Genomic DNA, 57,671 nt, shown 5'->3' on the forward strand with positions numbered 1-57,671 from the left:
AGCTCTTAGGTCTGATGTCGAAAATGCCTGCATGGTGTTGGAAAAATAGCATACCAGGAATATAAGACTGCCGTCTTTTGAAAGGACTGCTGTTCTCGGCGATTCGCCTGTGGGTGTTTGTGATGCAATTGTTCTGCTCTTGATATCTATCTTGACCAGTCTGGATTCGGAATTGAGTGTGACATAAAGATATTTCCCGTCGGTTATTACATGTCTGGGATTAATGCCGGCATTTATTTCACCTGTTTTCTTCATGCCTTCAATATCGACGATACTGATACCACTGCCGCCTGTGAGCGCAATGTAAAGCGTCTTCGAATCAGGGGAAACGGCAAGCCCCCTGGGAATGGTACCCGTATTTATATCTTTGACTTTTTCCCACTCACCGGGGATATCTGAAAATGTTTTTATAACGCTTACGTTATTCGAATGCCAGTTGGAAACGAAGACATATCTACCGTCAGGGCTTGGTGCAATAATTTTCGGAGTTTTGCCTGTCTTTATGAATAGAAGCCGGATTTCTTTTATGTGGGGAAGTTCCTCTTCCGCGGTAAAGTCATAGACGTTTGCTGTCCTGTAAGGTTTTTCAGGATAGTAAGTTTCACCTCCCGTAACATCCCATATGACAACACCACCCGCATTATGAAGTGACACCCAGAGATAACGTCCGTCATGTGTCATGGCTGCTTCAACAGGCTTCTCCTGGAAAGAATCGATAGTAACCTTTTTGTCGTAATCAAAGCCTTTTCCCCTTGTAGGTATGAAAGATAGTTTCCTCAGGAGTTTTCTGGTTTTACGGTCAAACTCGTACACGCTCATGCCTTCAAGGTTCATTGAATAAACCCTGGAGCCGTCCGGGCTTATGAGTATGGATTTAACGCCATAAGTTGCACTGATGTTATCAGCACCTTCAAGCTGTAGCAGCGGGGTATTATCTTCGGCTAGTGCAGGTAAGGCAATGATGCAGAAGAGAAGATTCAGAACAATTAATTGTAAATGATTTCTTTTTTTCATGCCCGCCTCGAAGAAAATATTGCGCTGAGCTGTGATACCAGCATGCCTGAAAGCATAAGGATGCAGCCGAGGATGTCTCTTGTGCCTAGATGTTCACCCAGAAGCATCCATCCGCCCAGGGCTGCAAAGAATGTTTCAAGGCTCATTATTATAGCTGCATGCGCAGGATTCGCCTTTTCCTGTACAATTACCTGAATAGTGAATGCCACTCCCGCAGACATGAAGCCGCCATAAAGGATGGGCCACATTGCTCCGTGAATGCCTGATATCGTTATATGCTCCAATGGCAGGGCAACCAGAAGGCTCAGAATGGATGCGACTGCAAACTGCAGGAAAGCGAGCATTATTGGGCCGACCCGCGATGAAAATATTCCTATAACCGTGATATGTATTGCCCAGAAAAAGGCGCTTACAAGCACCAGCATATCGCCGAGATTGATTGATAAGTCCTCTTTAATGCTCAGAAAATAAAGGCCGATAACGGCCATGAGTGCACCTGCCCAGGTTCCTTTGCCGATTTTACGGCCCCAGAAGTAATTTATAATAGGAACGAGCACTACATAAAGGCCTGTTATGAATCCAGCTTTGCCTGCCGTAGTATATACTACACCCCACTGCTGAAATCCGGATGCCACGAATAATGCTATCCCGCAGCAGATTCCGCCGAATAATATACCCTTAATCCCGACCCTTTCCCTGACGACTGGTGATAATGCGGACTGTTGATTTCTTTGTTTTTTATTTATGAGCAGCAGAGGAACGAGGCTGAGAGCGCCTAGAGCGAAACGGCAGGCGTTATAAAGCATGGGGCCTACATAATCCATCCCCTTTCTTTGCGCTACGAACGCAAATCCCCAGATTGCCGCAGCAACGAGCAGCATTAAATCGTTACGCACATTATGGCTTTCTTTATGTATCAAAATCAGCTCCTGAAGAATTCCTTAACAAGACGAGTAAATTCTGCATTATCATCCACCATGCAGACTTTCTGCCTGAAAGCTGCAGCACCATCCATGCCCTTAACATATTGTGATATAAACTTCCTCATGTAACGGGTGGCCTTCTTCTGCCCGAGATATGAACAAAGCATTTCAAGGTGCTCAATGATCACACTGCATTTTTCGTCCTGACCTGGAGGCAAGTTACCAGAAAGTTCGCTGAATATCCAGGGCCTGCCTATGGCTGCCCTTCCTATCATGAAGGCATCCGCCCCTATTGATTCAAGCCTCATGATGTCTTCGCCCAGCTTTATATCACCGCTTGCAATCACCGGCACATCGAGAACCGCCTTGAGCTTTTCAAGCATCTGCCAGGAAGGGGTGTTCCCGTACATGTCGGAGCGTGTCCTCGGATGAATTATAACAGCAGATGCGCCGGCATCAACAAGCTTTGGTGCAAGTTCATTTGCATTCAGAAAGTCGGAATCCCAGCCCGAACGCATCTTTACGCTGAGAGGAATTTTTACCGCTTTGCATATTTCACTGACAATCCTGACGGCAGTTTCAGGGGTTTTCATCAGTGCAGCTCCGGCACCTTTCAAAACGACCTTCCTGACAGGGCAGCCCATGTTTATATCGATGCCGTCAAAACCCCTGCTTTCAAGTATCCTTGAAGCTTGAGCCATCTCGTCAGGGTCGGCCCCAAAAATCTGCGCAATAAGCGGTCTGTCGGTTGCAGGTCGCTCAAGAAGAAGTCTGGTGTTTCGATCATTCCTTATAATACCGGTTGCGCTGAGCATTTCCGTATATGCAAGTTCGGCCCCGTATCTCCGGCATAACACCCGCATGGGATAATTCGTGTAGCCCGATAGAGGTGCAAGGAACAGCCTGTTCGTAAAATTAATATTGTAAATTTGCATTGCGGCAATATAACTTCACACCGCAAATACCGCAATCGCAATTGAGAACTCCTTGAATCATCTGTACAAAAACTTTTCTTAAGGCTACATATGGAAAAAATTCAAGGAGACAATATGGACCCGGATAAAATTATTGACGGATTATTTAAAGAGTTGGGATCTGCGCTGAAGGCATTATCAACCGCCAAGACAGTGGAAGACAAGGTTGCATGCAGCCTTGTTATCAAGAATCTGAGCGAGTCGCTGGGAATATTCCTGGATCTGGCAAACGGGATGATGGAATGCGAGTGTGAGGAATAGCTGAGAAATAATTCAGCTGTCAGTATTATGACTGTTAGGGGCGTCTGTTATTACGGACGCCCTTTGACTTATATTCACAGGCCTGTTTCAACTGCCGGAATAATTCTTGCCCTGATACACCCCCTGGCTGTTCATTCTCTTATGGATTTCATCAAGAACCTTTTTCTTATCAAGCGCCCATAAAGGGGCAACAAGCTCATCCGGGTGAGGGTCGCCTGTTATGCGCTGAATGATAATATCAGGAGGCAGGCATGCTAGGAATTCTGCAACACCTTCAGCATAATCCTCTAATGTCAAAGGTGTATAAATTCCTGCATCAAGCATTTTTTCAAGGGGTGTGTCTCTGATGACGTACATGAGATGGATCTTGATGTCTGTTACCGGCAGGTCCGCTACGAAACGGGCGGTTTCCAGCCAGTCGGCAATTCCTTCACCGGGCAGGCCTAAAATCACATGCGCACATACCCTGAGTCCATGTTCATGAGCCATGATCGATGCTTTTGAAAATGCCAGTGAATCATGCCCACGGTTTATAAGCCTGAGAGTTTTATCATTTGAAGACTGCAGGCCATATTCAACCCAGACCATCCTTGTATCCGAATATGAACCTATCAGGTCAAGGATTTCGCTGTCTATACAATCGGGCCTTGTTCCGATGGAGATGCCTTTAATATGGGGATAGGGCAGAACGCTGTCATAAATCCGTTTAAGCTCGTTAAGAGGCGCATAAGTGTTTGAGTATGACTGGAAATAGGCAATGAAAGATTTTGCATTGTAGCGCTTTGTCTGAAATGCCATTTGTGTTTCAATCTGTTCCCTGAGTCTGAGCCCTTTGGCAATGGCCCCTGTACCTGATCCGAGGGCGTTACAGTATATGCAGCCGCCTTTCTTGTCTGCATTCCTGTGGGGACAGGTTAACCCGGCATCCAGCGTTATTTTTTGTACGCGCTCTCCAAAGTGCTCACGAAGAAATGAGCTGAAAGTTTTATATGGTATATGAGTCATAGAAACATAATATTGAATCAGACGAATTTGAATCCTTTGATATCTCCAGCATCTATCCTCCTGAAGGAATTGCTGCATAATAGTAACGCCTTATTTGCAGGTCAACAGAATTAACATGAATTGACAGTATATGACCCTTTTTGCTACAGGAAGATAATGGATCAGAATTTAAGAAGAGAAAAAATTCTTGAGAGCGCCAAAGATGTTTTCATAAGGAACGGCATAAAATCTTCCACCATAGGTGAAATTGCAGCTGAGGCCGGAATCGGCAAGCCTATTCTTTACCAGTATTTTCCAGGAAAGAATGAGATACTTGAAGAGCTTATCAAGAAAGAGATCGAAAATCTGAAAAGCTCTCTGACAAAAGGAATCAACAGCGACGATAATCCCCTGATCAAAATGGCTCATATGTGGGACAACGCGCTGTCGTTTTATGAGAAAGACGATTTCCTGATGTACCTGCTCAGAGGAAATGAACTGGGTCTTCCTCCGTATATGTTTAATCAATATCTGCTTGAAATTGAAAGTTTTGTTGTTAATCTGATCGAAACCATTTTCAGAGAGGCAATAGAACATGACCTGTTTGTGAAAATCGACAGCCATGTTGCAGCGTATATATCCTATAAGATTTATCAGGCCTGTACCTACAGCAAAACAGATACGATAGGTAATATAACTACCAAACAGATCATGCAGAAGGTTCTTGAGATCATGGGTGCCGGTCTTCTCAATCAGAAGCTTGATATATCCCAGCTGCTTATCGAAAATAAGATCACTCAGAAATTATAATTGTAATCCGGCAACCCTTCTGCAGCAGAAGCATTGCCGGATTTGCATCATATTACCGCAAAGGGATAATAAGACTCATAGCTGGTGCGCTGATAAGATTTCATACTTTCAGAAGAACCTGCAACCGATTTGATACTGTTGATGCATTCCATTGTCGAGTCGTAGCCTGCCTTTCTGCACAGCTCCCACTTGCTGAACTCAAAGAACCTGTAATTTTTGATCGCCGGTGAGATGGTTATGTCTGCAAGGTTTTTCTCGATCAGATTAAGCCTGTGTCCCCGTATATCCGTTGCCGTGTTTATGGACTGGATGGAATTCTTGAGCTCGCTTCTTGTAACGACGGCTTCCGTATCTACAGCAATGATCTTTTTTGCGCCCAGCAGATGCGCAGCCATGACCGGGAGCACACTGATGATGCCGCCGTCCATCAGAACCCTGTTGCCATGAAGAACAGGCTTGCATATTCCAGGGAAGGCCGATGAAGCATAAAGGAATGTGGGCAATTCGCCCTTTGTCACAGCAACTGCTTCTGCCGAAGCATAATCGGTCGTCAGAGCCGCAAACGGGATTGCGGTATCTTCAAGAAGAAATTTATGTGAGTTTAAAATACCTTTGCCAAGAATATTTCTGAAGGCTTTCCTTACGAGTTCTTCAGAGAGGAAACCGTGTCTGCGGCATGCATGGAATACACTTGCCGCATAGGCTGTTTTCGATATCAGTTTTGAAAGAATGTTGCCGCCAGAGCCCATGAGCACGTTTTCGAGCTTTATAAGCGTCTCATTTTTTGAGAACTTGTCCGCAAAGATGTCCACATAATGCGGATCGCGGATATATGCATAAACTCCGCCCAGAACACTCCCTATTGAGCTTCCGACGATAAGGTCGGGCTCTATGCCATTTTCGTGAAGCGCCCTGAAGACGCCGAGATGGGCCATACATCTGACTCCGCCGCCTCCGAGTACCAGTGCAAGGTTGTATTCTTTCATCGGGAGATTCTCCTTCAACAGGCTGTTTGGCTTACAACGAAATTTTCCTGATCAATTTCCCTGGTTGAATCAATCTTTGTATGGATATCAGGGTTGCTGCCGTATTTTTCGTGTGCATCGCTTACCTCTTCGAGCACCCTCGCTGCATTTGTCTGGTCATGATTCGAAATTTCAATGATTCGTTCCATGTAGGAAATTCTGTCGAGTCTGTAGGAAATCCGGTCGAGACCTTCGGGGTATGAAACACAACGGTTAAGTATATCATTGATATTGCCCGAATACTTTTCATTCCAGACCTTGTCTACAACTGGTGCCACATTCTTGGCATATTCATTGATATGATTTATAACATGGGGATTTTCTAAAAGATCCCTTGCCCCTTCATCGGTAGGTTTTGCATTATGCTTCCTGCAAATGGTTCTGATGACCTCCGGGTTGTCAATTATCATACATGGTCTCAAAAGATTGTCCGTATGAGGCTGATGCTGTCTGATAGCCGTAAAAAAGGGCGATTTCAGCGCTTCGAGAAGCGTATGTTTATATATGTTATGAGTTGAAAAGTGAGCGAATATGCAGGGTTCCACATCACCCTTGTTATTGATATGAAGATAACGTCTGCCCCCTGCGGCGCACCCATGAACTGCGGGTGCATCGGCCCAGAAATCCATTATGAAAAGAGGATGCTGTTCCCTGTATTCTTTGATGAACTCTCCGTATGTTACGCGCTGTTCCGGCGTAGGCATAAGCGACAAGTCTGCATTTTTGGAAACCGGCATAAAAAGGAAATTCCAGGCAAACATGATACCGCGCTTTTCCCATTCGTTATAGAAATCTGTACTTGTCATAAGATCGTAATTGCGCGAGGTGAGAACCAGTGACATGCCCATGATGAGGTTGCGTTTGTGGAGCCTCTCGATCGATGTGATGACTTTCTCATAAACACCTTTGCCCCGCATGTAATCGATTTCTTCCTTATTTCCATTGACGCTGAAGACAACAATGATGTTCTTGAGTTCGGCAATCCTGTCGGCGGTTTCTTCCTTGATCAATGTTCCGTTTGTAAATACCTGGAATATGCAATCGCTATGCTTTTCAGCCATTTTCTCAATGATGTCGAAACGTACAAACGGCTCTCCGCCCAGTATTGTATAGAAATATGTTCCAAGTTCCTTGCCTTGTGTAATTATGCTGTCGACGGTTTCAACCGACATGTCTTCTTTCATCCCGTAACCGTTGGCGTAGCAGCCCTTGCATTTAAGATTGCAGGCCATGGTAGGGCTTATGAGGATACTGTAGGGGGAGGTGAATCCATGCTTTGTCTGCAGTTCCTTGCTCTTTTCAATCCATTTGAGGGAGCAATTGCCGAAGAGTATTTTTATAACATTTGATGCCTGGCCTTTATCCTTGAGCATTAGGTTGATGAACCATTGTCTGGTGCCGGGATTGTTTTTGAGCCAGTCCATGAAGCCGTTGAATGGTTTCGGATTTGAGAAGGACCTTGCAAGAATCGCTATGGATTTCATTACCCTGTCAAAATTCTTTTCAGGAGAAATCCTGACAAATGATGTGACGAATTTTGATGACAAATTGATTGCAGACTGCTGAATGAATTCCCTGGTTATTTTTTTAATATTCATAGTTCCTCCTCACAAAATTTGTATTACAAACAATATGCAATAAGTAAGCCTGATTTTGCGGCGTATTCAAAACAATTAAACATATTGAAATAATTAGTTAAAAAAGGCTTTGAGAAATATATTAAAAAGGAATAAAACAAACAGTGTGAAAATAATTTCTATGGAAATGGATAAAGATTTTCATCCGGAGTCTACAAACGGGAATGTTGATTTCAGTATAGCAGCTCAACGAGTTTGGCTGCATTCATAAGGGGACCGAACTTTTCTTCTTCTTCAGCAAAATCGTCAAAGCTTATTTCACGTGAGTTTGCCGCAAGCAACTGAATGAAATAGTCCTTTCTTGCTTCAGCAAAAGAGGCATCAGGTATATTGATCTGAATTTCACTTTCAATAAATGCGCTTCTGATTGAGAGATTGAATGACCCTATACTTGCCCATAAGCCGTCAATAACGAACATTTTTGCATGTAAATATGGTTTTTGTTTTGCATCTTTGGGGGACTGGTATTCATATATTCTGATGCCTGATGAAAGCAGATCCCTGTAATAATTAAGTGAAATATAATGACAGAGAGAGAACGCCACCTCCTGGCCGGTCTCATAGGAATTGGTAAGTATGCGCACGTCGATACCCCTAAGGGCTGCCTGTTTGAGTGCAATGGAAATCTTTTCCGGCAGGGCCATATATTGAGTGGTTATGAATATGCTTTCTTTTGCCATGCCGATTGCGCTGCACAGCATATCAACTGTGGTAAAGTTGCCTTTCCATGGTTTTGAATCGGCAATGCCTACAGGAAAACCATTTTCAATGACGGCCGGTATTGAAGATGGATATTCATTTAACATGCCGCCTCCGAACTCTTCCCAGTTCGACCTGAATTCTTCATCAATCGCACTGACGGCAGGTCCTTCAAGATAAAGGTCAATGTCTTTCCACCAGAAAAAATAGTTGTCGGAAATATTTCTTCCTCCGGTAATGGCCTTTTTTCCATCGACGACAATCATTTTTTCATGCAGGGCATATTCAATGACCATTTCTTTTGCAGTATCTTTCATGATTGATTTCATAAAGGGCATTTCTGCAGGCAGTTTTCTCAGCATCAAAAACTGATCCTGCATAAGCTTGTGCCATGGATTGAAATCTATGACTTTTTCCCGTGGAAGGCTTATATCACCGATCATTATGACATCAATTCCGTTCATTTTAAGATCGAGGTAGACGGCGGGTGATTTACCAAGCTGGGAATATCTTGTTAATAGGATCTTTACATCAACTCCGTTTCTGGCCTTATCCTTGAGAATATTGTAAAGCTCGGCACTTTTTCCTTTATTCTCAAGCAGGAATGTCTGCAGGTGAATAGAATGCTGTGCGGACTCAAGAACTTCCTTGAACTTCATAAAGGAATCGGGGCCGTCATAAAGGACTTCAACACGATTTCCTGATGTTACCGGCGAGGTATAATATTGTTCAAGAATTTTTCTGTTTTTGTCAGTCAGGATATTCGGGGATGTATCCTTTTTTTTTCCGATTATTCTTATGGTTGCTGCGTCATGTATTTTCCTCTGGTTTTCCAGAATTATTTCGAACGGAACGACGTAAACATTCGGGCTTATATTTGATGGTATTTCCATGCATGCACAGGCCCTTCTCAAGTTTGATGAGTCCTTATAAGAAAATGATTTGAAATTAAGGCTAAAGGGTGATCTTCCGGGTTTGACGGATACCGGGAAAGGTTTGTTTTTATCGGCATATGCATCAATACAGACTTTCTTATGAATGCCGGCATAAATTTTTTCAGGATATGTTTTTAGGGATATCATATTCTTGTTTTCAGCATTTACCGGAATGCAGACAAAAAAGATGCAGAAAAAGCAAATAATCGTCTGATAATATTTGAGTCCGGTAATATTCATTATCCTAAGGAATGTATATTATGCACAAACTCCATAAATTCCCGGTGTCTGCTGAGAGGTCTGAAATCCTTTCTGTAAATCATGAAAAAAGTGCGGACGATGTTCAGTCCTTTGATGGGAATGGCCTTGATTGCACCTGAAGCAATCTCTCTCTTTACTGCGTGAACAGATATTACAGCTGCTCCAAGGCCCGCCATGACCGCCTCCTTTACGGCTTCGGATGAACCCATTTCACAGATGACATTAAGTTTTATTCCAGTAGCGGCTGTATTTAAGACTTTCTCGATTATTGAGCGTGTGCCTGAGCCTTCCTCTCTTCCGATAAAAGAAATTTTATCAAGCTCGCTTGCCGATAATGAATCATATCCTGCGAAGGGATGATCTTTTCCTACCACAAGCATAAGCGAATCATTCCATACGGGTTCCGCCGATATCTTCCTGTCGTTTACGGGCTTGCCGATAAAGCCTATCTCAACACGCCCGTCATGTATCATTTCTATTACATCCCTGCTGTCGCCGGAATGTATATGTATTACGCATGCAGGATTGTTTTTCGTGTATTTGCCGATAAGGTTTGGAAGGATATAGGTTGCAGGGATGGAACTTGCCCCTATGAATATATGATTCTGGCCTTTATCGCTTGAACTTTCGATCTTGAATCTGGCCTCGTCCCTCAACTTCAGTATTTTTCTTGCATAGTCATAAAGGACCTTGCCTTCTGCTGTTAGAGTAATGCAGTTCTGTTTCCTGTCGATAATCGGCGCATCTATGAATACTTCCAGGTTCTTGATATGTTTGCTGATGGAGGGCTGGGTGAGGCCCATCCTTTCGCCTGCACGAGAAAAACTGTTTTCATCTATCAGATTTACAAGCACTTCTAGCTGCTGCATCGTAATGTGCTGAAATTGGCTGAAGTTCATGTTTCTGGGGTGTATCCCAATAATAATCCTTTTGCAAGGTTCAAGCTCAGAGAAGTCTTTACATTTGCAAATCTTCAGTTATCCTGTTTTGTGAGGAGGGTGATGATGCAGTCAGAAAAGATCAGACTGACGACAACTGTAAAAGGTGCGGGTTGAGCATGCAAGATAGGTCCGGAGGTTCTGGACCGCGTTGTTAAATCGTTGCCAGTCAGCATTGACGAAAACCTGATTATCGGCATGGACAGACCTGATGACGCTGGCGTTTATCGGGTGTCTGACAGCCTTGCCCTTATCCAGACGCTTGATTTTTTTACACCGGTTGTCGATGACCCTTATTCTTTCGGCCAGATTGCGGTTGCGAACTCTCTCTCGGATGTCTATGCGATGGGAGGCGAGCCGAAGCTGGCAATGAATATTATATGCTTCCCGGTTGGGACAATGGACGTCTCGGTGCTTGAAGAAGTCCTTAAAGGGGGTTCCGACAAGATGAGGGAAGCGGGGGTGCTTCTCGTCGGAGGCCACAGTGTTGAAGATGCCGAGATAAAATACGGCCTTTCCGTAACTGGTTTTGTCCATCCCGATAAGGTTTTAAGAAATGCCGGTGCAAGACCCGGCGATGCGCTTGTCCTTACCAAGCAGATAGGAACAGGGATAATTGCAACTGCAATAAAGGCTTCTGTTGCAGGTTCAGAAACAATAGACCGGGTAGTAAAACTGATGTCCGAGCTAAATAGAAAGCCTGCGGAGATAATGAAAAAGTATAATGTTCATGCATGTACTGACGTAACAGGATTCGGGCTTATCGGACATGCAGTTGAAATGATCGAGGGGGCGGGAACAGGAATAGTCTTTCACGCGGAAAAGATCCCCTTTATCTCGGAAGCTCTCGAGCTTGCATCAATGGGTTTTATACCTGCAGGCGCCTACCGGAATAGAGATTTCAGAATTGCAATAATCGAAAATCAGGGAATCGATGATGACAGGCTTATGTGCCTATTTGATCCTCAGACTTCCGGCGGATTGCTTATAGCATTGCCTTTTTCAGAAGCCGAGGCGCTTGTTATGGAATCAAAGGAGGCCGGAATTGACAGTGCAACGATAATCGGAGAGGTAATTGATTGTAAGACAAATAAAATAATTATCATGTAAGTAAGGGAAATGGAGGATTTATGTGCGATACATTCGGAATAAAAATGTCATGGTCAGGAACGGACGGAAGCATATTCGGAAAAAATTCAGACCGTGAACCGGACGAAACACAGTTGATAGTTTCATATCCCGCATGCATCGATAATTCTGACGAATACCTTGACTGTACATATATCAAGATTCCACAGGCAAAGAGAACCAATGCCGTGCTTTTGAGCAAGCCCTTCTGGATTTGGGGTGCCGAAATGGGAGTCAATGAAAAGGGAGTGGTTATCGGCAACGAAGCGCTGTTTACAAAGGTGAAACCTGAAAAAAAAGCAGGCCTTATCGGAATGGACCTGCTTAGGCTTGCACTTGAACGTGGAGAGACGGCAAAAGAGGCTGCGGATGTGATTGTTAAACTGCTAAGGGAATACGGTCAGTCGGGGCCTTGCGGGTACAGGGACAAAAGCTTTTCGTATATGAATTCATTTCTTTTAATGGACAGGGATGACCTTTTGGTTCTTGAAACAATTGGCAGAGATTATGCCCTTAAATCCCATAATGGTTTTGCAGCCATCTCCAATGCCATTACAATCGGGGATGATTGGGATGAGTCGTCCCTGGCGTCGGGAACGAATGTTATGTCCTATAGCGACAGCTTGTTCACATATTTTGCCGGAGGACTGAGCAGGAGAAAATGTAATCAGCAAAGTATAAAAACAGGAAGGGGGAGTATAACGGTTTCAAAGGCGTTTGATTTTCTGAGAGCCCACAATGAGGGTCTTGTTTTCAACTCGGATGTCTGCATGCACGCCAATGGCCCATTGATCAGACGATCTCATACTACAGGTTCAATGGTTGTAATGCTAGGCAGTAATGGAATGTTCAAGATTTTTGTAACAGCGGGTTCTTCTCCCTGCATCACTCCTTTCAAGCCTGTTCTCCCCGGACATCTTCCGGCTGATATAACAAAAGGGGGCGACGGATATGACGACTCTTCTTTCTGGTGGAGGCATGAGAGTTTTTATCTTAATGCTTTCTTTGCCGGCAGGAAATACCTGCCTCAGATAAAGAAAGATGTCAGGGAGATTGAAGCCCGATACGCTAACGTCCCGTTCTATACATGGGATACTGATGAACCTGAACTTATAAAATTATCCCATGAAGCCTTTTCCGCTTCCGAGGAGATGGAGGCCGGATATATAAAACTATCCGGCGGGTCACGAAAAGGCCTTACTGCTTACTGGCGAAAGATCGCAAATAGAAACAGGATTCCTTATCTTGCATAATAAAAAATTATTTTTTTCGGGTGATTTGTTGAATAAAATATTACAGGGAAACAGTGAATGATGTTTTCCGCTGGCTCCTTCTGTAGTTGTTGTAGTTTTTAGAAATATTATGGTCTTTATTTCACTTTTAGTGTAATGAAAAAAACCGAAATTGATTTATCTGATGTTAAAAACACACACGAAAAAGGAGCCAGCCATGTCAGTCAAAGTAACCAAGGAAAACATAAAAAATGCCCTGGCATTTACAGAGGAGATTGTTTCAAAATATCCTCAAAGACTCGTAGGAACACCCGGTTGTGATAATGCTGGAATTCGTATTGAAGAGGAATTCAAGAAGAACTGCGATCCCGGAACCGTCAAAAGGGTCCCGTTCAGTCTGAATCCCAGGTCTTTTTTGAAATACTTCAGGCCGGTGGTAGGTATGTATGCGGCTGCAGTGTCAGCCATATATCTCAAGAAACCACGTGTGGCATTGGCAATACTCGGTAGTGTCCTGAGCGTTTTCGTTTCACAGTTCATGTTCTATAAAAAAATATTTGATCCGCTTTTCCCGAAAGCAACCGGCTATAATGTTTACGGGACACTTGAGCCGGAGGGTGAGGTAAGGCAGCAGATAATCCTGAGCGGCCATCATGATTCGGCCTATGTCTTCCATTATCTTGAATTAAGCCCGAGATTTTATCCTTTGTTCGTCATCGTTCCGATTGTTTTCTTTTTCATAGCGATAGTTTTTGCTTTTTACATGAGTGTAACCCGTAGAAACCCGGCATGGATGAAAAAGGTCCTCACTTTAGGTGTAGCTGGTGTCTCCCCGCTCTGGTGGTTTACTACGGATAAAGTCGCTCCCGGAGCAGGTGACAACATGATTGCAGTCGCGGTGGCCAATGAAGCCACCAAGATGTTTGCAGACCTTAAGAAAAAAGGCAAAAACCCGTTAAAGCATACGAGAATAATATGTCTGTCGGTTGACGGCGAGGAATCGGGTCTTAGGGGCGCCATGGCTTATGTTAAGGAAAATCTTGAAGCACTTAAAAAGACAAAAACCTATGTCTTTAATATGGATACCCTTTATGACGCCGACAAGCTTTTATTTTTCGATAACGATCTCAACCTGACGGTTGACCTGTCCAGGGAAATGGCTAAAGAATGTGTGGAGATTGCAACATCTCTCGGTTATAAGGCAAAAGTTTCAAGGATGCCATGGGGTGGTGGCAGCACGGATGCGGCCGCCTTCGGACAGAAAGGGATAGAAGCCACTAACCTCATCGCCATGGAACTCAACCCGGCAAAGCTTGAGGGTGATATGGTCTATCATACAAGCAAGGACACGACGGATCATATTCAGCCTGAAGTTGTTGAACAGGCCTTAAACATCATAAAAGAATATGTATTGAAAAAGGACAAGGAGGTATCCTGAAACAAATCTGATCCTCTGTTAATTTCCAGTTAATTTTCGGTTAAGATATGTTATGTTATTTCTAATATTATATTTTTGGGGGAGGTCTTTTATATGAGGATAAAGGGAACGGTACTTTTTTTATCGATTACTGTTGCAGTATTTTTATCGTCAACATCAAGCGCAGCGGTTATCGAAAGACATCTTTCCGGAGATTCCACAGTAAACTCTTCAGATAAAACGCATACGGGTTTTAATGCAAGACTTGGAAGTTTCGCCCATACGACGGATGTCCATCTTGTAGATGAAGGGAACCCTTTAAGGGCTGATGAACTTGCAATTCTTATCCAGAAGGATCCGGTAAAGCTCTTCGAACTTCAGAAAGTCATTGAACTGTTCCACAGCTCCAATCATTATGAAGACGCTATTTATTCTGCGCTTGTGTGGGAATCCATTGTTGAATCCATCAACGATGAACACATAAGAAACGGACTGGATTTTCTTATATCAACAGGTGACCATTCTGATTCGGGCATTAAGGATGAACTTGAGTGGTTTGTAGATATCCTGGACGGAAAGGTTCCTGAAGATTTCAAGGATCATCCGAACAGTGATCTGGCTCTGAAGACGATAAAGCCAAATCCTGAGGGCCTCATGATTCCATGGTATGCTGCAATCGGCAACCATGATGTGGAGTATATGGGAGCATTCAACAGCGATGGATTTATCGGACTTCTTGTAAAACTGCTCGCATATGAAGTCGATCCCAAGGATATATGTGTTTTCAAGGATGTGGCAGGCATATATGCCGCTTCATCGAAGGCGGATACAACAGACCCCAAAGGTCATGGTTTTACCGGTATGAAGACCAAGGGCTACTATGCGTTTGATCCGACCCCTTTTATTCACTGTATCGTTCTTAATACTGCTTACTTTTATAACACGCAGACAGGAATGCCGCTTGAGACTGTTTCAGGAGGACTTCTTGATGTCGCACAGTATAACTGGGCTATAAGTGAGATAGAGAAGAATTCGGATAAACTGTGCATAATCTTTTCGCATCATCCGACACGCAGTTATAAGGAAGTGAGTGAAAAGCAGGCCAAGAACTATATCTCTGGAGATAGAATGGAGGCGGCGCTGCTGAAGTATGAAAATGTAATCGCCTATGTCAATGGACATAAACATGATAATAACATTATTGCGCAAACCGAAGGAACTAACGGATATTGGGACATCACAACGAGCGGTTCTCATGGATACCCCCAGGAATGGAGAGAAATAACGGTTCTGGACAAGGGCGACGGAACAGGCGTTATTTCCTGCAGGATGATGGGACATGATCCTGTTCTTACGGATATAAATATTGATCCCAGATATCCTGACGGGACAGATACGATCCTTCTGTCAATATTTGATGAAGGCGGCATGGGAAATGCCGGTGATAAAGAAGACAGGGATGTCGACCTCTATTTTAAAATACCTGTGGCCGTGGCAGCGAATATCATGGCCAACTATGTACAACCGGAAGCTGAAACAAATACATCTGAAGATGCAACGGCCTCGGCAGGTGCTTCATCGGATTCGGACAGCGGTTCCAGCGGCGCGTGTTTCATATCGACTGCTGTTATTTGACATTACAGTAACTGCTGAAGGACGTGCTGACGTACGTCCTTCAGTTTTCCATATTATTGACAGAACCTGAAACAGAATTTGAGTCGTCTTTCATCTTAATAATTTATCGGTTTTGAATTTTGGACATTTGTCTCTTTACAAGCAAGTGCTTGTTACGATACGTCCAACAGGATTTTACCGTTAAGGAGAAAACCATGGATCTCAAACAGAGGGCTTTGAAATTTCACAAGGATAACGAAGGGAAAATTGCGCTTCACTGCAAGGTGCCGGTTAAAACAAGAGATGATATGACGCTTGCCTATACGCCCGGTGTCGCCGAACCATGCCTGGAGATACAAAAGGATAATGATACGATTTACGATTACACATCCAAGGGCAACTGGGTGGCGGTAGTTACTAATGGAACCGCGGTCCTGGGGCTTGGAGACATAGGAGCGGGTGCCGGGCTTCCGGTAATGGAAGGCAAGGCCGTTCTTTTCAAGTCGTTTGCCGGGGTTGATGCATTTCCGGTCTGCATAGACACTAAGGATCCGGCGAAAATAATAGAAACCGTAAAATTGATAGAGCCTTCATTCGGCGGCATAAATCTTGAGGATATTAAAGCACCCGAATGCTTTGAGATCGAAGAGAAACTCAAAGAGATATGCAGTATCCCGGTGTTTCATGACGATCAGCATGGAACAGCCATTGTAGCTCTTGCCGGTATAATCAATGCGCTGAAAATAGTAGGCAAGAAATTTCCGGATATAAAAGTTGTGATAAGCGGGGCAGGTGCCTCCGGTACGTCTGTAACGAAACTCCTTATGAGATACGGGACAAGAAATATAATCGCATGCGACCGTAAGGGCGCGCTCTGCCATGGCGAGACCACCGATCCTGTAAAATCAAGACTCGCCGCCATAACAAATCCTGCCAGGGAAAAGGGCCGTCTGGCGGATGTCATAAAGGGAGCAGACGTATTGATAGGCCTTTCTGCGGCAGGACTGGTAACTGCTGATATGGTTAAGACCATGAACAAAGATGCGGTTATCTTTGCAATGGCAAATCCGGTACCGGAAATAATGCCCGAAGATGCTAAGAGAGGTGGTGCACGAGTGATAGGCACGGGCCGTTCCGATTTTCCAAACCAGATAAACAATGTGCTCGCTTTTCCGGGTATATTCCGGGGGGCGCTCGATGTCAGGGCAAGCGATATTAACGAAGACATGAAACTGGCAGCGGCTGAGGCTATTGCAGCGGTTGCACAGTCTGACGGTCTGAGCGAAGAATATGTAATTCCTGAGGCCTTTGACATGAGGATTGCCCCTGCAGTCGCATCGGCTGCGGCCGGAGCCGCAATAAGGACAGGCGTTGCGCGGAGGATTGACATAACGCCGGAAATGGTCAGGTTAAAGACAATCAGGATGCTTGCGGAGTTGAATGAGAGATAAATCAAGTGTATAAGAATTAAGATTTGCATTGCAGTGGACGACTTGTTTCATGCCGTTTGGCTTGGCATGAGAGTTTGGTGGAAAATTCACAAATACATATTGAGGGGTCTTGAGATGAAGAACGGGTTTTTAAAATCATTTCTTTTGTTGTTATGTTTTTTTGCCTTTGCTTGTGTGCCGCCGGTATATACTCCGACCGAAAATTTCAATATAGGAACCTGCCTCGGAAATCCTGATTGCACTCAAACGCTTACTGTGGCACATCGCGGCAATACAAGCTTCATTCCCTATGCTCCTGAGAATACGCTTGCGGCGTATGAGTTTGCATGGAAGATGGGTGCAGACAGCATTGAAGTCGATGTGCAGAGCACAAAGGACGGAGAACTTGTAATAATGCACGACGACACCGTCGACAGAACGACCAACGGCAGCGGGCGTGTTGAGGACATGACTCTCGCCGAGATAAAAGAGCTTAAGGTGATATCCTATAACAAGGATGTTCCTAATCAGCATATACAGACTTTCAGGGAGGCGCTTTCATTCCTGAAAGGCAAGACCATGATCTATGTCGATATCAAAACGACGGATATTGCAAGGCTTGTTGAAGAGATTCAACAGGAAGACATGATAGATTCTTGCTATCTGCTTATCTACAGTGTTGCAGAAGGCTGTGCGGCACGTTCTCAGAATGCCTTCGTATCTCTTCTGGCTGCTGTCCACACAAAAGATGAGGCACAGGAATTCATTGATGCCTTAAGCCCTATTGTCATGTTTGAAATGCTGTATGAAGATATAAAACCTGATGTGGCGGATTTTATCCATTCAAAAGGAATAAAGATACATATGGATGCACTGGGTGAATTTGATATCATGGGGAAATTCGGGTTCAAACTCATGCTGAACAGGGGGGTGGATTCGATACAGAGCGACAGGATCGATATACTTATTCCGTATCTGAGAGGACTTTGATAAATTAACCGCCTGATGTCATTCATTAGAATAACGGGCTATTAATGAGTATTTTTAAATGGAGGTTGTTATGGGGAATATAAAGAGGTTGCAGATAGTCATATCTCTGGCAATGGTTATCATCCTGTGCGGTTGTCCGAAACCGGATTATGAAGGCACATCGCTGATCCCCGGTCCTCTTGAAAAAGGCTATGATGCTGTGCTTGAAAAAAAAGCGGACAGATACGACAGACAGCATCTGATTTTCAATTGCTCAGGGAACGGAATAAACAATGATGTCGTTGTACCTGTTGCAAATATTTCGGACAGGCAGCTAATAAGCGATTTTCTCAGGAATACCGACAGCTGGGATTTTCCTGCATATTCCGGAAAGGATGTATTTGATATTATTCCTGATTACCAGATGACGGCAGGTCTTTATGCAGGAGTAGGCATTGCCGCTGATGCGTACAGGTATGCGGTGCTAAGAGATTCGGGCTATCCGAAAGCGGACGTGGACAGGGCAAGAGAGTTTCTGAAAAGGGATATAGATGGCCTCTTCGTTGCAGTCGAAATAACGGGTGTTCAAGGTGTAATCGCCAGAGGCTTCTGCAGGACTGATATTCCGACTTCTTATAAAACAGCGGTAACGACCCCCCTCTTTGATCCGGAAGGCAATCCTCTTCCTGCGGTAAAGAACAACGGCACCTTAAGGGCTGACAACTCCGTTGATGGAAAGTTTTCAAATTATGTTTGGACTGATTCATGCAGCCGTGACCAGTACATTGGCTGGGCAACTGCCTTTGCCGCCGTATGGGAAGCGGTCAGGGAAGATGATTCGATCCCGAAAGAAACAAAGGACAGACTTCAAATGTACGCAAAAGAGCTCGGTCATTCCCTCATGGTTAAGCGTACGGGCGGGCCTGGCAGCAACGGAAAGGCCTTTGATCTTGAGATTTTTGATGCCGACGGCCGCACGACATACCACGGCTACATCAATGAAAACAACTGGGACAGGATCTATCTCGCCTGGCTTCCTGTAAAGGACGGCTTTTACTCAATGATGGCACTGGGCATTATTGCAGCGCTCGATTATTGTTCCGAGGATCCGGAACTTGACGACTATCTGTATGATGAACTGATTGCCAAGAGGCATCTTGATAATATCGTTGTCTCAAATGTCCTTGGGTACAATCTCAACACAATAACCAATTACAGCGCTACAAATATGGCGTTTCAGGGGGCGCTTCTTGCTGGCCGGTATATAAGCGATGAGAAGGTAAGGGAAAAGGTGAGGTATGCAACCATACAGCATCTTTACAATACGGGCATTTCACATACAAAACCCAAGGAATATTCATACAGCCTTTATGACTTTGTTTATGCCGCCAACTACTCAGGCGCCTCTGCATTCAACAAGATGAAGCAGGCTCCGGATTTTGATGCAGTCAACAGGGGGATAAATACGCTTTATCAGTTCAAGGAGCCGCCTTACTGGGATGAGGCTGTTACCAACTGTGACGATGCAGAAATTGCAAGCTGCGAATGTACACTGAATGACGGAACTCATGTTAAAGTTCTGGGTAATGTCGGAAGAAATGGTGACCTCATTACAGACAAGCCGATCCCTCAAAGCGTAAGGCCACCCAGCAATTACCATTGGAGGTCGAATCCTTATATACCGAACGGCGGCGGCAACGGAAGCTGTCTTCTGCCGGGTGTTGATTTCAGGTTTGCCTACTGGTTCGGCAGGTTCGTCAAATGATTTGGTAACAAGTCCGGTTCGGTTTGAATCCGGCATAACAACGTCAGGCTACGTTGTCATGCCGGAAGAGCTTCACTTCTTGATTTTTATATAAGGGTCATTCTCTGGTTTTAACAGTGAGTTCCATATCTCGTACAGATTCTATGATCACGGTTTCACCCGGCTTTAAACCAGCCGGGCCTTTTGCATTCCAGTATTCACCATGGGTAAATACCTTGCCAGTGCCGTCATCATGCCATTCATATACCTGCGCCTTTTCTCCTGTCATTGCTGCAATGCCTGTTACAGGGTTCTTCCTGTGAGTCTTCAGAACAAGCCATACAAGCGCCGAGAAAGAGACTGCAAAGAAAACAGCTATAGGCAGGATTACACCCCAGGATACCTGCGCAGACATTTCAGGTGTCCTGAAGAGAATGATCGAACCCAGAATCAGTGATATGAAGCCGCCCACTGTCAGCAACCCCATGCTTTGAACCTTCAGCTCGGCGAAGAACAGTATTCCGGAAAGTATTATCAGTGCAACGCCTGCATAATTAACCGGCAGGGCGGAAAAGGCAAAAAACGCCAGGATGATGCATATGCCTCCCAGGATTCCGGGGAGTATTGCGCCCGGGCTGGATAGTTCGAAATATATTCCGGCAAGGCCGATCAGCATAAGGATGTAGGCGATGTTTGGATTTGCAAGGGTGGACAGCAGCCTTGAACGGAAGTTCATGGGGCGCTCCGTCACAGGGGCGCCTTTTGTCTTCAGTGTAAAAGTCATACCCGCTTTTTTTATTGTTTTGCCGTCGATTTTTGTTAGCAGGTCATCAAGGCTGTCTGCAATCAGATCAACGACATGCTTTTCAACAGCTTCTGTTGCCGGAATGGAAACACTCTTTCTTACTGCATCCTCGGCCCATTTTTCGTTTCTTCCTCGTTCTTTGGCGATGCTCCTTGCATAGGCGGATGCGTCATTTGTCACTTTTTCCGTCATTGTATCTGTTTCAGTTTTCTTGTCCTTGTCTCCCTTTTCAATTCCGCCGCCCCCGGGTCCTATTCCGACAGGATGGGCTGCTCCTATGTTCGTTCCGGGTGCCATGGCTGCAATATCTGCAGCCAGGCAGATGAGAGCTCCTGCAGATGCTGCACGGGCACCCTTGGGATATACATAGACAACAACAGGGACGGGTGCGTTCATTTCTTTCTGTATTATGTCCCGCATAGAAGTATCGAGACCTCCTGGTGTATCCAGCCTGATTATAATGGCCTCAGCTTTTTCCCTGACAGCCCTGTCGATGTTTTCTGTGATGTATGAACCGACCGGAGGCGAGATGGCATCCTTGACATCGATCACTATTATATCACCAGCCAGAATTTTTCCGGCTGATAAAAGAATAAAAACAATTGTTAAGAACGTGACGGCTGATTCAGGCCAAGCATTTCCATAACTTTTTTTATGTCTTCCCATGTCTCCCTCTTTTTGGATGGATTCTGAAGCAGGTAACTTGGATGAAATGTCGGCATGACGGTTATACCCATGTAGTTTGTAAAATTACCCCTCAACCTGCTGATCGGGGTAGTAATTCCCAGTAGATTGTGAGTCGAAACCGCTCCGAGTGTGATAATCACTTCAGGCTTGATCAGGGAGATCTGTCTTTTCAGATAGCCGATGCAATTTTCAACTTCATCAGGCAGCGGATTGCGGTTTCCCGGGGGCCTGCATTTTACTATGTTGGCTATGTAAACGTCTTCGCGTCTGAGTCCCATGCCTTTCACTATGATGTCTGTCAGAAGCTGACCTGCAGGTCCGACAAAAGGCCTCCCCGTGTCGTCTTCGACCGCCCCTGGTCCTTCGCCTATGAACATTATCCTGGCATCATGATTTCCTTCACCGAAAACGATGTTTTTTCTTGTTGCAGAGAGCCTGCACAGTGTGCATTCCTGCATTGATTCTCTGACGTTTTCAAGGGTGTCTACTGCTGCATCCTTAGCTTCGAGAGGCTTTTCGGCAAGTGTTGCCGGTTCAGGCATGATTACAAAATCACCTGTCCAGTTCTGTTCGTCCCTTAGTATCTGAGTTAGAGATTCTCTCACAGTCTTTCCCTTACAAGGTCCAATATCTTGTCTGAAAGTCGTGTTTTCTGCATGCCTTCAAACTTGAAATCGCCATCCTGCAAAAGGATTGTTCCTGTGTTCGTATCTGAAGCGAATCCGCTTCCCTCAATGCCGACCCTGTTGGCGACAATCATATCCAGCGATTTTCGTTTCATCTTTTCCGACGCGTTCTCAATGAGGTCATCTGTTTCTGCGGCGAATCCCACAAAGAACCTGCCCTTTTTCATAGGGCCTATAGTATGAAGTATATCCGATGTGGGAGCCATTTCCAGACTGGTCATGGCTGATGCGCCTTTTTTTATTTTTGAACTGCTTATAAACTTTGGCTTGAAGTCGGCAACAGCTGCTGCCATTATGAGAACATCGGCGTTTTCGATGTGGTCTTTTACGGCAGCCAGCATGTCGTCTGCAGACCTGACCTGTATTACATTCGCCCAGGGGGCATAACTGAGATTAACCGGCCCGGAAATAACTGTGACATCCGCTCCCCTCAGGCCGGCTGCTTCGGCTATTGCAGCACCCATTTTTCCTGTTGAGCGGTTAGTAATAAACCTTACAGGGTCGATATCCTCGCACGTCGGCCCGCATGTGAGAAGTATGCGAATGCCCTGAAGATCATGTCTGGTCAGCATCTTTCTGGCTTCGAGGATGATCCTTTCGGGGTCGGGCATTCTTCCTTTGGCATCCCATCCGCATGCCAGCAGCCCTTCATCCGGTTCAAGGATATTTATCCCCCTCTTGGTGAGAATATTCAGGTTGTCCTGCGTAGCCTTGTTTTCCAGCATGTTTACGTTCATTGCGGGGCATACAAGGGCAGGGGCCTTTGTAGCGAGAACAGTGCTTGACAGCAGGTCATCGGCAATGCCGCCCGCCATTTTCGCAATGAAATTTGCAGTTGCCGGCGCGATGATAAAAAGGTCGGCCCTGTCTGCAAGTGCAATGTGTTCGATCTCATATTTCTGCTGATGATCAACGGGAAACATCTTTGAATATACCGGGTGTTTTGAAAGGGTTTGAAGCGTAAGGGGAGTGACGAATTCATGGGCGGAATCAGTCATTATGCAGATTACATCAGCTCCCAGCAGGGAAAGCCCTCTTACAACAAAAGGGGCCTTGTAGGCTGCAATGCCTCCTGTTATTCCATAGATAACCGTTTTCCCGGTCAATTCTTTTTCGTCTGTACAACCCATATCTCAACCCTGGTGTCCATGGGATTCTCTGAAATGAGGATTGATGCGATCTTGTCAGGCTTTGAAAAATACATTTTTATATTGCCCTGGAAGGAATATTCATCAAGTCTGGACCATCCCGCCGAAGGCATTGTCGAACTGAAAAACTTTTCGACTGACTCCCCATCCACTCTGCCTCTTACGACAAGCTGGCCGAATCCGTTGACTATATAGCTCCCCGATGAATCCTTTCCCAGTTCGGCAGGGATAAGTACATCCGCAAAGTCCATGTATGATGGCCCTTTCGGGGCGGGTGCCTGTACTGGTGACTGTTGCGGCAGTTCTCTCGGTTTGACATCGTGGAGTTTTAGGCTGCTGCATCCGGAAACTGAGAAAATCAAGAGGGTTGCTGCAATCAGAATATGTCCAGGTTTCATTGAGCCTCCTTAGTGAAGAAAAGGATTGAATCTTTTTTCTGTGGCGACTGTTGTCGCCGGGCCATGTCCGGGATATACCTGCACAGTATCTCCGAGTGGAAGGATTTTGGTTTTAATCGAGCTTATAAGTGTTTCGTAATCACCGCCCGGGAGGTCTGTTCTTCCTATCGACTGGGCAAAAAGGGTATCACCGGAAAAACATGTTATGCCGTCGGATGCGATTAAAGAAATTCCACCCGGCGAATGTCCCGGCGTATCAAGTACCTTAAGCGAGTATTTTCCGAAATTGATTGCGTCTCCTTCCGAAAGCAGGCGGTCCGGCTCAGGCGGCTGTTCAATCCTTACACCGAACATGCTTCCCATCTTTGAAGAGAATTTCAAAACTGGAAGTTCAGAGGAGTGCATCATGATTTCCGCGCCGGTTGCCTCCTTTATTGCCCCCAGGGCACCTATATGATCAATATGGGCATGTGTGATTACAATGCCAACAATTTTAATGCCTTCGTTCTTAATTTCTCTGAGTATCCTGCCCGCATCACCGCCCGGGTCGAGTACAAGACCTTCTTTGGTTTCTTCATCCCATATTATAAAACAGTTAGTCATGAAATCGGTTACTGTTATATTTTTAAATTGCATTAAATGATTCCTCCTGTGGTGATGAATGTCTTTGAATTAAATATCTTGTTAATGACGAGCATAATACACCACCAAGATGCAGGTCAACAAACATTACATCAAAAACAACACAGGTAAATAATGCCGGAAAAGTAATAAATAAATTATTAACAATGCTTAAAACATTAATTAATGTAAATATAATAACATTAAAAGCAAATTATTGTTGACATTAATGTATATTACAGGTATTCAATGGTGAGTAACTGCTCACCTAATAGATATAAAAGGAGGATTTTATGAAAGTTGGCGTACCTAAAGAGATAAAGAGATTTGAAAACAGGGTTTCCATGACCCCTGACGGCGTGCGTGCATTCAAAGCCGCAGGCCATGATGTGTACGTAGAGAAAGGCGCCGGTGTTGGGGCGCAGATAACGGATGAGATGTATGCAAAGGCAGGGGCTGTCATGATTGGTTCTCATGAAGAGGTATTCGAAGTGGCCGACATGATTTATAAAGTCAAGGAGCCTCTTAAGGAGGAGTATAAGCTTTTTAAGAAAGGCCAGCTCCTTTTCACGTATCTTCATCTGGCGGCTGACAAGGAACAGGCTGTGGCTCTTATGGAAAAAGGGGTTACCGGTATCGCATTTGAAACCATCCAGCTTGAAAACGGGCATCTTCCCCTGCTTGAGCCTATGAGCGAAGTAGCCGGCAGACTGGCGGTGCAGGAAGGTGCGAAATATCTTGAGAAAACATTCGGAGGAAGAGGTATCCTGCTTGGCGGCATTCCGGGCGTCCCAAGGGGAAATGTGGTCATAATCGGAGGCGGTGTTGTCGGTGCCAATGCTACCAAGATTGCCATCGGAATGGGTGCAAGGGTTACATTGATGGACGTGCAGAAAAGCATTCTCCAGAAATATGATGATTTTTACGGAGTCTCGATCGACACCATATATTCGACTCCGGACAACATAGAGCGCTGTATCGAGGATGCCGACCTTGTAATCGGAGCTGTTCTCATTCCGGGCGCGTCGGCCCCCAAACTGATTACCGAAGAGCATGTCAAAAATATGAAAAAGGGCGCAGTCATCGTTGATGTTGCTGTTGATCAGGGTGGTTGCTGTGCATATACAAAGGCTACGTATCACGATGACCCGATATTTTATGTTGACGGAGTCGTCATGTACTGTGTGGCGAATATGCCTGGCGCCGTACCGGTCACTTCGACCTGGGGGCTTTCGCAGGCAACCCTTCCTTACGGATTGAAAATAGCAAGTCTCGGTATAAAGGAAGCTTCTAAAGATCCGGCAATACTCAAGGGGATTAATACATTTGATGGCAATCTGACACATCCTAAAGTGGCTGAAAGCCTGAATATCGATTACAAAAAGATCACCCCTGATTTGCTGTAGATATTTTTGAGAAAAGCGCTTTAATGGATCCGGGGTTCATCTCAGCCGGAGACGGACTCCGGGTTTCTTGTTTCTAAAGGAGGATAAATGGGGCTGCATATTTACATACATATTCCCTACTGTATCAGCAAATGCAGATATTGCGGATTTTCATCGATCGAAAATTCAAATCCGCCACAGGAAAGATATGTTGAGGCAGTTCTTGCAGAAGCTGAGATGTATGCAAACATCCTTTCTGCTGACGACAGTATATCCACTATATATTTCGGTGGAGGTACACCGACGCTTTTTAGTGCACTGTCAATCGGCAAAGTTATCGATGGGTTAAACAGTTTGTGGCAGATTGAAGCCGATTCCGAGGTATCGATTGAAGCGAATCCAGAGACGATTTCAAGAGATCATGCACTTCAGCTTAAAACTGCTGGTGTAAACCGGGTAAGTTTGGGTATTCAAAGTTTTTCAAACAGGCTGCTTGGGTTTCTTGGCAGGGTTCATGATTCGGATAAAGCCATTGATGCTTTCGGATCATTACGGGCAGCGGGCTTTGATAATATAAATATTGACATGATGTACTCCATACCGACCCAGAACCTGTCAGAACTCAAGTTTGATTTGGAGCGAATCACAGAGCTTGATCCGGAGCATGTCTCTGCATATATGTTCAGCCCCGATACCAGATGGGCCCAGACTGTTGGACCTCTTTCTGAGGATCAAATTGAGCGTTTTTTCTACACTGTATTGGAAAAACTGTCTGGCTGCGGATTTAACCAGTATGAAATCTCCAACTTTGCCAGAACCGGATGTGAATGCAGACATAACCTTGCATACTGGAGGTACAGTCCCTATATCGGACTCGGTGCGGCTGCGGTCTCCCGCCTGGACGGCATTCGCAGTACCAATGAAAGTGAACCTGAAAGATATATGTCTCTTGTGCTTGACAAAAAGAGGCCTGTCGTATCCGAAGACATACTTGATGATAATACCATGGATTTCGAGAAAAAGTTTCTTCTGCTCAGGACTGTTTACGGTATACCGGAAGAATTAATGCCAAAGAATATTCCGCCCGGCCTCTTTGAGATAAGAGATGGCAATGCGGTTCTTACCCCCAAAGGGATGCTACTTTCAGACGAGATATTTTCAATGCTTTAGGTCCGAACTATTTCAGATCATACCTGCTGATGGTTACCTTCCGTATGTTGTATGATTTGAGTGAATCATTTAGAAGAATCTCCATCTGATCAGGCCTGAACGATAAACCTTTATTCTGAAGATTTTCAAGAATAGCGGACCTTATTTCGAACATCCTCGCCAGTACATCAGGCTTCTTTTCGGGGGGGAAACTCAGACTGATATCGGCGATCAATATTTTTGATTCTTCCGTGTTTTTGTTTCTGCATACGACTATGAAAGGTTCAAGAGCGATTGTTCCGTTATTTTGTGCCGGGAGAACGGTAACGCTTTTTATGGTGAAGTTCTTCCCGGCTTTTTCCTTTTTCAGAGAATCGATAATATAATATGACATCAGTGCAGTTACAAAAAGGACGAGCAGAACTATTAAAGGTTTTAACCATTTAAGGTTGTCAGATTTATTATTCCCGCTGTCGGTCCCGGTCATTTTGGGGATTCACCAAGAAGCATTTCAATCTTCCTGCCGAGCATATCGGCGGTAAACGGTTTTATTATGAAATCCTGCGATTCAGGATCAAGAAGGCCTGTCATCTCATCGGCCTGTGTTTCTTTCACGACCATAAGAAACGGTATGTCTTTAAGCCCGTCACTGCTTTGTATAACCTTGAGAAGCTCTATGCCGGACATGTCCGGAAGATCATAATCCGATATTATCAATTCCGTCTTGCCCCTGTTTATGATATCAAGACCTGTAGAACCGTCATCCGCTTCAAGTATATTTACAAATCCAAGCTCTAAAAGACAATCCCTGATAATCCTTCTCATGAATGGAAAGTCTTCAATCAGAATTATATTAATATTGCTGTCCATTGTAAGGTCCTGTAACGCCTTGTCTCAAACCTATTCTCTCACTTCTTTGAGTATTTTCTGCATTTTGGAACGAAGTCTGAGTATGGATTTTGTATGTATCTGAGAGACCCTTGATTCGGTAAACTTGAGCACGTATCCGATCTCTTTCATTGTGAGTTCATCATAGTAGTACAGTGAGATGACCATGCGTTCTTTTTCAGGCAATGACTGAATAGCGCGTGCAACCATATCTCTGGCCTCATTGAGCCCCATCTTGTGAGTGGGCCAGTCCTTTTCGTCCTGCATGATAAATTCGAGCAGATTTCTTTTGGAAGAGTCCTGATTGTCCTCTCCAAGGTCATCAAGGCTTAAAAGAGATACCGAAGCGGTCTCGGAGAGAAGGCGGTAAAAGCTTTCCATGTCAACTTCAAGCTCTGTAGCTATTTCTTCGTCATTCGCAGGCCTGCCTAGCGATGACTCAAGCCTTGAATATGCATCCTCAATCTTCCTGGCCTTTTGTCTCACTGAACGGGGGACCCAGTCCATGGAGCGCAATTCGTCGAGCATTGCTCCTCTTATCCTGAATTCTGCGTATGTCTTGAATTTGATATTCTTTGTCGCATCGAATTTTTCCATTGCGTCTATAAGGCCGATGACACCTGCATTTATCAGGTCGTGAATATCGATATGAGGCGGAAGCCTCATCGCAATCCTGCTTGCAATATATTTGATAAGTGGTGCGAATTCATTAATTACTTTCGCGCGTATCTTCGGATCCGTGCGTTCATTGTCTGTCAAGTCAGGAAACGCAATATCCAGCATCATTCATCCTTTTTCACTGCTTTCAATATGTCTCTTGAAGAAAAACTGTAATGTGCCGCTTTCTTGTGGTGCATTAATACTCTCAATTCTTTTTACAATTGCACCCAACCTTTTACTAGCCTCACTGCCCGGATTAATTTCAATAAAAGCCCTCTGTTCTCTTATGCTTTCCGGTATATTTGAATCATGCGGAATACTCCCAAGCATGTCAAGCGCAATATCCCCAAAAAACTTATCACATGCAAAAATTAATTTTCTTATTACCTCCTTGCCCTCATATGCCGAGAGCACGTTGTTAACGATTATTTCGAATCTTTTAATATTGTATCTGGTTCTCATGACCTTGATAAGGGCATATGCATCTGTCAAGGATGTCGGTTCAGGTGTTACGACAACGATGATTCTCTGTGCCGCCGAATTGAAGTAAGTAACATTTCCGGATATTCCGGCACCTGTATCAATGAGCATGTAATCGAAATCGTCATTGAAATTGTCAAGGGCGTTCACTATTGCAAGCTGCTGCTCATAAGACAGTACAGAAAGCTCCTGAATGCCGGAGGAGGCAGGTATAATCCTGATCCCTGACGGGCCTTCAATCATGATATCATTGATATCGCAATCACCATGGAGCAGGTGATTGATATTATATTTTGAAGATAATCCAAGCATAACGTCGATATTTGCCAATCCGAGATCCGCATCAAACACAAGCACTTTTCTGCCCATGGATGAAAGAAGTATCGCCATGTTGGCCACGATGCTTGTCTTTCCGACCCCACCCTTGCCTGATGTGATTGATATCACCTGCGGGGAATTATTCTTTTTCTTCTGCATTAATGTTTCAGGCCTGGGTATCATTTTATCAAGTCCCCTTAGCTGTTATTAATATGTGGTTAACCCAATAAGTCAATCTCAAGATTGTCGGTCATATTGACTGTACATGCAATTAAGATTTGGGTATTTATTTTTTAAAGGATTTTATAAGATTTTAAAAGGGAGGAATTTATGAACTCTCTAACATATCTGAAGAAATTAAATATCAAGGGTGCAGTAAATAATGAATACCTTTATTATGCCTTTGTTAAATGTGACGTACCATGTACGGTGAGAAATGTATGAAACAGATGCTGAAGCTTTATGGAAAATATATTATCAGCAAGCCTCTGGGACTTATTCTGGTTCTGGCGGTGTGTTCTTTGGCAACGGCTCAGCTTGTTATTCTATCGAGCGTATCGGATGCACTGGCAAGTCATAATATTCTGCCTGAATCGGTGAGAACAATAATGGTTTTTCTGAAAAGCGGTATGTCCCAGCAGGATATCCAGAGATTTAACGCCGGATTAAACGGGATCCATGGTGTTGATAAAACCGTGTATATTTCCAGAAAAGATGGGCTCAAAAAGATGAAAGAATGGCTGGGAAACGATAGCGACATCGTATCGGGGCTTGATGCGAACGCTCTGCCGGAAGCATTCGCCGTTGTCCTAAAGGATTCCTATTTGCCGCTGATTGATAATATCGCAGAAAATATTGTGAAATTGCCCGGTATAGAAAATACAAGGTATAACATTGAACTTGCAGCAAAGTCGGCATATTTTCTGAAGAGCTTTTCAGAGCTGTCGAAATATATATTCGGTGTATATGCAATTTGTCTCGGTCTGCTTGTTTTCTGTTCGATCAAGTTGAGACTTGCAAAGAAGGATTTGCTGCTGCCTTATAAACAGAGCCGGCTTACGGTAAACCTGGCGATTATTCTGGAAGGGATATCATATATATTGATATCCGCGGCGGCAGGCAGATATCTTGCTGATATCGCAGCGGGACAGGCGGTTATTTTAGTACCGGAGATAAGATATCTTGTGGCAGTTCAAAACATCAGAGAAGTATTGATCGGAATCGGTTTTTCCGCTTTGTTCGGTATGGCCGGGACGGTCTTTTCCTTAAAGGTGCGGGAGTGAGAATCTGCCTGAGCTTATTCGTATTTATTCTTGTATTCCCTTGCGCCCTCCATCCGGCAAGTCTGGAATCGAAGATCAAGAATCTTGATGAAAAGGCAAAGGTCGCAGATACAAAAAGGGCCGCCGAAGAAAAAAATCTCAGTTCCATTAATTTGAAACTCAGTTCAATGGAGAAAGAAATCTCAAACCTGAAAAAGGTTATCGGGGAGAGAAGAATAAAAATTATTGAGACATCGAACCTGATTATCCTCTATGACAGTGAACTCAGAAAAAATCAGGAAATAATGAGAGACAAGCTCATCGATCTTTACAAGGCGCAGTCTGTTGATTCCCTGAATAGCCCTTCCGGCCGCAGCAATCTTGCCCCTTATGCTGCGGTTTCAATATATGCAAATATCCAGGAGGCGGATAGATACAGGCATATGAAAGAGCTCAAGGAGGAGGCGAAAAGCTCTCTCGAAAAAGAAGAGGCTGCATTAAAAAGCGATATGAAAAAGCTCGATAAAAAGGTTTCCGAGCTTGGCGTCGAGAAGAAGAAAAAAAACGATCTGATAGCCTCACTGAAAAAAGAATCCAGAACATACAAAAGTGAGATTGAAAGGCTGATGCGTCAGCTGACTCAAAGAAAAAAATCGGAATTGATTATTCCGGGAACCGGTCTGGCTAAACTGAAGGGGAAGCTTCCGTGGCCGGTAAAGGGGAAGGTCGTTCAGGGGTTTGGCAGGCATAAGGAAACAGGGATACTGCAGATATCCCAGGGTATTGACATCAAAGCACAGCCCGGCGAAAGGGTAAAATGCATTTATAAGGGCAAAGTGGTTTATTCAGGCTGGCTTGATGTATTTGGGAATACGCTGATTATCGATCATGGGAACGGGTTCCATTCGGTTTACGGTTTTCTTCAGAAAGTAGTCAAGTCAGCCGGCCAGGATGTTGCAGAAAATGAATATATTGCCTTTACCGGTGAGGATGTCACTCCTCCCGGGGCCAATCTTCATTTTGAGATCAGGTATAAAGGCAATGCCCTCGATCCTCTTGACTGGCTTCAAGGAAGATAGTTGTTATTTTACTAAAATCAAGGATATGCTATAGGGCAGCTATCCTTAATATGTAAGGAAAATACAGGAGATTATATGAAAAGAAACAAAAAGCTGTGGACGCTTATCTTTTTATTGATATGTCTTTCTTCGGTCTTGTTTTTCTATAAGGCAAGATTGCTCAGTGCTGATACTCTTAAAATGTATCCTCAGCTCGAAAAGTTCACAGACTGTCTTGAAATAATTGAAAAAAACTATGTCGATACCGTCCCTCCTGAAAAGCTTGTAGAGGGAGCGATAAAAGGCATGATGTCCACTCTTGATCCCCATTCCGCTTATCTTACGAAGGATGCCTATAAAGAGATGCAGATCAGCACCACTGGATCTTTCGGAGGGTTGGGCATAGAAATTGGCATGAGGGACGGGATTCTAACGGTGATCACTCCGATTGAAGGAACCCCTGCGTTTGAGGCTAAAATACAGCCGGGGGACAAGGTTCTTGAAATCGACGGCAAATCCACCTACGAGATGACTCTGGAGGATGCCGTCAAGCTTTTAAGGGGGCCTAAAGGGACAAAAGTTACAATCAAGATACAAAGGGGCATGGATGAGAAACCATTTGATGTTACTATAACAAGGGCCATCATTCATATTGAAAGCGCAAAATCGATGATGCTCGAACCGGGATACGGCTATATAAGAATAAGACAGTTCCAGACCGATACGACGGAATCGATTAAGAAAGCTCTTGTCACCATGGTGCCATTGAAGGGTCTTATCCTTGATTTAAGGTATGACCCGGGTGGATTGTTAAGTCAGGCTGTAGATGTGAGCGACCTCTTTCTCGATGAAGGTAAAAAGATCGTCTATACTTCAGGCAGGGCGCAGGAAGACAAGAAAGAGTACATATCCAAAAAGGGAGACAAGGCATACGAGGATTTTCCGATAGTTGTTCTGATTAACGGCGGTACCGCGAGTGCGGCAGAGATTGTTGCGGGTGCGCTTCAGGATAACAAACGCGCGGTGGTTTTAGGGACAAAAAGTTTTGGCAAGGCTTCCGTGCAGGTTATAAGGCCCTTATCCGACGGTTCAGCTCTGAAGCTTACTATTGCCAGATATTATACGCCATCAGGCAGGGATATCCAGGCAACCGGCATTATTCCCGATATCGTACTTGATCAGACCATAAAGGATTCGGCGGAAAAAGGAGATGAAGACGGCGAGCTGAAATTCATAAGGGAGAAAGATCTTAAACAGCATCTTGAGCCATCCGGAAAAAAGGATGACTCGAAAGAGGATCCTGCTCAGAATCTGCTGAAAAATGACAATCAATTGAAATATGCCCTGGATATTTTAAAGTCCTGGAGGGTTTTCAGTACAGTACAGAAAACTTCATGAGCAAAACTGCCAAACGGAAAAATATCATACTGGCAGTAATAGCTGTCATAGCTGTTGCTGCTGGTTTGATATTATTACTTGAAAGAGGGCTGCAGAAAATTCAGGAACCGGCTCATAATATACCCTCAAAACCCGTTATTAAAGGAGTGGATCCTCTTCTGGCGATCAAGGGTTGCCTTTTCGATATGGGAGTTACCAGAGGAGATGCCGAGTTCAGCGGGGATAAGATTATCGTTAAGGTAAAAGAAAAAATTCCTGAAGACAGGCTTGAAGAATTCTTTAAGCCCATGAAGAAGATTGGCAGAATTGAAATAAGGGATGATAAACATGTCATTATTGTTATGGACAGCCGCAGGTGGGAAATTGAAATTGTTTATCCTTCCGAGGCTGAACCGGCAATACCCGAAGTCATAAAACCGGGTATTGGGAAAAAGGCCAGAATAGCAATTATCATAGATGATATGGGTTTGAACCTTAAAGCTGCGTCCCGTCTGGCGCAAATTGATCGTGATCTGAGTTTCTCGGTTCTGCCTTACACTGAAAAGTCCAAAGAAGTTGCGTCTTACCTTCATTCAAGAGGGTGTGACGTGCTCGTGCATGTTCCCATGGAAGGCGTGCCCGGCAAAAACCCTGGCAGGGGGGCCATATTATCGGATATGGATAAGGACGAGGTGCTTGCAGTGCTTGAGAAAGATTTAAACAATATTCCTTATGCAATCGGCGCCAGTAATCATATGGGGTCCAAAATAACACAGGACAGAGATAAGATGACCGTGATTATTAATGAGCTTAAAAGAAGGGATATGTTTTATATCGACAGCATGACTTCACCTAATTCCATATGTCTGGATGTCTCAAAAGATGCGGGGGAACCTTTTGCCAGACGTGATGTTTTTCTGGATAATGAATTGAACGAGGTGTACATAACAGGCCAGCTAGACAGGCTCAAAAGAATTGCAATGAAAAACGGATACGCGATCGGCATATGCCATCCGCATGAAGAGACAATAGCGGTACTCGAGAAGGAAATTCCAAGACTGAGGGCTCATGGAATCGAACTTGAACCTGTTTCAAAATTTGTAAAAAAAAGATAAGGTCTCTTTCAACCCTTTAAAAGCTTTTCCCTTAGTTCATAAGTAAGTATTGTTCCCCTTTTTGGAGATGCTGTTTTTTCCATGGGTTCGGTTTCATCGGGATATAACAGGTCCATTCTGGTTATCTCGCCGTTTGTTATTTGTTCTATGCGGGAAGCAATCTCAAGGCTTGGTTTTGTTTTTCCGGAAAGAATCATGGAGAGTGAACTTGGTTTTATTCCTATTGTGTCTGCCATATCTTTCTGGTGGATGCCCTTGAGTTGAAGCCATGTTTTAAAGTGCATAAATTCTCCTGTCTTTAATAGATGATTTGTTAAAACTTAAGCAAAGCCAATGTATATTGTCAATGTTGCTTTTGAACGCAATCTGTTAACAAAAGAAACATTGCATTGTGCATATTTATGTTATACGAAATTAGATGAACTGCAATTCATAAAAAATTTCTACAGAAATAAGGGGAAGACAAGAGATGTCAAGATTCATTGATATTACCGAAGATTGTGAGGCCGTTATCAAGTCTTCGGTAGAGCAAATCGGAAAAGTAAGTGATATTGAAATGTTAGCTTTATATTCAGTCAAAAACGGCGAAGAGAATCAGGCAGATATTTATATCAAACTGGATAATGGAGAGGGCCTTCCTCTTCATGTTAATGAACGTTTAAATAATATAAAAAAGAACTTTCCATATATCTTCGATAAACTTGAAAAAAATATTCCAGTTACAGAAACTGACGAAATATTCTATGCCGCAGGTGAATCGAATTCAAAAAAACTGCCTAAATCAATAATATTTCTGCCTGTTGTTGTGGACAACCTGCTCTGGGGATTCGTATTCTGTATACACAGAACCGACTATGACTGGAAGGCAAGGGATCTGTCCCTGTTCATTGAACTGACACATAAGATAAGTTCTTCATTGTCAAGGAAAAATCAGATCATTAAACTCTATAAAGAAAAAGAAAGCTGTCATTTCCTTATGGAAAATATCAGTGATCTGGTAGTAATGGCTGATGAGAACAATGCCATAGTAAGCATCAGCGGGGATATGATAAGGTCAGTCGGTTATTACCCCGAGGAAATTCTCGGCAGACAAATCTCAAGTCTTATTTCAGAGGATGACCGTGAACGGTTCAACCATGATTCGGAATCATTCAGGAAAGGGCGCTTATCAGGGGAATATAGAATAGTGTTTAAAAACGGCAGCGTTAAATGGGCTGGCGTGTTAATCTCTCCCATTTATGAAGATAATTCATATAAAGGGTGCTGGTTCTTGTTTGCTGACATCGATGAAATCATGAAGGCGCATGAAAAGACAGCCGAGAGCGAAGCTCTATACAGGATGCTCCTTGAAAATGCCCAGGATATTATATGGACTATGGATCCTGACTTCAAGATGACCTTCCTTTCCCCTTCAGGAGAAAAGATCGGATGGACCTCATGCAAAGAGATCAATCTTGCGGGAATAAAGGAATTTCTTGGCGGAGCCCAGCATATGAATATCAGGAATACACTTCAGGAATATCTGATCAGTGCCGGAAAAGGTCCGAGGGATGAAAATCCATTCAGGCTTTTTACCTATGAGCATATAAATCCCAGAACCCTTATCAAGGGATATATTGAGACGAAGATTTCGATTCTTAGGAAAGCATCAGGCGAGATTGCCGGGTTTATAGGCATAAGCCGGGATTGTACCGAGAGAAAGAAAATGGTGGATAATTTGTTGTCTGTAGAATCAAGGCAGCGTTACCTTCTCGATAACATACAGGATATTCTTCTTTGCCATGACATGAACGCAAAGATAACTTATATAAGTGACAACATCAAACAATTAACCGGTTATGATCCCTCGGAAATTACAGGTAAGTCGGCAGGGGATTTTGTTCATCCAGACATGAAAAAATATTTTGAAGAAAACCTGGATAGATTTCGTACAACCAGAGAGGGTGGTGTCCATGAATACAAGCTGATTCATAAGGACGGCACAGAACACTGGTACCGGCTTAATACAAAGCCCAATTTTGATGAGGCCGGACGATTTATCGAAGTTGTCGCGGTAATGGCCAACATCGACAAATATAAGGAAGTTGAAAAGTATTTTGAAATCACTGAGAAAAAGGAGAACCTCTACCAGCACATTGTAGGCAAGGTGCAGGACCTGGTCTGGGCTTCGTCTCTTGACTACATGACCATTTACATGAGCCCTTCCATAAAAACGGCACTTGGATATACCGTGGAGGAAGCGCTCGGGATGGAATTCGGGACAACCTTCAAGCCGGAATCTCTATCCAGGGTGATGGCTGTACTACGGGAAGCCAGGGCGGCTGTTGCAAGAGGAGATTACAACTTCTCGGCCGAGCTTACGGTTAACCAGTTCAAGAGAAACCGCAGAACATTGAAGGGCAACCTTAGAATTTCCATACTTTGCGACACACAGAACAATCCCTATGGATATCTGGGTATAACATCATTCAGGAAGAGGGGGCCGAATGTCAAATCTCAGGGTAATCCGGAACTGAAAAAAAAGAAAAGGGGAAGGCCCAGGGGGAGAAAAAATTCTATCTGATCTCTTCCTCTGTCAGATAACATGCAGGGTCCTCGCTCCAGGGATCTCCTGTCGCAGCTTCAGCCCTTGCTCTGAAATTACCTGCACATACATCAAGCCATCTGCAGCCGGCGCACCTGCCTGAAACATAATTTTTCTTGTTTTTGAGCTTCATGAGAAATTCGTTTGTTTTATCATCCCAGATGTCGGAAAAAGGCTTTTTCAACACATTTCCCAGCACCTTGTTCCGCCAGAACTGGTCAGGATATACGTCGCCGTCCCAATTTATTGAGCCGATTCCCAGTCCGGTTGAATTGCCTGCATTCATTTTTAAAAGTTCGAGCACATCGCCCGCCCTCGGGTCTTTATTCTTAAGCATCTTCAAATAGACGTAAGGACCGTCCGCATGGTTGTCCACGGTCAAAACTTCTACTGACATGCCCTTATCGATGAGGTTTTTTGTCCTGTCCATTATCAGATCAAGTGTCGCGCGTGTCTGTTCATGAGTGAGATCTTCTTCCATGAGGTTTTTCCCGCGCCCAGAATATACAAGGTGGTAGAAGCAGATCCTTTGTATGCCCCGGCTTTCCATTAGGTCGAAAATTTTCGGGATTTCCTGATAATTCCTTTTATTCATCGTGAAGCGGAGCCCGACTTTTATTCCGGCGGACATGGCATTTTCAATTCCTTCTAAGGCTTTTGCAAACGCCCCATTTACTCCCCTGAACCTGTCGTTCACTTCTTCAAGTCCGTCAAGGCTGACTCCGACATATGAGAGTCCCATATCACCAAGAATTCTGGCTTTTTCCCATGTTATCAATGTCCCGTTTGTTGATATAACGGCCCTTATGCCTGCCGAGGTAGCTGCCCTGACAAGTTCAGGGAGATCTTCCCTTATGAGGGGTTCACCGCCGGAAAAAAGGACTACCGGAACTCCGAAATCCTTGAGGCCGGATATTAGATTCAGCCCCTGTCGTGTTGTCAGTTCAGCGCATCCCCCTTCAACCGATGCATAGCAGTGAACGCATTTGAGATTGCATCTGCTAGTGATATTCCAGACGACAACGGGTTTCTTGTCTTCGGAGAACTGAAGGAGGTGCGAAGGGAGTTCGCTTGATCTCCTTGAATATCTGAGAGGGTCGGATGCCTCTACTGTGCCGCAATACAGTTTGGATATGCCGATCAAGGTACGTCTCCTTTCATCAACTCGATAATCCCTTCATCCGTATATTCTTTTGCATATTGAGAGGCCGGGATACCCGATTTTTCCATGGCGTTTGCTGTAACCGGGCCTATGGCCACAAGTCTCTTGCCCCTTATTATATCAATTTTATCTCCTGCCAGAAGCACGGCGTTTCTGGCCCCTGACGGGCTTGTGAATACGATGGTGTCGCACTCTTCAGCAAGCGAAAGGAATGTCCGGCTATCAGCATTTTCAGGCATGGCCGTCTCGTAAACAAAGATTTCATCAACCATGGCCCCGCGCGACCTGAGCTCATCTGCAAGAAAAGGCCTGGCGTCTTTTGCACGGGGCAGGCAGATTTTCATGCCCTTAATATCCCGGCCTTCAAAAAGGCTGACGATCCCTTCAGACCTGAATTCCTCCGCCATTTTATCGGCCCTGATACCGAACGTTGAAAGGACATCCCTTGTTTTCGGACCGATGCAAATTATTTCTTTTCCGGCCAGGGCCCGGCAGTCCTGACCTTTTTCCGTGAGGGATCTGAAAAACAGAGGCACTGCATTCTGGGATGTGAATATAATCATGTCATATACCGAGACATCGACTCTGAACGGCAATTCCTTCAACTCGATAAGAGGGTAGATATGGACTCGCGCCCCCTGGGCGGCGAAAGCCTCAGCCGTTTTATAAGACAGGTGTGCTGGTCTTGTTATGAGAATACTTCTTCCTGAAAGGGGCTTGTTATGGGAACCGAACAGTTCCCGGCTTAATGCTGCAACCCTTCCGACTACTATTATACACGGAGAACCAATGCCGTTCTTTTCCGCTTCAGCTCCCATGTCTGCCAGTGTCGATACCAGATGCTTCTGCGATGGAAGCGTCGCATCCTGTATGATTGCACATGGTGTCGAGGCATCCATCCCTTCCCGTGTCAGTGCCTCGGAAATCTTGTTTATCCTTCCCGCTCCCATTAAGAAAACAAGCGTACCGGTTTCTTTTGCAAGAAGGCCCCAGTCAAGAAAGCCGGACTCCTTCGAAGGGTCTTCGTGTGCAGTCACGATTTTAAGAGATGCGGCAAGCCCCCTGTGTGTGGGCGGTATGCCTGCGCTTATGGGTCCTGCTATTGCCGAGCTTATGCCTGGAATGATCTCAAAAGGTATTCCGTTTTCTTTAAGAAAGAGAGCCTCTTCCCCACCCCTTCCGAACACGCAGGGGTCGCCTCCCTTGAGCCTGGCAATCGTAAGCCCTCTTTTTGCAAGTTCAAGCAGGAGACTGTTGATCTGCGGCTGTTTTGTGTAGTCTTTTCCTGCGCGTTTCCCTACATAGTATTTTTCGGCAGAGGTCTTTGCCATGAGGATGACTTCATTGGGGATGAGATCATCATAAACAACCGCATCGCACTCAGGGATTATTCCTGCAGCCTTCATGGTAAGAAGACCTGGGTCTCCCGGGCCGGCTCCTATCAGATACACTTTCATTCTAAGATTTTCCTCCCAGCTTCACAAGCAACGTTTCAGCCAGCACGGCGCCTATTTCAGGCGTCAGGCTTCTGCCGGTTGTCCTCGCGATATGGCTTCCGTCAGCGGTTGCTAGCATGGCGCTCATTGATATCTCATTGTTCACTATTCTTGCATGGGCCGCCACCGGAATCCTGCAATCAGCCCCGAGCCTTGCCAGAAATCCCCTTTCCGCAAGTGCGCATGTCCTTGTATCAGGATCGTTAAGCTTTTCAAGAAAAAGGTTCAGCTTTTCATCTTCCTGTCTGGTCTCGATTGCAATAATGCCCTGGCCAGGGGATGGTACCATTTCGTTTAGGTCAATGGCGGTTCCTGTGCTCAAGCCCAGTCTCTTGATTCCGGCTGCTGCCAGTATCACCGCATCGAGGTCCTTATCTATCCTCTTCAGCCTTGTTGTCACATTGCCCCTGATTTCCACACATTCAACATCCGGTCTGATATTTTTGAGCTGGCATATGCGGCGCAGGCTTGATGTGCCCACCCGGGCCGATTCGGGAAGGTTCCTGATGGTGTATCCGCAACTTGAAAAGAGCATGTCACAGGGGTCTTCACGCAAAAGATAGGCTGCAATAGTGAGCCCTTCAGGCGATATCGACTGCATGTCCTTCAGGCTGTGAACGGCCATGTCAATTCCCCCGGAAAGAAGATAGTTTTCAATTTCTTTTACAAAAACACCCTTGCCTCCGATAACTGCAAGCGGTTCCGTTGAGACATCTCCCTCCGTCTTTATAACCATCACCTCTATGTTGAGGCCTGGATCTGCTGACAGCATCAGATTTTTAACGATCTCTGTCTGGGCCAGCGCAAGGGCGCTACCCCTTGTGCCTATCCTTATATTCTTCATCAAGTTTAAAAAGCCTCCTGGCATATTCTATATGTACAGCTGCCGGATGGTCATTCAAAAAGCTTACCGGTCTGTGCAGGAATCTTTTCAATCCGGATTTCAGGGCTGTTTCGAAAGCCATCTTTTCTCCGTCCGGGAGTTCCTGCAAGGATGACTGCTCTTTTGCATATGATTCAATGAGGTTGTACAAGTCTTTTACTGTGTCCTGGGCATTAAGGCGTGAAAGCCATCTTTCGAATAAATCAACCTCATAGTTGATTATCTCGATGGCCTTTCCCGTATGCAGAAGCCTTTTTGAGTAATGTTTGTCTGCAATCGATTTGAGGGCATCGATGTCATAGAGAAAGCAGTTATAAAGCCGGGAGACTTCGCTCTCTACGTCTCTCGGTACGGCGATGTCGATGATTATAACCTCCCTGTTCTTCCTGTGCTTCATTACCTCTGACATCATTTCCTTCGTGATGATCGGTATGAGGGAGCCTGTTGACGTGATGATGATATCAGAGGCGACGAGCTCTTCCTTCAGTGAATCGAATGGTTTCGGGATGCCGTCTAGCTCTGAAGCAAGCAGGCATGCGTTTTCATAAGTCCTGTTGAGGACAGTTATTGTGTTTACGCCTTTTACCCTGAGCCTTTTGCCGGCAATGGATGCCATATCGCCTGCTCCTATGATAAGAGCCCTGCTTTTCTTTATGTCGTCGAAAATATGGCAGGCAAGTTCGACTGCCTCCGATGCCACCGATACGGGGTAATTGCCTATATCGGTTTCAGTCCTTACGCGTTTGGCGGCCTTGAATGTCCTGTGAAGGGCCTTGTCCAGATAGATCGAGGTGATGCCGTGAGCGACGGATTCCCGATATGCATCCTTGACCTGGCCCAGTATCTGCGGTTCGCCTAATACAAGTGAATCAAGGCCGGAAGCGACCGTGAAGAGATGCCTTAAGGCCTCCTGCCCTGAAAAAGACTCGGAATAGGTTTTGAGCTCTTCGGTGTCAATTCCAGAGATCCCTGTCAGAACTTCCCATATGCTGTTTTCGACGGCGTTTACCCAGTATATTTCCGTTCTGTTGCATGTGCAGAGCACATATGCTTCCATGCCGTCCGAAAGGATGCCGCTCATGTCCGATGGTTTTATCATAAGCCTTTCCCTGACTGAAAGAGGAGCAGTGCGGTGGTTTATGCTGATGCAGTTTATGGGGTTCATGTGAGGATCCTGAGTCCGTGCGCCCCCGGGAAAAAGATTTCGATAGATATGGTAAGCACGGCCATGACAACAAATCCTGCGAGGGTGATTGCTGCTGTGCGTCTGCCTCTCCAGCCTATTGCAAAGCGCTGGTGAAGGATAAAAGCGAATATCAACCACATTACGGCGCCGGAAATTATTTTGGGTGCGATGAGCGAAAGCTTCAATCCGGCATTTGATGCCCAGAATCCCCCGATAATCATGCCTAATGTCATTGCAACGAATCCGGCGCTGAGCGTTGATGCTGTCAATTTATCCAGCAGTACAAGCGGTGGAAGGTTGGATGCGGCGCTGTGGATTGTTCCTTTTTTGATGGACCTGTCATGGATGAGATAAACAACAGAGGCTATGCCGGATACCAGGAACAGAGCGTCTCCTGTAATTACACAGGATGTATGCAGGAAGAACCAGAATCCCGATTTCTGGACACCGATATGATACAGACCCAGAGATTGCGATACAAGCGAGAGCGTGAATATAGCAAAAGGGGCGAAAAACGCACCGAACGATATGGTATTTTTCAGTAAAACGGCAGAGGTAAAGATAATGGATGCAATGAGAATGGTCATGTTAACGGCCTGTGGAACGTCTGCAATAGGGAATTCACCTATGCGTATTCCCAGGAGGATGGTATAGGCAAGATGGGAAGTGGCACTGGTTATGAGTGAAAGTGTAGATGCCTTTTTCAGCATATCGTTTCTGGTGAAGAGATGCATTACCGTAAGAATGGCGGTGATGCCATAAAAGATCAGTACTGCCGTCACAGTATTTCCTCCAGGTCGACTTCAACACCGATAGCCTGTTTCAATATGGATTTTACCTCATCTTTTCTAGATTTCCTTATGGCTTCCGGCAGGGACGAGTTGATAAGTATCTCAAAAACCCTTTTGTGAGCTTCATGTCCGCCGTTCTGAGAAACCACGATCGGTCTTATCCTGCCGAGAATCCTGGCGAGTATTTCGTATTCGCTTCCGAGAGCGGCGCTCAGTTCCTGCCGGAGTTTTTTTGAAAGGGCTGGCGATATTCCGCCTGTCGAGATTGCTATCTTGATCGGCCCTTTTTCTACAACGGAAGGGACTATGAAACTGCAGAGTTCAGGCGTATCCACAACGTTGCAGAAGACATTAAGCTTTCGGGCATCCATGCTTACCGCCTTGTTCGTTTCTTCACTGTCGGTTGCGGCAAAGACCAGAAAGGCGTCTTTCAAATCGGATTTGTCGTACTCTTTCTTTCTGATCTCCAGGCCTTGAAACCTTAAGATGGACCTGGATATTTCAGGTGCCACAACCCTTACGGCAGCCCCGTTGGCAAGAAGCGCCTCGATCTTTCTGAATGCAACCGCTCCCCCCCCGACGACAACGCAAAGCTTGTCTTCGAGGTCTAGAAAAACCGGGTAATATTTATTTTCCAGTTCCATATTCTTTCTTCTTCCGAAGACCTTATTATAACAGTAAAATATAATTTCAATAGAAATAACCCGAATATTTCATATGCACCAAAGGCAATTCAGTTCTGTATGATTGCACTCAGAAAGAAGTTTTTTATCGTCCATTGAGGATTGAATGGCAGGAAGGGGATGAGGTTAAGACAGTCTATCAGGGTTTTATTACCTGTCTTCACGCTGACTATCGTTAGAAGCGCCTGAGCCGTCTCCGTCTAATCCTTTCTGTGCCCGTTCGGCCTCTTTTTTGTAACTCTCATCCAGTTTCTTCTCAATCATCTCCTTCTTTTTTACGGCATCCATTCCGGCGGCGGATTTCACAGTATCGTCAATGGACTTTCTTGATTCGGTGCCCTCACAGCCGGTATTTATAAGAATCATCGTTAATGAGAAAATGCAGATGATGGAAAAGGATATCAAGTTGCGCAGGTGTGATTTCATAAGCAGGCTCCTTATTTATTATCTGGTTTTTATAATATCCTTAAGTTTTATTTCAGGCTGATGGTATCTTTCATATTTAGGGGTATTCCTGCCATATTCAATTGCCTGCTCGGGACACCATTGGAGACATGCATAACACTGCTGGCATTTGTGGCTCCAGCAAGGCCTGCCTTCGATGTAGCTGATATTTTCCGCAGGGCAGACCCTGGCGCAGATGCCGCAGCTGTTGCACTTTTCGTTAAGCCAGAAGCTTTTGTCCATTCCCGGAACCATTGAAAAGGTTAACCTGTATATGGCCGAGAAGACTATTCTTTGCCACAGCGGCCCTTTCTCCATATCTCTTGCCTCTTTATTGTTGATGACCGATGCAATGTTTAATATCTTTTCCTCAGCCTCTTTGTAGAGTTTCAGGCAGTGTTCTTTGGTGCCGGGACCGCCCCAGGGAATATAATTTGAAGGCATTTTGATTTCAAAACCGGAGGAAAGCTTTGATCCGTTCCTGTCCATGAATGTTTTAAGCTGCACGAGAGTGTTTGAAACCTGGCCCCCGTTGACTGCCACTGCAAAGATATAATCACTCTTGATAGTCGTACTGTTTTTAACAAAATCTAGAACAGGTGCCGGGACGCCCCAGATATATACCGGAAAAACAAGGCCGATTATTCCGCCATCCTGCATGTAGGGTTTTTCTTTCTTGCCGATCATTGGAATGATACTGACGGGATTATCAAGTTTTTCAGCAATCTTTCTTGCTGTCCATAATGAATTGCCGGTACCGGTGTAATAAAAAATTGTCCCGGGCATGAAGGTCTCCTCTATAAAAATAATTTAAAAATAAAAACTCCCGCACAAAAGAACGGGAGTTTGGAAAATTTTTTTAGATGATACTACTTCTTTTTCTTTTTGCCGGCGACAAGCTCCTTCAGCCCTTTGCCTGCTTTGAACTTGGGTGCTTTTGTAGCTGCGATCTTTATGGGTTTCTTTGTCTGCGGATTGACACCCTGTCTGGCTGCCCTTTCGACAACCTCAAATGTTCCGAAGCCTACAAGTGTTACCTTGTCTCCCTTTTTGAGCGCGCCGCTGATGCCGTCGATTACTGCATTTACTGCTTTTTCGGCTGCCGCTTTGGAACCGCCTGCCTTTTCAGCTACAAATGCCACCAGATCCGTCTTTGTCATCCTTTGTTCCTCCTTCTCTTATTTATATTATTTAGTTTTTTAACTCTGTTTCTATTCTGGCAAACGGGATGAGATATTCATGATGTAGTGCTGCTTTTTTGCCGTTCTTAAACTTATCGACCGCATGAATCCGCAACTTGAGATATTCTTTAAAAAATCATGTCTGCGGATACTCATAAACAGCATATGTATGAATAATATAGTAGTATTTTTATCTGTCAACAGGAATTGTTATAAAAATATAAGATATTGCTTTAAATGGCCTCTCACTGTATTCTGTATAATCAGATTAGCTTTATTATATTAATAGGAGGATGTTATGAGGGGAATGAAAAAGATATTTTATATCCTTATTCTGTTCTCTGCGGTGTCTCTATCCGGATGTGTTGAAAACGGCTCCAGCACAGCAGAAACAGCCGGTATTCAGTCATCCGGTGATAACAATCAGCCTTTGGATGCAGACAGACAGACCTCTGATTCTAAATCTCCGGCAGATCAGCCCGGACGCTATGTGCTGAACATGTACCATTTCAATCTGCAGTATGTCGCAGGCTGTGATATCTGTTATAAAAGGGTTATTCAGAGTTTCGAACCGCTTGTGGATTTCTATATCGCGCATCCTGAATACGGAGCAGACTTCGAAATGCAGGGTCTGATGATTGAATACATGGCTGAAAATTATCCTGCCGTGCTGGAAAAATTCAGGAAAATAGTCAATTCAGGCCAGGTTGACCTTGTTTCTTTTCATTACTCCGACCAGCTTCTGATGGCTTATCCGGCACATGACCAGCAGTGGTCGATAGGTATAAACAATAAGGTATTTGAGAAGTACGGCATAAAAAGGTCAGGGACAATATTTGCACAGGAGGCCATGTTCAGCGAAGGTATGGCGGACATGGGCGCAAAAAACGGGTTCAATGTCGCGGTGATGACAGGCAGTATCTACGGCTGGTTCCAGAATGCAGCTGAACCGCCCTATTACACATGCAGAGGGCTGGATGTTCTGAGGCAGGGCGGTGCTGTTTTCCCGGGTTCCGGCATCGAAGTAAACTGGGAGTTTGTCGGAGACGGCGAAACAGTTACAAGCTTTGATCCCTATTTCCCTGTCCTGAAGTGGTATGTGAAATATTCGATAAACCAGCTTGAAAAGAAATTCGCCGATTATGTGACAAAAGGCTACACGATATCGACAGTAAGTAAATATGTCGATGCCCTAAGGGCTGCCGGTGAAGTGCCAACTCCTCTCAAACCGATCCTTGATACCCCCTGGCGCCCAAGTGATGGAAGCGGGGTTTACCAGTGGATGGGTAAATATGTATTCCCATGGGAAGAGGATTACACCCTTCTGACCGGCAACTGGACTGCCCGCTCATGCCTCATGGCATTTGAACGCAAATACGGCAACATATATCCTGATAAGGTCGAAGAGGCCTGGAGAAATATGCTCAAGGCCGAGGTTTCTGACAGCACAGGCTGGAGGCCGTTCCCTTCAGAAATTGAATATACCAAGGAACATGCCGATGCAGTTCTGGCAATAATACAATCCGTTGACCCGTCGCTCCTTACAAACGCCTGGACAAGACCGGAACTGACTCCTGAAGCATCAGGCCCTGTCGAAATCAAGATAAGCGGCAATCTCCTGAAGAAGCAGATAAAATGGTACAGCTTCCCCGGTCAGGAAAACGTGTGGGTTGCAGATGTCAATCTGAAGAAAATTCCTTTAATCCCGTCCGGTCTTGTAAGCATCGATTTCCCATATGATTCCGACCTTATTGAATACAGCCCAGCGATGCTCGAAAACGAGGTCAGGACCATAAGCATAAACGATATAAAACACAACCCCATACATCTGGCCATTCCGAACGGCTTGATCGGACTTGGTGACGGACTGTACCTTATCCGCGACAACAACTTCGGTGTGCTTGCATCCAGGATTGATATAGACGGCAAAAAGATCAGCTATCAGGCGCTCAACCCGACGGAAAATGAACTTCACATGAGGTTCTATCTGGTCAAAGGGGAGCAGGCTACGGCTCTTACCTGGGCTGATATGATAAACAATATCAATTTATAAATTGAAGGATGGCCGGTTTCAACCGGCCATCCCTACTGACTCAATCAGGACATAAAAAGATTCTTTGTAGCAAAATCAGGGTCGCTCGTTACATTCACGCCAAGCCTTCTCAAGCCTGCCTCATCTCCCGGTGTAGGAATGTGAGTCATATGCACCTCGCAGCCCTTAAGTTCCTTGAGTTTTTCAACCGCGAGCTGGGCCGCCGGGTTTGTTGCGGCACTTATGCTTAAAGCAACGAGGGCTTCCTGCAGGTCAAGGCTTACTGCATGTTCTTCAAGGATATCCTGCTTGAAGTGACTCAATGAATCAGTGATGCTCGCAGGCAGAAGCTTTATCTTTCCCGGTATCTCGGCGAGGTGCTTCGCAGCATGAAGAACAACGCTCGATGCGGCATGCATAAGAGGTGAGTTGCAGCCAGTTACAATTGTACCGTCTTTGAGTTCGATGGCGGCACCGCAGAATATGCCCTCATTACCTTTCGTCTGTGTCAATTGAGCCTCAAGAGCCGCCTTCCTGGCTGGTTCAACAACTTTTCTGTATTCGGGCATAAGATCAAAATCCTTTACAAGCAATTCGGCACGCTGAACGGTATCCCTGTCAGTAAAGCCCATGGCGTATTCACACTGGTAACGGAAGAATCGCCTGATGACTTCCTGCTTTGCCGCCTCCTGTACTATGTCATCATTAATGATGGCAAAGCCTGCCCGGTTCACACCCATGTCGGTAGGTGACTTATAGACACTTTCCCCGCCAGTAATCCTTTCCAGAATACGCCTGACAACCGGGAATACCTCTATGTCGCGGTTATAGTTTACCGAAACTTCATTGTAGGCGTTGAGATGAAAAGGGTCGATCAGGTTGAAATCCCGGATATCGGCGGTTGCTGCTTCATAGGCAATGTTCACTGGGTGCTTAAGCGGTATGTTCCAGATAGGGAATGTCTCGAATTTTGCATATCCGGCCCCCAGTCCCCGCCTGTGGTCATGATAAAGCAGCGTCAGGCATGTAGCAAGTTTGCCGCTTCCGGGACCAGGTCCCGTTACGACGACAAGCGGCTTCTTTGTCTCAATATACTCATTCGCTCCGTAGCCCTCGTCGCTTACTATCTGTTCGACATCGGTCGGGTAGCCTTTTGTAAAGCGGTGCGTATAGACCCTTATCCCGCGTCTTTCCAGCTTGTTTTTGAAGAGTATTGCCGAGGGCTGGGAATCGAAGCGTGTTATTACTATTCCTGCGACATCGATGTCCCAGCGCTTGAGGTCATCGATCATTTTCATGGCATCGGCGTCATAGGTATGGCCGAAGTCCGCCCTGATCTTTTTCCTTTCGATATCACCCGCATATATGCAGAGCAGTATATCCGCCTTATCTTTGAGCTTTTGCAGGAGCCTCATTTTCACATTCGGGTCATAACCGGGAAGAACGCGCGCGGCATGATAATCCCAGAGAAGTTTTCCGCCGAATTCCAGATAGAGTTTGTGATTGAAGCGATTGACCCTCTCGAGGATGTAATCTGCCTGCTCGCTCAGATACAGTTCATTATCGAAACCGATGCCGCTGTTCATATGTTTCCTCCATGTAAAGAATTAAATTTAAAATAATGCGGCAGGTGATTTCACCTGCCGCTCAAGTCTTCTTTAAAGTGTCGTCAGAACATTCTCAATATGCGTCATCGCCCAGTCGATTTCATCCTTCTTTATGATTAGCGGCGGGGCAAAACGTATGACGTGCTGATGCGTTTCCTTGCAGAGAAGGCCTTTTTCCATGAGGGCTTCACAGAAGCGCCTTGCTCCGCCGGCCGATGGATGAAGTTCCAGGCCGATGAGCAGGCCCCTGCCGCGGACCTCTTTGATGTGGGGGCTTTTTATCGATGAAAGCCTTTCCATCAGGTATGCGCCCATCTTTGCGGAATTTTCCACCATGCCCTCTTCGATAAGGACCTTGAGCGCCATCCGCGCCACGGCGCATGCAAGCGGGTTGCCTCCGAACGTGCTTCCATGGTCGCCTGGCTGAAAGACACCCAGTACTTCCTTGTTTGAGAGAACAGCCGAGATCGGATAATAGCCGCCGGAGAGCGCCTTTCCGATAAGGGTTAGATCCGCCTCGATGCCTTCATGCTCTTCAGCGAGCAGCCTGCCTGTACGGCCAAGGCCGGTCTGTATCTCATCAGTTATCATGGTAACGTTGTTTTCGGTGCAGATTCGCCTGACCTCTTTAAGATAGCCGTCAGGTGGAATGATGATTCCGGCTTCGCCCTGGATTGGTTCGAGAAGGAATGCAACTGTGTTAGGCGTGATGGCGTCTTCAAGCGCCTTTGAATCTCCGAATGGAATGATTTTGAATCCGGGAGTGAAAGGGGCATATCCATCGCGATACTGGAATTCGGTTGAGAAACCCACTATGGTTATTGTCCTGCCGTGGAAGTTATTTTCGCAGACGATTATCTCTGCCTGGCCTTCGGCAACGCCCTTTTCACGATAGCCCCATTTGCGTACAGCCTTTATACATGATTCGACCGCTTCGGCCCCGCTGTTCATGGGAAGGATGGTGTGGGAGTTTGTAAGCTCGCACAACTCTTTATAGAAAAGTCCGAGCTGGTCATTCCTGAAAGCGCGTGATGTAAGCGTCAGAGTATCTGCCTGTTCCTTCATCACCTGAGCAATCCTCGGGTGGCAGTGTCCCTGGTTCACGGCGGAATACGCTGAAAGGAAATCAAGGTATTTTTTACCTTCGACATCCCAGACCCAGATGCCCTTTCCTTTTGTGAGAACAACATCAAGCGGTTTGTAATTTGTTGCCCCGTAGGTTGCTTCAAGCTGGATATAATCTTTTGTGTTCAGCATGCCTCACCTCTGATAGTTTGAATGATTTATGACAGTCCTGAACATAAACACTTAAAATATTATGTCAACATGCAGTTAAAAGTTGTGAGTTGTGAGTGGTTAGAAAAAACAAACCGGCAATACTGTTAAATGATAGACTTGTTTACGGTTAAGCCTGGAATAATGGCTTCCTGTTCTTCAACTCACCACTCACCACTTCTGTTTTATTGACTTGCTTTTCTGTTGTGTGGCAATCTGTTTTCTGCAATTACTCAATTGAAAACGCAAAGATGGAGGGTCAAATGATAGCAATAGGCTTTCTGGGTGCGGGAAACATGGCTGAGGCAATAATCGGCGGCATAATCAGGAAAAATCTCTACAGCCCTTCAGGCATTGCGGCATATGACATTAACAGCCAGCGTCTGGTGCATATGGAGTCGAGATTCGGGATGATTATCTCGGCATCTCCCAATGATCTGGCAAAGGCCTCGCGTGCGGTAGTAATAGCAATGAAACCGGCGCAGGTGCTGCCCGCGATAAAGAACATAAAAAATGAACTTGAAGGCAAGCTGATTATTACCATTGCAGCCGGCATAACAATTGCGGCCATTCAATCCGTGCTCGGGGAGGATGCAAGGGTTGTGCGCGTGATGCCCAACACGCCTGCGCTGGTGCTGGAAGGGGCCAGTGCGATTGCAGGCTCGTCCACATGCACCCATGAGGACCTTGGAATTGCCCGTGACATATTCTCAGGGATAGGCATATGCGTAGAACTTAACGAATCCCAGATAGATGCAGTAACAGGCCTGTCAGGTTCGGGCCCGGCATACTGCTTTGCCCTGATAGAAGCGATGGCCGACGGCGGAGTAAGGGCCGGGCTTCCCAGGGATATCGCCATAAAGCTGGCCGCTGCCACACTGAAGGGCTCGGGCGCAATGGTGCTGGAGACGGGAAAGCACCCTGCCGAACTCAGGGATATGGTAACATCCCCGAGCGGCACAACAGCCGAGGGTCTCGCAATACTTGAAAACAGAGGATTTCGCGCCGCCGTGAGCGATGCGGTGTGGTTCGCCTACAAGCGCTCAATAGAACTGAGTTCAAAAGCTTAGATGAAAGATATCTCATTCAAACTCCTTGCCGAAGACGGGCGGGCGAGGAGAGGCGAATTCACGACAGAACACGGAACAGTCCAGACACCTGCATTCATGCCGGTAGGAACGGCGGGTTTCGTCAGGTCAACACCGGCCAGGGATGTCGCGGCGACAGGCTCGGAAGTGATCCTTGCAAACACCTATCATCTTTCTCTAGGAGAGAGGCTCTTTTCTGTAAAGCATCTCGGCGGGCTCCATAAGTTCATGGGCTGGGACAAGACCATACTGACCGACTCCGGTGGATTCCAGGTTTTTTCGCTGCCTGAAAGGGAAATAACCGAAGAAGGCGTTACATTCAAATATGAAGAGGACGGTGAGAAGATAACTCTTTCTCCCGAGCGCTCGATGGAAATACAGCGTGATCTTGGCGCCGATATAGTGATGGCGTTTGACGAGTGCGTGGCGTACCCTTCCGAGCATGATTATGTTAAGCGCTCTGTGGAACGCACGACACGCTGGGCGAAAAGGTGCCGCGAGTTCAAGCTTGCCAGGCACCAGTTCCTGTTCGGTATAGTCCAAGGCGGTGTTTATGAGGATTTGCGCAAAAAGAGCGCAAAAGACATCACCTCGATTGATTTTGACGGCTATGCAATAGGTGGGGTGAGCGTGGGTGAAGGCCATGACCTTATGAAACAGGCCGTCAAGTTTGCCGCCCCTCTGCTGCCGGAGGATAAGCCCAGATACCTCATGGGCGTGGGTCTGCCCGAAGACCTTATCGCCGCCGCAGGCCTTGGCATGGATATGTTCGACTGCGTAATACCTACACGTTTTGCCAGGAACGCAACACTGTTCACACGCACCGGCAAGCTCCGTATTAAGGACAAGTCATACCGCAAAGACCGATACCCGGTAGACACGAAATGCGGCTGCTATACCTGCAGAACTTATCCGCGCATGGTGCTCAGATACATGTTCCACATAGGTGATCCGCTGGCTGAGACGCTTGCAACCATCCATAACCTCACATTCTACCAGGACCTCATGCGTGATATGAGAATGGCCATAGAAGAGGGCCGATTTTACCGCTTCGCTGAGACCTGGCTGGGGACGTATCTGAAGAAAAATTCATAGATTATGATTTTATATTGCCATGAGATTAAGGGGTAAGTAAAATCATAATATGTCAGAGTTTTTTGATAAAATATCCAAATTGATCAATCGGGGTGAAGTTTTGATTTCAGATCATGGGTATGAGGAACTGGCAGCTGACAATATATACATTTCAGATATAATTAATGGAATAGATGATGCTGAGATAATTGAATAGTATCCTGACTATAACAAAGGTCATTGTATACTCGTTATGCAAATGGATTCTGACAATAAACCAGTTCATGTATTATGGGGGATTCCAAAGGGAAAAAACAGACCTGCCGTCCTCGTAACAGCATATAGACCTGATTCGAAAAAATGGATGTCAGGGTTTACAAGGAGAAGAAAATGAAAAAGAGCAAACAAACCAAGCTGATTCATGAAGGAGCATACATCGCTGAGGTGGATGTATTTATGCTTAGAAACGATGATGAGTGGTCTCCATATATTTCGCCTGCAGATGCCATGAAACTTGATGAAGTCAGAAAAGCTTTAAAAGAAGGCAATGTGGCAAAGGCGAGCAGAAAAGCCAGGGTATTCATGCTCACACCGGTTGCTGTATAATTATTACTTCGCTTGGACCTGACTTAGGATGTACCTGATAAGGTGAAGAAGTGACAATGGAAATACATGAATGAGTTCCACATGGATAAGAAAAAGTATTCCAAGGATAGAATGATAGCATTGGAATATGTTGAATCGAAATCAAAAGACTGATTCATCCCGCTCTTTAAAAACAAATTTCGAAAGATAATCTGATTGGTATTATCAAGAAAACCTGTTGAAACAATAACTTACTTCAAGTAATGTATTACGATAATACAATGAATTTCAGGAGGTGGAAAAAAATGAGCACACCTGAAGAGATCAAGCAGCAGGCCTTAAAGGATTTTGCCGAATTCATCAACCCCATGAAGGTCAGGACAATGAAAAGCGCCGGCATAGACATCATCGAAGAAAAGCGCAGCGGCGCATGTTCGTGGGACATTACCGGAAAGCGCTACATCGACTGCCAGACGGGCTCGGGCATTATGAATGTCGGCCGGGGCAATCAGGAAATCGCTGCGGCCCTTAAAAAAGCGCTCGATACATACGACATCGGCGTCTTTCTTTTATGCTCAAAGCAGAAGGCTGACCTGGCGAAAAGACTTGCCGAGATAACGCCTGGCGACCTGAGCTGCACCATATTCGGTGCAGGCGGCGGCGAGGCTGTCGATGCTGCCATCAAGATTGCCAGGGGTTTCACGATGAAGCCCGGCATCATCTACACGGACAAGGCCTATCACGGTCATACGGGTTTTGCACTGTCTGCAATAGGGCGGGATGCCTATAAGGAATCATTTGAACCTCTCATGCCGGGATTCACAAAAGTCCCGTTCGGCGATGCCGATGCGATAAGAAAAGCGGTGAACAAGGAAACAGCAGCCGTCATTCTTGAAACCATCCAGGGAGAAGGCGGAATTAATATCCCGCCTGAAGGCTATCTGGCCGAGGTCAGGAAGATATGCGACGAGAATGAAGTGCTGCTTATTCTTGACGAGATACAGACCGGCTTCGGCCGTACGGGAAAAATGTTTGCATGCGAACACTGGGGTGTCGTGCCTGACTTGATGACAGTTGCAAAATCGCTTGGCGGTGGCATCTATCCCATATCGGCAACAATCTTCAAGGAGGAGATCAACGACTTTTTCATCCCGCATCCGTTCGTCCATCTGTCCACGTTCGGCGGTTCCGATCTGGGCTGCATAGTGGGTATGGCAGCAATCGATTACATAATAAAGAACGACCTGCCGGGTAATGCGGAAAGAATGGGGCAGCGTTTCAAAGCCGGGTTCGACAGGCTCCTGAAAGAATATCCCGACCTGCTGCTCGAGGTCAGGCAGAAAGGGCTCATGATGGGCCTGCAATATACGAATGAATCAATCGGGCCACGCATGACGAAGAAACTTTCGGACAGGGGGGTGCTTGCGATTTATACGGGAAACGATCCGAGCATATGCAGATTCATGCCGCCCCTTGTGATTACACCTGAAGAAGTTGACGAGGTGTTGAACGCCCTTGAAGATTCCATGAAGGAACTCTCTGGTGAGAAGGGAATAGGCAAGAACGATTAGGACATGATTTCTTCCGGGCTGCTGCCGGGTCGAAATGACATATAAGATGGGAGGGTAAAAAGTGGCTACATCACAGGAAATCTTGGATGCTCTGGCTGACTATCAGGTAAACTGCAATGAAAACAAGAGGCTTCGCAGGATGCAGCGCGACTGGACCAAGCTGCTGCATTTCAATGCCGAGGACACGGGAGACTGGTTCACCATGAACGTGATAAACGGTGAGATAGTCTCATTCAGCGCAGGTGCCGAAGGTACGCCGGATATCATTGTAACTACAATCAGCGAAAACCTTTGTGACATGTTCTGGGGAGACCTGAACCCGTCACAGAAGTACCTTCAGGGGGAGATCAGGGTCAAGGCGTCACAGGAGGATGTCGTCCGGCTTGACGCAATTACGATGATAATATGGCCTGACGCCTGATGCGGCGTGTGATAACTGTGCATACCAGCGTTGCTCCTCGATTCGTCGTTGCGGCATACCGTAAATGTATGCCTCACTCCTCTTCATCGTCGCGCCTTGGTCTGCTTTGTTCTAACACGCCGCAATTTATTCTGACGCTCTGTAATAAAATATTTTGATTATGCTTAATAGCTCATCAGCTTAACAGCTAAGTAGCTTGCTGATTACTCCGGGAGGTAACAAATGACCACACTGAAAAAGGTTTTGAAATTAAGGACAGTGACATCGGCATCGGCGGGTATGGCACTGGCTACATCATGCTATATTGCAGGTTTCCAGGTGGCGACCATTCTGGTGGGAGAGCTTGCATGGATATCTGTGCTCATCGCAGGAGTTCTATGCCTCCTCTCTGCCATGTGCTTTGCGGAACTTACGTCCCAATATCCGACAGCTGCCGGAATAAAGCTCTTTATCCAGAGGGCATTCAATGAAAAGGCTGCCATCATCATCGGGACATTTTATGTCATTCTCGGTATCTCGATGGTCGGTGCGGAAAGTTATCTTCTTTCCAGCGTCATTGTTCATGCATTTACCGTGATCGGCCCGCTTGTAGACAAGCTTTTCTGGATGACTTTCTTCATTGTCTTTGTTGCCGCCATAAATTATCGCGGGGTAAAGCTGACTGGTTTTGTCCAGGATGTCATGACCTATGTGATGATAGGCTTCCTTGTTCTGGTATCCATTTACTCGATTTCAAAGTTCGGTGTGGACATCAAACCCGCACTGGCAAGCCCCAAGTTCAATCTTACCAATATAATTAATGCGGCGGGTGTAGGAGTGTTTCTATTTGTCGGCTTCGAATGGGTTACGCCTCTTGCGGAGGAAACCACCGACTACAGGCTGATCGGAAAGGGCATGTTCATAGCGATAGGCCTCCTTTCAATAACATACGCCCTGTTTACGGTCGGGATGTGGATCGGGTTGACGCCGGAACAGAAACTTTCCGGAACTCCGATTCCCCATATACTTCTCGGGCAGAATCTGTTTGGAAAAGTGGGCATAGGCCTTTTCATGCTCATGAGCATTCTGGCGTCTGTTACGTCCTTTAACTCAGGGCTTCTCAATACATCTCGTTTTGCCTATGCCATGTCGCGCGATAATGTCCTGCCGTCTGCCTTCAGCAGGCTTCATCCCGATTATGCGACACCCTGGGTGTCCATACTCGGGCTGATGATATTTGCGCTTCTTGTGAGCCTTCTCATCCTTTTTACAGGGAAATATCTTTTCATCATCGTGATGGCGGCAGCACTTGAATGCTTCATATATGTGGTTATGGCGGTATGCGTGATCAAACTCAGAAGAAAAATGCCTGATAACCCGAGGGATTTCAAGGTACCGGGCGGATATGTAATTCCAGTCATGACGATTGTTGTTTTTACGGGCCTGCTTGTGGGTATATTCATTGATAAAAGCAGGGACTATGCGGGGAATATCCTTTTCTCCAACTACTGGGTTGCTGTTGTGATGGCTGTATTCTTTGTTCTATGCGCACTTTATACCATTACTGTTGTACCTATCTTTAAGAAAAAGGCTGCGGCAAAGGCATCTGCAAGGGTCAAGAGAAGACCCGGAAAAGTTTCCTAGAAATAGATTTAAAGAAACTCCCTATAAATTCCGATAGTTTGTTTTGGCTGCTAAATTCATAGGGAGAAGTATGCACTTCAGGAAAAGGATAGCACTTGATATTATCGCCATGCTCGGAGCGGCCTTTCTTCTATGCTGTCTGGTGTCGGGTTGCGCCGGAGAGACAAGTTCCCGGCAGCCCGCAGCAATAAATGGAGTTCTGGATCTCAGTCGGTGGGACTTTAATAGAAACGGCAATGTGAAGCTTGTCGGACAATGGGAGTTTTATTGGAAGGAATTGCTTACACCGGAAGATTTTGACAGAGCCTCAAAGCCCGAAATGACCACATTAGCTGAACTTCCGGCTTACTGGAATGATATCAAAGTAAATGGAAAAACCCTGCCGGCAAAGGGCTATGCCACATACCGCCTGAAGATCCTTACAAACGGGAATGTGGACAAGCTTTCCTTATATATCGGTCTGATCAATGTGGCCTATAAACTCTTTGTCAACGGCCGGCTTGTTGCGGCTGAGGGAAAGGTCGGGACATCATTGAAAGATGAAATTCCGCTCAACAGACCCGGCGTATTTGACTGCAGCATTTCGGGAAAAGAGGCCGAGATCATCCTTCAGATATCCAATTTCCGTTACGTAAACGGCGGTCCGGGCGAAATAATATACTTTGGCCCGGAAAGCGGCATGGAAAGGATTTTCGGGAAAAAGATATTCTATGACTTTTTTATACTGGGGAGCCTTTTGATTATCGGGCTTTATCAGATCATATTTTTCCTGCAGCGCCGCAGAGATGCCGCATATCTTTATTTCGGACTGTTCTGTCTGGGTGCGGCAATCGTGCTGATCTCTTCTTATTCTCAGGTTTATTTCTTCACGCTTTTTTTCCCGGAAATCCCTAGGGACATTCTGTTTAAAGCCTTAAATGTCGGTCTGTATCTTATTCCTCCATCGCTTTTGTCTTTTTTCTGTTCGACATTCCCGGATGAGGGTTTCAAAATAACGGAGAAGGTCGTCTGGATCATTTCCGCCGTTGCAGCGGTGATTGCAGTTCTCACTCCTACCTATATAAGTTCATATGTGCTGCAGGCAGGCATGCTTGAGATTATAGTCGTCCTTGTCCTGTGTCTGATTATCAATATATCCGCGGTTATAAGAAAACGCGATGATGCCGTCCTTATATTGACTGCATTCTTTTTGATTTTTGTCTGTATGATTATTGATGTCATGACATCGAACAATATCATTTTTTCACGCAATATCGCTTTAACTCCATATGCCATGTTCATATTTGTCCTTGTTCTTTCGTACCAGCTTTCAATACGCCTATCCAGGGCATTTGCCGCAGAGGAAAAGATAGCGAAGGAACTGGTGAAAAGAACCGGCCAACTCCATGAAAAGAATATCGAACTGGACAGGGATATCGAAGAAAGAAAAAGAGTTGAAAATAAATTGACCCAGACGTGGACATATCTGAACAAGGTATTCAATTCGCTCTCTTCAATACTTGTATCTGTAAATGGTGAAGGTATTGTAAGTCAATGGAACACGCCAGCGGAGAAGATTACAGGGATTTCCTCAAGCGATGCCAAAGGCAAGCCGGTCTGGAATATACTGCCTCTCCTCAGTGAACATAAGGAAGATCTTCAAAGGGTTATCAGTTCAGGAAAATCGGTTTTGCTGGAGAGGGTAAAGCTTGAAAACGGTATTGACAGATTTTTCAATATCGCCATAACACCGCTTGAACCCGGTGAACCTGGAGATGCTGTTATCCTTGCCGATGATATCACGGAACTTGAAAAGAAAGAACAGCAGCTGCGCCACATGCAGAGGATGGAGACTCTGGGAACGCTCGCCGGAGGTATAGCGCACGATTTCAACAACGCCTTGATGGGTATCGTAAGCCCCCTTTCCCTTGTCCAGTATATACGCAGGAAAGACAAACCGATTGACCCGGCTTA

At 45.4% G+C, this 57,671-nt stretch carries 53 protein-coding genes and 1 pseudogene (2 of these 54 cut by a window edge); 25 read left to right on the forward strand and 29 right to left on the reverse strand.

The genetic code is table 11. From position 1 onward, the window contains the following. The 3 genes in view from VIS94_05705 to dusB are tightly spaced (at most 2 nt apart) and all read right to left on the reverse strand, a layout consistent with a single transcriptional unit that may run on beyond the window. On the reverse strand, positions 1 to 1,014 hold the 5' portion of the coding sequence (locus tag VIS94_05705) for a YncE family protein (protein HEY9160560.1). It extends 129 nt beyond the left edge of the window; the window shows 1,014 of its 1,143 coding nt (coding positions 1–1,014); the start codon lies at positions 1,012 to 1,014; the stop codon falls past the left edge of the window. Next, positions 1,011 to 1,934, reverse strand: a complete 924-nt coding sequence (locus VIS94_05710) for a DMT family transporter (GenBank protein ID HEY9160561.1) — start codon at positions 1,932 to 1,934, stop codon at positions 1,011 to 1,013. The genes VIS94_05705 and VIS94_05710 overlap by 4 nt, the downstream gene beginning before the upstream one ends. Before the next feature lie 2 nt (positions 1,935 to 1,936). Then, entirely contained in the window at positions 1,937 to 2,872 is a 936-nt protein-coding gene (gene dusB / locus VIS94_05715) for a tRNA dihydrouridine synthase DusB (GenBank protein ID HEY9160562.1), read from the reverse strand. Between the two features lie 114 nt (positions 2,873 to 2,986). On the opposite strand from dusB, the gene VIS94_05720 reads away from it, so the two are divergent. Further along, complete coding sequence (locus tag VIS94_05720) at positions 2,987 to 3,172, forward strand: hypothetical protein (GenBank protein HEY9160563.1); 186 nt, start codon at positions 2,987 to 2,989, stop codon at positions 3,170 to 3,172. Positions 3,173 to 3,259: 87 nt separating this feature from the next. Here the strand turns inward: VIS94_05720 and VIS94_05725 are convergent, their stop codons facing one another. Then, positions 3,260 to 4,177: a TIGR01212 family radical SAM protein gene (locus tag VIS94_05725; protein ID HEY9160564.1), complete on the reverse strand. Its 918-nt coding sequence runs from the start codon at positions 4,175 to 4,177 to the stop codon at positions 3,260 to 3,262. 156 nt (positions 4,178 to 4,333) lie between these two features. Between VIS94_05725 and VIS94_05730 the strand changes: the two genes are divergently transcribed. Continuing rightward, entirely contained in the window at positions 4,334 to 4,966 is a 633-nt protein-coding gene (locus VIS94_05730) for a TetR/AcrR family transcriptional regulator (GenBank protein ID HEY9160565.1), read from the forward strand. Positions 4,967 to 5,013: 47 nt separating this feature from the next. Here the strand turns inward: VIS94_05730 and VIS94_05735 are convergent, their stop codons facing one another. The 4 genes from VIS94_05735 to VIS94_05750 all read right to left on the reverse strand — a co-directional run bounded on the left by VIS94_05735 (position 5,014) and on the right by VIS94_05750 (position 10,422). Further along, the gene (locus VIS94_05735) at positions 5,014 to 5,952 is read right to left on the reverse strand and encodes a patatin-like phospholipase family protein (protein HEY9160566.1); all 939 of its coding nucleotides are present in this window, start codon (positions 5,950 to 5,952) and stop codon (positions 5,014 to 5,016) included. A gap of 14 nt (positions 5,953 to 5,966) precedes the next feature. After that, the gene (locus tag VIS94_05740; protein ID HEY9160567.1) at positions 5,967 to 7,589 is read right to left on the reverse strand and encodes a radical SAM protein; all 1,623 of its coding nucleotides are present in this window, start codon (positions 7,587 to 7,589) and stop codon (positions 5,967 to 5,969) included. A 212-nt stretch (positions 7,590 to 7,801) separates the two neighbouring features. Further along, the gene (locus VIS94_05745) at positions 7,802 to 9,220 is read right to left on the reverse strand and encodes a phosphatidylserine/phosphatidylglycerophosphate/cardiolipin synthase family protein (GenBank protein HEY9160568.1); all 1,419 of its coding nucleotides are present in this window, start codon (positions 9,218 to 9,220) and stop codon (positions 7,802 to 7,804) included. A 281-nt stretch (positions 9,221 to 9,501) separates the two neighbouring features. After that, positions 9,502 to 10,422 carry a selenium metabolism-associated LysR family transcriptional regulator gene (locus tag VIS94_05750; protein ID HEY9160569.1) on the reverse strand — a complete coding sequence of 307 codons (921 nt, stop codon included), beginning with the start codon at positions 10,420 to 10,422 and terminating at the stop codon, positions 9,502 to 9,504. A gap of 102 nt (positions 10,423 to 10,524) precedes the next feature. On the opposite strand from VIS94_05750, the gene selD reads away from it, so the two are divergent. The 7 genes from selD to VIS94_05785 all read left to right on the forward strand — a co-directional run bounded on the left by selD (position 10,525) and on the right by VIS94_05785 (position 20,016). Beyond that, the gene (gene selD, locus VIS94_05755) at positions 10,525 to 11,571 is read left to right on the forward strand and encodes a selenide, water dikinase SelD (GenBank protein ID HEY9160570.1); all 1,047 of its coding nucleotides are present in this window, start codon (positions 10,525 to 10,527) and stop codon (positions 11,569 to 11,571) included. A 20-nt stretch (positions 11,572 to 11,591) separates the two neighbouring features. Next, positions 11,592 to 12,842 carry a carcinine hydrolase/isopenicillin-N N-acyltransferase family protein gene (locus tag VIS94_05760; protein ID HEY9160571.1) on the forward strand — a complete coding sequence of 417 codons (1,251 nt, stop codon included), beginning with the start codon at positions 11,592 to 11,594 and terminating at the stop codon, positions 12,840 to 12,842. A 196-nt stretch (positions 12,843 to 13,038) separates the two neighbouring features. After that, positions 13,039 to 14,259: a M28 family peptidase gene (locus VIS94_05765; protein HEY9160572.1), complete on the forward strand. Its 1,221-nt coding sequence runs from the start codon at positions 13,039 to 13,041 to the stop codon at positions 14,257 to 14,259. Between the two features lie 93 nt (positions 14,260 to 14,352). Next, positions 14,353 to 15,873, forward strand: a complete 1,521-nt coding sequence (locus VIS94_05770) for a metallophosphoesterase (GenBank protein HEY9160573.1) — start codon at positions 14,353 to 14,355, stop codon at positions 15,871 to 15,873. A gap of 194 nt (positions 15,874 to 16,067) precedes the next feature. Beyond that, the gene (locus VIS94_05775) at positions 16,068 to 17,303 is read left to right on the forward strand and encodes a malic enzyme-like NAD(P)-binding protein (protein ID HEY9160574.1); all 1,236 of its coding nucleotides are present in this window, start codon (positions 16,068 to 16,070) and stop codon (positions 17,301 to 17,303) included. Positions 17,304 to 17,417: 114 nt separating this feature from the next. Beyond that, the gene (locus tag VIS94_05780; GenBank protein HEY9160575.1) at positions 17,418 to 18,272 is read left to right on the forward strand and encodes a glycerophosphodiester phosphodiesterase family protein; all 855 of its coding nucleotides are present in this window, start codon (positions 17,418 to 17,420) and stop codon (positions 18,270 to 18,272) included. A 70-nt stretch (positions 18,273 to 18,342) separates the two neighbouring features. Beyond that, the gene (locus VIS94_05785; GenBank protein HEY9160576.1) at positions 18,343 to 20,016 is read left to right on the forward strand and encodes a hypothetical protein; all 1,674 of its coding nucleotides are present in this window, start codon (positions 18,343 to 18,345) and stop codon (positions 20,014 to 20,016) included. A gap of 97 nt (positions 20,017 to 20,113) precedes the next feature. Here VIS94_05785 and VIS94_05790 read toward each other — a convergent pair whose 3' ends face one another. From VIS94_05790 to VIS94_05810, 5 genes are read right to left on the reverse strand one after another with little or no spacing between them, the layout of a single operon-like run. Then, positions 20,114 to 21,466: a nodulation protein NfeD gene (locus VIS94_05790; GenBank protein HEY9160577.1), complete on the reverse strand. Its 1,353-nt coding sequence runs from the start codon at positions 21,464 to 21,466 to the stop codon at positions 20,114 to 20,116. Continuing rightward, the gene (locus VIS94_05795) at positions 21,406 to 22,092 is read right to left on the reverse strand and encodes a uracil-DNA glycosylase (GenBank protein ID HEY9160578.1); all 687 of its coding nucleotides are present in this window, start codon (positions 22,090 to 22,092) and stop codon (positions 21,406 to 21,408) included. The genes VIS94_05790 and VIS94_05795 overlap by 61 nt, the downstream gene beginning before the upstream one ends. Further along, positions 22,089 to 23,303 (reverse strand): bifunctional phosphopantothenoylcysteine decarboxylase/phosphopantothenate--cysteine ligase CoaBC, encoded by a 1,215-nt coding sequence (coaBC, locus tag VIS94_05800; GenBank protein ID HEY9160579.1) that lies wholly within the window; start codon positions 23,301 to 23,303, stop codon positions 22,089 to 22,091. Before coaBC ends, VIS94_05795 begins: the two co-directional genes overlap by 4 nt. Beyond that, positions 23,276 to 23,719 carry a hypothetical protein gene (locus tag VIS94_05805; protein HEY9160580.1) on the reverse strand — a complete coding sequence of 148 codons (444 nt, stop codon included), beginning with the start codon at positions 23,717 to 23,719 and terminating at the stop codon, positions 23,276 to 23,278. Before VIS94_05805 ends, coaBC begins: the two co-directional genes overlap by 28 nt. A 9-nt stretch (positions 23,720 to 23,728) precedes the next feature. Beyond that, positions 23,729 to 24,355: an MBL fold metallo-hydrolase gene (locus VIS94_05810; GenBank protein HEY9160581.1), complete on the reverse strand. Its 627-nt coding sequence runs from the start codon at positions 24,353 to 24,355 to the stop codon at positions 23,729 to 23,731. Positions 24,356 to 24,633: 278 nt separating this feature from the next. Between VIS94_05810 and ald the strand changes: the two genes are divergently transcribed. Next, on the forward strand, positions 24,634 to 25,746 hold the full coding sequence (ald, locus tag VIS94_05815; GenBank protein HEY9160582.1) for an alanine dehydrogenase: 1,113 nt from the start codon (positions 24,634 to 24,636) through the stop codon (positions 25,744 to 25,746). 87 nt (positions 25,747 to 25,833) lie between these two features. Next, positions 25,834 to 26,895, forward strand: a complete 1,062-nt coding sequence (hemW, locus tag VIS94_05820; protein HEY9160583.1) for a radical SAM family heme chaperone HemW — start codon at positions 25,834 to 25,836, stop codon at positions 26,893 to 26,895. 7 nt (positions 26,896 to 26,902) lie between these two features. Here hemW and VIS94_05825 read toward each other — a convergent pair whose 3' ends face one another. The 4 genes from VIS94_05825 to VIS94_05840 are packed head-to-tail and all read right to left on the reverse strand — an operon-like array spanning position 26,903 to position 29,403. After that, the gene (locus tag VIS94_05825; GenBank protein HEY9160584.1) at positions 26,903 to 27,361 is read right to left on the reverse strand and encodes a hypothetical protein; all 459 of its coding nucleotides are present in this window, start codon (positions 27,359 to 27,361) and stop codon (positions 26,903 to 26,905) included. Further along, complete coding sequence (locus VIS94_05830; GenBank protein HEY9160585.1) at positions 27,358 to 27,744, reverse strand: response regulator; 387 nt, start codon at positions 27,742 to 27,744, stop codon at positions 27,358 to 27,360. The genes VIS94_05825 and VIS94_05830 overlap by 4 nt, the downstream gene beginning before the upstream one ends. Positions 27,745 to 27,774: 30 nt before the next feature. Further along, a complete protein-coding gene (locus tag VIS94_05835; GenBank protein ID HEY9160586.1) occupies positions 27,775 to 28,548 on the reverse strand; it encodes a FliA/WhiG family RNA polymerase sigma factor in 774 nt (257 codons plus the stop codon). Continuing rightward, positions 28,549 to 29,403 carry a MinD/ParA family protein gene (locus tag VIS94_05840; GenBank protein ID HEY9160587.1) on the reverse strand — a complete coding sequence of 285 codons (855 nt, stop codon included), beginning with the start codon at positions 29,401 to 29,403 and terminating at the stop codon, positions 28,549 to 28,551. 257 nt (positions 29,404 to 29,660) lie between these two features. Here VIS94_05840 and VIS94_05845 point away from each other — a divergent pair, with 257 nt between their 5' ends. The 4 genes from VIS94_05845 (at position 29,661) to VIS94_05860 (ending at position 34,032) form a co-directional block, all read left to right on the forward strand. Further along, positions 29,661 to 30,503, forward strand: coding sequence for a permease-like cell division protein FtsX (locus tag VIS94_05845; protein HEY9160588.1), 843 nt, complete (start codon positions 29,661 to 29,663; stop codon positions 30,501 to 30,503). Continuing rightward, a complete protein-coding gene (locus tag VIS94_05850) occupies positions 30,500 to 31,561 on the forward strand; it encodes a peptidoglycan DD-metalloendopeptidase family protein (protein HEY9160589.1) in 1,062 nt (353 codons plus the stop codon). The genes VIS94_05845 and VIS94_05850 overlap by 4 nt, the downstream gene beginning before the upstream one ends. Before the next feature lie 75 nt (positions 31,562 to 31,636). Continuing rightward, entirely contained in the window at positions 31,637 to 32,938 is a 1,302-nt protein-coding gene (locus VIS94_05855; protein ID HEY9160590.1) for a S41 family peptidase, read from the forward strand. Next, positions 32,935 to 34,032, forward strand: coding sequence for a divergent polysaccharide deacetylase family protein (locus tag VIS94_05860; protein ID HEY9160591.1), 1,098 nt, complete (start codon positions 32,935 to 32,937; stop codon positions 34,030 to 34,032). The genes VIS94_05855 and VIS94_05860 overlap by 4 nt, the downstream gene beginning before the upstream one ends. Before the next feature lie 8 nt (positions 34,033 to 34,040). Here the strand turns inward: VIS94_05860 and VIS94_05865 are convergent, their stop codons facing one another. Next, positions 34,041 to 34,316, reverse strand: coding sequence for a helix-turn-helix transcriptional regulator (locus tag VIS94_05865; protein HEY9160592.1), 276 nt, complete (start codon positions 34,314 to 34,316; stop codon positions 34,041 to 34,043). 185 nt (positions 34,317 to 34,501) lie between these two features. Here VIS94_05865 and VIS94_05870 point away from each other — a divergent pair, with 185 nt between their 5' ends. Beyond that, complete coding sequence (locus tag VIS94_05870; GenBank protein ID HEY9160593.1) at positions 34,502 to 36,595, forward strand: PAS domain S-box protein; 2,094 nt, start codon at positions 34,502 to 34,504, stop codon at positions 36,593 to 36,595. On the opposite strand, the gene ahbC is transcribed toward VIS94_05870, so the two are convergent. From ahbC to VIS94_05915, 9 genes are all read right to left on the reverse strand, one after another. Beyond that, positions 36,588 to 37,760 (reverse strand): 12,18-didecarboxysiroheme deacetylase, encoded by a 1,173-nt coding sequence (gene ahbC, locus VIS94_05875; GenBank protein ID HEY9160594.1) that lies wholly within the window; start codon positions 37,758 to 37,760, stop codon positions 36,588 to 36,590. The genes VIS94_05870 and ahbC overlap by 8 nt on opposite strands. Beyond that, a complete protein-coding gene (gene cobA, locus VIS94_05880) occupies positions 37,757 to 39,235 on the reverse strand; it encodes a uroporphyrinogen-III C-methyltransferase (protein ID HEY9160595.1) in 1,479 nt (492 codons plus the stop codon). Before cobA ends, ahbC begins: the two co-directional genes overlap by 4 nt. Position 39,236: 1 nt before the next feature. Then, a complete protein-coding gene (gene hemC, locus VIS94_05885) occupies positions 39,237 to 40,118 on the reverse strand; it encodes a hydroxymethylbilane synthase (GenBank protein HEY9160596.1) in 882 nt (293 codons plus the stop codon). Beyond that, a complete protein-coding gene (gene hemA / locus VIS94_05890) occupies positions 40,087 to 41,322 on the reverse strand; it encodes a glutamyl-tRNA reductase (protein ID HEY9160597.1) in 1,236 nt (411 codons plus the stop codon). The genes hemC and hemA overlap by 32 nt, the downstream gene beginning before the upstream one ends. Next, positions 41,319 to 42,125, reverse strand: a complete 807-nt coding sequence (gene ccsA / locus VIS94_05895) for a cytochrome c biogenesis protein CcsA (protein HEY9160598.1) — start codon at positions 42,123 to 42,125, stop codon at positions 41,319 to 41,321. The genes hemA and ccsA overlap by 4 nt, the downstream gene beginning before the upstream one ends. Continuing rightward, entirely contained in the window at positions 42,122 to 42,778 is a 657-nt protein-coding gene (locus VIS94_05900; protein ID HEY9160599.1) for a bifunctional precorrin-2 dehydrogenase/sirohydrochlorin ferrochelatase, read from the reverse strand. The genes ccsA and VIS94_05900 overlap by 4 nt, the downstream gene beginning before the upstream one ends. 189 nt (positions 42,779 to 42,967) lie before the next feature. Further along, on the reverse strand, positions 42,968 to 43,243 hold the full coding sequence (locus VIS94_05905; GenBank protein HEY9160600.1) for a hypothetical protein: 276 nt from the start codon (positions 43,241 to 43,243) through the stop codon (positions 42,968 to 42,970). An 18-nt stretch (positions 43,244 to 43,261) separates the two neighbouring features. Further along, a complete protein-coding gene (locus VIS94_05910) occupies positions 43,262 to 44,047 on the reverse strand; it encodes an EFR1 family ferrodoxin (protein HEY9160601.1) in 786 nt (261 codons plus the stop codon). An 83-nt stretch (positions 44,048 to 44,130) separates the two neighbouring features. Continuing rightward, entirely contained in the window at positions 44,131 to 44,421 is a 291-nt protein-coding gene (locus VIS94_05915) for an HU family DNA-binding protein (protein ID HEY9160602.1), read from the reverse strand. 328 nt (positions 44,422 to 44,749) lie between these two features. On the opposite strand from VIS94_05915, the gene VIS94_05920 reads away from it, so the two are divergent. Then, complete coding sequence (locus tag VIS94_05920; GenBank protein HEY9160603.1) at positions 44,750 to 46,495, forward strand: hypothetical protein; 1,746 nt, start codon at positions 44,750 to 44,752, stop codon at positions 46,493 to 46,495. A 44-nt stretch (positions 46,496 to 46,539) separates the two neighbouring features. On the opposite strand, the gene VIS94_05925 is transcribed toward VIS94_05920, so the two are convergent. Together VIS94_05925 and rocD are read right to left on the reverse strand one after the other, a co-directional pair. Beyond that, positions 46,540 to 48,060 carry a DUF1846 domain-containing protein gene (locus VIS94_05925; protein ID HEY9160604.1) on the reverse strand — a complete coding sequence of 507 codons (1,521 nt, stop codon included), beginning with the start codon at positions 48,058 to 48,060 and terminating at the stop codon, positions 46,540 to 46,542. Between the two features lie 72 nt (positions 48,061 to 48,132). Continuing rightward, positions 48,133 to 49,338, reverse strand: coding sequence for an ornithine--oxo-acid transaminase (rocD, locus tag VIS94_05930; protein ID HEY9160605.1), 1,206 nt, complete (start codon positions 49,336 to 49,338; stop codon positions 48,133 to 48,135). 281 nt (positions 49,339 to 49,619) lie between these two features. On the opposite strand from rocD, the gene proC reads away from it, so the two are divergent. The 8 genes and pseudogenes from proC to VIS94_05970 all read left to right on the forward strand — a co-directional run. Next, positions 49,620 to 50,426: a pyrroline-5-carboxylate reductase gene (gene proC / locus VIS94_05935; protein ID HEY9160606.1), complete on the forward strand. Its 807-nt coding sequence runs from the start codon at positions 49,620 to 49,622 to the stop codon at positions 50,424 to 50,426. A 9-nt stretch (positions 50,427 to 50,435) separates the two neighbouring features. Next, positions 50,436 to 51,539 (forward strand): tRNA guanosine(34) transglycosylase Tgt, encoded by a 1,104-nt coding sequence (gene tgt, locus VIS94_05940; protein HEY9160607.1) that lies wholly within the window; start codon positions 50,436 to 50,438, stop codon positions 51,537 to 51,539. A gap of 208 nt (positions 51,540 to 51,747) precedes the next feature. Then, positions 51,748 to 51,912 (forward strand): annotated as a pseudogene (locus VIS94_05945) (DUF4258 domain-containing protein). Next, positions 51,909 to 52,124 (forward strand): hypothetical protein, encoded by a 216-nt coding sequence (locus VIS94_05950; protein HEY9160608.1) that lies wholly within the window; start codon positions 51,909 to 51,911, stop codon positions 52,122 to 52,124. The pseudogene VIS94_05945 and the gene VIS94_05950 overlap by 4 nt, the downstream one beginning before the upstream one ends. A gap of 284 nt (positions 52,125 to 52,408) precedes the next feature. Beyond that, on the forward strand, positions 52,409 to 53,674 hold the full coding sequence (locus VIS94_05955) for an aspartate aminotransferase family protein (GenBank protein HEY9160609.1): 1,266 nt from the start codon (positions 52,409 to 52,411) through the stop codon (positions 53,672 to 53,674). Positions 53,675 to 53,735: 61 nt separating this feature from the next. After that, on the forward strand, positions 53,736 to 54,095 hold the full coding sequence (locus tag VIS94_05960; protein ID HEY9160610.1) for an SCP2 sterol-binding domain-containing protein: 360 nt from the start codon (positions 53,736 to 53,738) through the stop codon (positions 54,093 to 54,095). 222 nt (positions 54,096 to 54,317) lie between these two features. Continuing rightward, positions 54,318 to 55,718 (forward strand): APC family permease, encoded by a 1,401-nt coding sequence (locus tag VIS94_05965; GenBank protein ID HEY9160611.1) that lies wholly within the window; start codon positions 54,318 to 54,320, stop codon positions 55,716 to 55,718. A gap of 70 nt (positions 55,719 to 55,788) precedes the next feature. Beyond that, positions 55,789 to 57,671: the 5' portion of a 7TM diverse intracellular signaling domain-containing protein gene (locus tag VIS94_05970; GenBank protein ID HEY9160612.1), read on the forward strand. It continues 1,030 nt past the right edge of the window; 1,883 of the gene's 2,913 nt are visible here — the first part of the coding sequence; its start codon is at positions 55,789 to 55,791; the stop codon falls past the right edge of the window.

Source organism: Desulfomonilia bacterium, assembly GCA_036567785.1.
Lineage (GTDB): Bacteria > Desulfobacterota > Desulfomonilia > UBA1062 > UBA1062 > DATCTV01.

What these genes read in the sequence shown, in the direction of transcription:
- proC (HEY9160606.1), top strand. Translation starts at nt 49,620, where the DNA reads ATGATAGCAATAGGCTTTCTGGGTGCGGGAAACATGGCTGAGGCAATA.
- VIS94_05735 (HEY9160566.1), bottom strand. Translation starts at nt 5,952, where the DNA reads ATGAAAGAATACAACCTTGCACTGGTACTCGGAGGCGGCGGAGTCAGA.
- VIS94_05855 (HEY9160590.1), top strand. Translation starts at nt 31,637, where the DNA reads ATGAAAAGAAACAAAAAGCTGTGGACGCTTATCTTTTTATTGATATGT.
- VIS94_05825 (HEY9160584.1), bottom strand. Translation starts at nt 27,361, where the DNA reads ATGACCGGGACCGACAGCGGGAATAATAAATCTGACAACCTTAAATGG.
- VIS94_05950 (HEY9160608.1), top strand. Translation starts at nt 51,909, where the DNA reads ATGAAAAAGAGCAAACAAACCAAGCTGATTCATGAAGGAGCATACATC.
- VIS94_05730 (HEY9160565.1), top strand. Translation starts at nt 4,334, where the DNA reads ATGGATCAGAATTTAAGAAGAGAAAAAATTCTTGAGAGCGCCAAAGAT.
- VIS94_05760 (HEY9160571.1), top strand. Translation starts at nt 11,592, where the DNA reads ATGTGCGATACATTCGGAATAAAAATGTCATGGTCAGGAACGGACGGA.
- VIS94_05910 (HEY9160601.1), bottom strand. Translation starts at nt 44,047, where the DNA reads ATGCCCGGGACAATTTTTTATTACACCGGTACCGGCAATTCATTATGG.
- dusB (HEY9160562.1), bottom strand. Translation starts at nt 2,872, where the DNA reads ATGCAAATTTACAATATTAATTTTACGAACAGGCTGTTCCTTGCACCT.
- VIS94_05925 (HEY9160604.1), bottom strand. Translation starts at nt 48,060, where the DNA reads ATGAACAGCGGCATCGGTTTCGATAATGAACTGTATCTGAGCGAGCAG.
- cobA (HEY9160595.1), bottom strand. Translation starts at nt 39,235, where the DNA reads ATGAAAGTGTATCTGATAGGAGCCGGCCCGGGAGACCCAGGTCTTCTT.
- VIS94_05770 (HEY9160573.1), top strand. Translation starts at nt 14,353, where the DNA reads ATGAGGATAAAGGGAACGGTACTTTTTTTATCGATTACTGTTGCAGTA.
- VIS94_05870 (HEY9160593.1), top strand. Translation starts at nt 34,502, where the DNA reads ATGTCAAGATTCATTGATATTACCGAAGATTGTGAGGCCGTTATCAAG.
- hemA (HEY9160597.1), bottom strand. Translation starts at nt 41,322, where the DNA reads ATGAACCCCATAAACTGCATCAGCATAAACCACCGCACTGCTCCTCTT.
- VIS94_05725 (HEY9160564.1), bottom strand. Translation starts at nt 4,177, where the DNA reads ATGACTCATATACCATATAAAACTTTCAGCTCATTTCTTCGTGAGCAC.
- hemW (HEY9160583.1), top strand. Translation starts at nt 25,834, where the DNA reads ATGGGGCTGCATATTTACATACATATTCCCTACTGTATCAGCAAATGC.
- VIS94_05965 (HEY9160611.1), top strand. Translation starts at nt 54,318, where the DNA reads ATGACCACACTGAAAAAGGTTTTGAAATTAAGGACAGTGACATCGGCA.
- VIS94_05765 (HEY9160572.1), top strand. Translation starts at nt 13,039, where the DNA reads ATGTCAGTCAAAGTAACCAAGGAAAACATAAAAAATGCCCTGGCATTT.
- VIS94_05785 (HEY9160576.1), top strand. Translation starts at nt 18,343, where the DNA reads ATGGGGAATATAAAGAGGTTGCAGATAGTCATATCTCTGGCAATGGTT.
- VIS94_05775 (HEY9160574.1), top strand. Translation starts at nt 16,068, where the DNA reads ATGGATCTCAAACAGAGGGCTTTGAAATTTCACAAGGATAACGAAGGG.
- VIS94_05740 (HEY9160567.1), bottom strand. Translation starts at nt 7,589, where the DNA reads ATGAATATTAAAAAAATAACCAGGGAATTCATTCAGCAGTCTGCAATC.
- VIS94_05810 (HEY9160581.1), bottom strand. Translation starts at nt 24,355, where the DNA reads ATGCAATTTAAAAATATAACAGTAACCGATTTCATGACTAACTGTTTT.
- VIS94_05745 (HEY9160568.1), bottom strand. Translation starts at nt 9,220, where the DNA reads ATGGAAATACCATCAAATATAAGCCCGAATGTTTACGTCGTTCCGTTC.
- ald (HEY9160582.1), top strand. Translation starts at nt 24,634, where the DNA reads ATGAAAGTTGGCGTACCTAAAGAGATAAAGAGATTTGAAAACAGGGTT.
- VIS94_05720 (HEY9160563.1), top strand. Translation starts at nt 2,987, where the DNA reads ATGGACCCGGATAAAATTATTGACGGATTATTTAAAGAGTTGGGATCT.
- rocD (HEY9160605.1), bottom strand. Translation starts at nt 49,338, where the DNA reads ATGCTGAACACAAAAGATTATATCCAGCTTGAAGCAACCTACGGGGCA.
- VIS94_05830 (HEY9160585.1), bottom strand. Translation starts at nt 27,744, where the DNA reads ATGGACAGCAATATTAATATAATTCTGATTGAAGACTTTCCATTCATG.
- VIS94_05845 (HEY9160588.1), top strand. Translation starts at nt 29,661, where the DNA reads ATGAAACAGATGCTGAAGCTTTATGGAAAATATATTATCAGCAAGCCT.
- VIS94_05790 (HEY9160577.1), bottom strand. Translation starts at nt 21,466, where the DNA reads ATGGGAAGACATAAAAAAAGTTATGGAAATGCTTGGCCTGAATCAGCC.
- VIS94_05805 (HEY9160580.1), bottom strand. Translation starts at nt 23,719, where the DNA reads ATGAAACCTGGACATATTCTGATTGCAGCAACCCTCTTGATTTTCTCA.
- VIS94_05955 (HEY9160609.1), top strand. Translation starts at nt 52,409, where the DNA reads ATGAGCACACCTGAAGAGATCAAGCAGCAGGCCTTAAAGGATTTTGCC.
- VIS94_05860 (HEY9160591.1), top strand. Translation starts at nt 32,935, where the DNA reads ATGAGCAAAACTGCCAAACGGAAAAATATCATACTGGCAGTAATAGCT.
- coaBC (HEY9160579.1), bottom strand. Translation starts at nt 23,303, where the DNA reads ATGGGTTGTACAGACGAAAAAGAATTGACCGGGAAAACGGTTATCTAT.
- hemC (HEY9160596.1), bottom strand. Translation starts at nt 40,118, where the DNA reads ATGAAGAATATAAGGATAGGCACAAGGGGTAGCGCCCTTGCGCTGGCC.
- VIS94_05915 (HEY9160602.1), bottom strand. Translation starts at nt 44,421, where the DNA reads ATGACAAAGACGGATCTGGTGGCATTTGTAGCTGAAAAGGCAGGCGGT.
- VIS94_05920 (HEY9160603.1), top strand. Translation starts at nt 44,750, where the DNA reads ATGAAAAAGATATTTTATATCCTTATTCTGTTCTCTGCGGTGTCTCTA.
- VIS94_05835 (HEY9160586.1), bottom strand. Translation starts at nt 28,548, where the DNA reads ATGATGCTGGATATTGCGTTTCCTGACTTGACAGACAATGAACGCACG.
- VIS94_05780 (HEY9160575.1), top strand. Translation starts at nt 17,418, where the DNA reads ATGAAGAACGGGTTTTTAAAATCATTTCTTTTGTTGTTATGTTTTTTT.
- VIS94_05905 (HEY9160600.1), bottom strand. Translation starts at nt 43,243, where the DNA reads ATGAAATCACACCTGCGCAACTTGATATCCTTTTCCATCATCTGCATT.
- VIS94_05840 (HEY9160587.1), bottom strand. Translation starts at nt 29,403, where the DNA reads ATGATACCCAGGCCTGAAACATTAATGCAGAAGAAAAAGAATAATTCC.
- VIS94_05865 (HEY9160592.1), bottom strand. Translation starts at nt 34,316, where the DNA reads ATGCACTTTAAAACATGGCTTCAACTCAAGGGCATCCACCAGAAAGAT.
- VIS94_05900 (HEY9160599.1), bottom strand. Translation starts at nt 42,778, where the DNA reads ATGGAACTGGAAAATAAATATTACCCGGTTTTTCTAGACCTCGAAGAC.
- VIS94_05750 (HEY9160569.1), bottom strand. Translation starts at nt 10,422, where the DNA reads ATGAACTTCAGCCAATTTCAGCACATTACGATGCAGCAGCTAGAAGTG.